The organism is Caulobacter radicis, assembly GCF_003094615.1.
Taxonomy (GTDB): domain Bacteria; phylum Pseudomonadota; class Alphaproteobacteria; order Caulobacterales; family Caulobacteraceae; genus Caulobacter; species Caulobacter radicis.
The window spans coordinates 1-56,004 of the sequence record NZ_QDKO01000011.1 but is presented as its reverse complement, the minus strand read 5'-3'; the positions used below and the strand labels follow the sequence as shown (position 1 = coordinate 56,004).

Below are 56,004 nucleotides of genomic sequence, written 5' to 3'. Positions count from 1 at the left end.
CCATGAAGCTGAAGAACTGGTGGGACCTCGACGGCGTCAACGCGCTCGCCATGCGCCAATTCCCGGTCGGCCACGGCAGCCACGCCACCCCGTCCGAGATCGCCGTCACCCAGTGGGGCTATCCGGACAGCATCAAGACGGCCGAGTACGAGCCCAAGATCGCCCCCACCGGCCCGATCCGCGAGGCCCTGGACTTCCGCGCCCGCTACGCCGACGGTCGCATGGGCTCCGATCCCGCCCTGGCCACGCCCGAGAAGGGCGGCGAGCTGGTCGAGCAGGCGGTCGTGTCGCTGATCAAGGACCTGGCGGCGTTTGGCGGCGAGGTGCGGCCGTAATCTTTTACCTCCCGTCATTCCCGCCCTTGTGGCGGGAACCCCTGGTTCCGATCGCACGTGAAGTCGCAAGCGGACTGCTTGGCAGTCCGCCCCATCCGCCCTTGCGGCTGACAGAGGGGTTCCCGCCACAAGGGCGGGAATGACGGGAAGTTTGGGCGCCGCCTAGATAACCCCCGCCCGCAGCAGGTCGTGCACATGCAGCACGCCCACCGGGCAGCCGCCCTCGACGACGAACAGCACGGTGATCCGGCGTTCGTTCATCACCTTCAGGGCCTCGGCGGCCAGGGCGTGCGGGCCGATCACCAGCGGGCTTTTGGTCATCACCTCGCCGGCGGCGTGGGTCATCAGGCCGTCCATGTGGCGGCGAAGGTCGCCGTCGGTGATCAGGCCTACGAGGGCGCCGGCGGCGTCGATGACGCCGACCGCGCCGAAGCGCTTCTGGCTCATCACCAAGAGGGCCTCGCTCATCGGCGCGCCCTGCCCGATCAGCGGCAGTTCGCCCTGCCCGTGCATCAGGTCGGCCACGGTGCGCAGCATCGCGCCCAGCTTGCCGCCGGGGTGGAAGACGCGGAAGTCGCTGGCGGTGAAGCCGCGGCTTTCCAGCAGCGCCACGGCCAGCGCGTCGCCCAGGGCGATCTGCAGGGTCGTCGAGGTGGTCGGGGCGTTGACCTCCGCCGTCGCCTCCGGCGCGTCGGGCAGCAGCAGCAGCACGTCGCCGGCCTGGCCCAGCTGGCTGGTGGCGACGGCGGTGACGGCGATCAGCGGGATCGAGAAGCGCTTGCAGTAGGCCAGGGTGTCGGCCAGTTCGCGCGCCTCGCCCGACTTCGACAGGGCCAGCACCACGTCGTCGGGACCGATCATGCCAAGGTCGCCGTGGCTGGCCTCGGCCGGATGGACGAACATCGCCTGGCTGCCGGTCGAGGCCAGGGTGGCGGCGATCTTGCGCGCCACGTGGCCCGACTTGCCCATGCCGGTGCAGACGATACGGCCCTTGGCCTCGTGCATCACCTGGACGGCGCGGGCGAAGGCTTCGCCCAGCTCGTCGGCCATCTGGGTCAGGGCCTGGGCCTCGATGCTCAGCACCCGGCGGCCCACGGCCACGGCGTCGGAAATCGTATCGGTCATGTGGTCAGAAACTCCGTGCGCAGCCCATACCAGCCCGCGCGCGGTTGATCGACCCCGAGGCTTGGCCCTAGCGCGGCCCGACATTCGGCGCTCGAGAAAAACCTCGTCCTTCGACAAGCTCAGGATGAGGTTTTTCTACTGCCGCGGCCTTCCAATGGTCCTCATCCTGAGCCTGTCGAAGGACGAGGGCCACGCACTACGACTGCCCCCCGATCCACGCCTAGCGCGGGATCTCGGCCGTCTTGACCAGGGCCACCTGGCGATAGACCGCCGCGACCTCGAAATAGCGGCCGAAGGCGGCGTGGAAGTGGTCGACGGCCTGCTTCACGCCCGGGCCGCCGATCTCGCTGATGTCGTGCCAATAGTCGTCGAGCACCATCATGCCGCCCACTTCCAGCAGGCTGGCGCAGCAGCACAGGTCGATCATCACCGCCAGGGCGGTGTGGCTGCCGTCGACATAGATCAGGTCGAACTTGTCGCCCGCCTCGAGCATCTTGGGCAGCTCGTAGGTCGAGAAGCCCTTGTGCGTCGCCACCTTGCCGAAGGTGGTGCGGGCCATGTTGCGGTGGAAGCGCGGCTCGACGGCCAGGTACTTCTCTTCCGGGTTCAGGCCCTCGTCGAACCAGGGGTCGATCACCGTCACGTCGAGGCGATCGGGGAACATCCAGTCCATGAAGGCCAGGTTGCGGCCCTCATAGGCGCCGATCTCCATGTAGCGCGTCTTGGGGCCGCCGGCCGGGCGTTTGGCCATGAAGTCGCGCAGCAGCGGGGCCACGAAGGGAATGTTGTTGGCGGCCCAGGCCGAGGTGAACTCGAAGCCCTTGGTCTCGCAATAGGTCGAGAAGGCGCCCGCGCTGTCGTTGTCGCGGGCCTTGCCCAGCATGGTGCGGGCCAGCTGCGGGGCCAGGCGCGGATTGATCTTGCCCAGCGAGCGCAGCTTGGCCCCCGCGCCGCGCGCGTCGACGGCGTCGGTCAGTTCGGCGTCGAAAGCAGGGGTCGATCCGTCGGCCATGGCGGCGCGCTCCTCTCGTCTGGGGCGTGGCGGTCGCCGAAACCGGCCTCCACTTTCGGCTGCCACGCCCTAAGGTCGAGAGACGTTAGCCGACCATCGGTTAAGGAAGGGTCAGGCCGCCAGGACCTGGCCGTCCTCGACCGTGATGGGCCAGACGGTCAGGTGCTTGCCGGCGCAGGGGCCCGCCACGCAGGCGCCGTCGGCGATGCGGAACAGGGCCGCGTGGCCGGCGCACAGGATCAGGTCGTTCTCGCGGGTCAGGAAGCGGCCGTTGATCCCGGCCAGCGGCCAGCCGGCGTGGGGGCAGCTGTCGACATAGCCGAACACCCCGCCGTCCTTGCGGACGACGAAGCCGGCGAACATCGCCTGCCCCTCACGGTAACGGAAACCCGCCGCGCCCGGCTCGGGGATGTCGGCCAGGGCGCAGATCGCCTGGCCGGGCGCGGGGCGGGCGGGATTGTCGTCCATCAGGGGCGTCAGACCGAGCCGACGGCCAGGCGCCAGGGATTGATCTCGACGCTCTCGAAGACGCCGGCGGCGGTGTAGGGGTCGTTGTCGGCCTGGGCCTGGGCCACGGACACATCGTCGGCCTCGACCACCAGGATCGAGCCGATCGGATTGCCCTCGTCGTTCAGCAGGGCGCCGGCCAGCTTCAGATTGGCCGACTGGGCCAGGTATTCCAGGTGCTTGGGGCGCACGGCCAGGCGGGTTTCGAGCGCGCCGGGCTTGTCCTTGCAGACGATGGCGTAGAGCGGCATGGGCGGGTTCCTTCCAGAAGATGAGTGGATCCTCCCCCTGTGGGGGAGGTGTCGGCGCAGCCGACGGAGGGGGGAGTGACCGCCGAGACGGCCAGCGCCTCGAAAGCTGAAAATGCCCCCCCTCCGGCGCTTCGCGCCACCTCCCCCATAGGGGGAGGATCTTGATCGCTTACTCCGCCTTCAGCGGGCGGGAGAGCAAACCAAGGATGGCGCTGTCGACGTCGACTTCGCCGGCCAGGATGGCGGCGACGGCTTCGCAGATCGGGGTTTCGACTCCGAGCTTGCGGGCCAGGGCGCGGACGGCCGGGGCCGAGGCGACGCCTTCGGCCACGCTGACCTTGCCTGCCAGGGCCTGCTCCAGGGTCTGGCCCGCGCCCAGCGCCAGGCCGACGCTCATGTTGCGCGACTGGCTGGACGAGCAGGTGAGCACCAGGTCGCCCAGGCCGCACAGGCCCGCCACCGTCTCGGCCTTGCCGCCGGCGGCGACCGCCAGGCGGGTCAGCTCGGCGAAGCCGCGGGTGATCAGGGCGGCGTGGGCGTTGCGGCCCAGGCCCTTGCCCTCGGAAATGCCGCAGGCGATGGCCAGGACGTTCTTGACGGCCCCGCCGGCCTCGGCGCCGATCACGTCGGCGGCCCAGTAGGGACGGAAGGTCGGGATGGCGATGGCCTCGACGATCGCCTTGCCCAGGGCCTCGTCCTCGCAGGCCAGGGTGGCGGCGGCGGGCAGGCCGCGCGCGACCTCGCCGGCGAAGCTGGGACCCGACAGCACGGCGATGGCCACGCCCGGCAGGGCCTCGGCCGCCACCTCGGTCATCAGCTTCAGCGAGCCCTGCTCGACGCCCTTGGAGCACAGCACCACCGGAACGCCGGGCTTTAGATGCGGGGCCAACGCGGCCATGGCCGAGCGCAGGTGCTGGGCCGGCGGCACGGCCAGGATCAGATCGCAGTCGGCCAGGCCCGCCATGTCGGACACGGCGGTGATCGCCGGCTCCAGCGTCACGCCCGGCAGGAACAGGGTGTTCTCGCGCTGGGCGGCGATCGAGGCGACGACCTCGGGCTCGCGGGCCTGCAAGGTCACCTCGAGGCCGGCGCGCGTGGCCACCTGGGCCAGGGCCGTGCCCCACGCCCCGGCGCCGACGACGCCCGCGTGCTTGAAGCTCATGCCTTGGCTCCCTTTCGACCGAAACTGTTGCTCGGATTGGATAACGCCGCGGCCTCGTCGAGGGGCCAGCGGGGACGCGCCACGGCGTCCAGATCGTCGGAAATGCCCGCCGCCAGGCGCTCGGCCCCGGCCAGGGCGATCATGGCGGCGTTGTCGGTGCAGTAGGCCAGAGGCGGGGCGTCGAACGAAAAGCCGTTGTCCTCGCACACCTTCAGCAGCGCCGCGCGAACCGCGCCGTTGGCGGCCACCCCGCCGGCGACGACGAAGCGGCGCTCGCCGGCCGCGTGGCCTTCGGCATAGAGCTTCATGGCCCGGTCGGTGCGCTCGGAAAGCTGGCGGGCGATGGCGAACTGCACGGCGGCGGCGAGATCCGCGCGCTCCTGGTCCGTCGTCAGGGTCGCGGCGATGCGGGCGGCCGCCGTCTTCAGCCCCGAGAACGAGAAGTCGCAGTCCTTGCGGCCCAGGAGGGCGCGCGGCAGCTCGTACTTCGACGCATCGCCGGACTTGGCCAGCTTTTCCAGCGCCGGACCGCCCGGATAGGGCAGGCCCAGGCTCTTGGCGATCTTGTCGAAGGCCTCGCCGGCCGCGTCGTCGATGGTGGTGCCCAGGCGCTTGCAGGCGCCCACCCCGCCGACTTCCAGCAGCTGGCAGTGCCCGCCGGAAACCAGCAGCAGCAGGAAGGGATAGGCGATCTCCGCGCCCAGGCGGGCCGACACCGCGTGGCCTTCCAGGTGATTGACCGCCACCAGCGGCAGGTCGCGGGCCAGGGCCACCGCCTTGCCGAAGGCCAGGCCGACCATCACCCCGCCGACCAGGCCCGGACCAGCCGTGGCCGCCACGCCGTCCAGCGCGTCATAGCCGATGCCGGCCGCGCGCATGGCCTGGGCGGCGACGCTGTCGATCACCTCGACATGGGCGCGGGCGGCGATCTCGGGCACCACCCCGCCGAACGGGGCGTGCTGCTCGAACTGGGTGCCGACGATCGACGACAGCACCTCGACGCGGCCGTCCGCGCTGCGGCGCACCACCGAGGCGGCGGTCTCGTCGCAGCTGGTCTCCAGTCCGAGGACCGTGAGGCCCGAGTTCGTAAGGGTTGTCATTCGGTTGCGGGGTTCCCGCCGCTCCTGTAGCAGCGAAGGCTTGTCTTTCGCATGCAGGTAACGTCCCGACCGTGTCCCGGCAACCCATCCGCATCGGCGCGCGCGGCTCGAAGCTCTCGCTCGCCCAGTCCGGCCACATGCAGGCGCGGATCGCCCACGCCCTCGGCGCGCCGCTGGACGCCGGTCCAGAGGAGATCGCGAGCTACGCCCAGCTGATCCCGATCGTCACCAGCGGCGACCGCATCCAGGACCGCCGGCTGATGGAGATCGGCGGCAAGGGCCTGTTCACCAAGGAGATCGAGGAGGCCCTGCTCGACGGCCGCATCGACTGCGCGGTGCATTCGCTGAAGGACATGCCGGCCGAGCTGCCGCCGGGCCTCGTCCTGGCCGCCACGCCCGAACGCGAAGACCCCCGCGACGCCTTCATCAGCAAGGTCGCCCAGCGGCTGGAAGACCTGCCCCACGGCGCGCGCCTGGGCACCGCCTCCCTGCGTCGCCAGGCCCAGGCCCTGCACGTGCGCCCCGACCTCGACGTCGTCATGCTGCGTGGCAATGTCGACACGCGCCTCGCCAAGCTCGAGCGCGGCGAGGCCGACGCCATCCTGCTGGCCCAGTCGGGCCTCAACCGCCTGGGCATGGGCCACATCCCGCAAAGCTGGCTCGACCCGCTGGCCGCCCCGCCCGCCCCGGGCCAGGGCGCCCTGGCCATCGAAAGCCGGGCCGAGGACGTCGACGCCCCCTGGCTGGCCGCCATCCGCTGCCGCCCGACCACCATCGCCGTGGCCGCCGAGCGCGGCGCGCTCTACGCCCTCGAAGGCTCGTGCCGTACGGCCGTCGGCGCCTATGGCCGCCTCGACGGCCCGCGCCTCTCCCTGCTGGTCGAGGCCCTCAGCCCCGACGGCGTCCTGCGCGTCCGCCACGAGGGCGAGGTGGTGCTGACCGGCGACGACGACGCCGGCCAGGCGCTGGCCCTGGGCCTGTCGCTGGGCGCGGCGGTCAAGGCCGAGGGCGGCGACGCCATCATCGCGCCGACGGAATGAGCCCGGACGCGCGCCGCGTCTGGATCACCCGCGCCCGGCCCGGCGCCGAGGCCACCGCCGCGCGCCTTTCGGCGCTGGGCTTTTCGCCGCTGATCGACCCGCTGCTCGAGGTCCGCGACCTGCCGTGGACGGCGGACCTGGCCGGCGTCGGGGCCCTGGCCTTCACCAGCCGCAACGGCGTGGCCGCCTTCGCCCGGGCCAGCGCCCAGCGCGGCCTGCCGGTGTTCGCCGTCGGGGCCGCCACCGCCGACCTGGCCGCCGAGGCCGGCTTCTCGCGCATCGAATCGGCCGAAGGCGACGTCGCCGCCCTGGCCGCCCTGATCGCCGCCCACCACACGGGTTTCGAAGGGACGGTGCTGCATCCGGCCGCCGCCGAACCGGCCGGCGACCTCGTCTCGCCCCTGGTCCGCGCCGGGATCGAGGCCCGCACCGTCGCCGTCTACGAAAGCGTCGTCCGCGCCCCGGCCGCCGAAACCCTGGCGGCGCTCGAAGACCTTCGCGCCGTGCTGCTGCACTCGCCCAAGGCCGCACGGGCGCTGGCCGCCCTGCTGATGGCGCATCCCGCGCCGGGCCTGCGGGCGCTGTGCCTGTCGCCGGCCGTGGCCGCGCCGCTGGCCCCTCTCTCCGCCGACGGACGTCTGGGGCCTGTGGCCGCCGCGCCGCGCCCTCGCGAAACAGCGTTGTTCGAGCTCATCTCGCCTTAAGGCGAAGTTGCACCCAAATCGCGCGTGGGGCACGAATGGGGATCATGAGCGCAGCCCCCGACCCCGCCGAAATCGCCGCCCCCAGCGACCCGGCCCTCTACGCCCGCCAGCCCCTGCTGGGCCCGATGTTCTGGGTGATGATCGTGCTGTGCATCGCCTGCGTCGGCGCGGGCGTCGCCATCGCCCGCTTCGGCCCGACCTGGTTCACCAGGAAGGACGCCGCGCCGCAAACCCCGCCGGCCGCCCAGCAGCCGGTCGCCGCCGGCTTCGCGGCGCCCGCCGCCGACGCCCCGGTGGTCGCCGCCCCGCCCGCTCCCTCCCCCTCGGCCGAGGTCGACCGGCTGGAGGCGCGCATCGCCCTGCTCGAATCGGGCCAGCAGCGCACGCTGGACTCGGCCGGCGCGGCCCTGGCCGCCGCCAGCCTGGCGCAGGCCGCGCAGGGCGGAGAGCCCTTCGCCGACGCCGTCGCCGCCCTCGAACGCGTGCTGCCGCCGTCATCGGAGGTGCGCGCCCTCGAACGCCTGGCCCGCCAGGGCGCCCCGACGCTGGCGGGCCTGGCCGCCGGCTTCGACGACCTGGCCGGCCGCGCCTCGGTCGCCGCCCACGAGCCGGGTCCCGACGCCGGCGCCCTGGCCAAGCTGCAACACGCCCTGTCGCGCGTGGTCACCATCCGCCAGGTCGGCTCGACGGTCGGAAGCGGCCCCGACGCCGTGCTGGCCCGCGCCGAGGCCCGGCTCGACGCCGGCGACCTGACCGGCGCCCTGCGCGCCCTCGACGCCCTGCCGCCCAGCGCCCGCCCCGTGCTCGCCGCCTGGCGGGCCGAGGCCGAGCGCCGGGCCGAGATCGACCGCCTGGTCGCCGCCGTTCGTGACGAGGCCCTGGCCGGCCTGATGCAGGTCTCGCGCGCCCAGCAGAACGCCCGCCTGGCCGGGGCCGCGCCGGCGACCTCCCCCGAGACCTCCACCCCCGCGCCCCCCCCCGGGGCCTCCCGATGATCCGCGCCCTCCTCGCCCTGGTCCTGATCGCGGTCATCGCCGTGATCGTGGTCTCGCTGACCGGCGAGCCGGGCGCGGCCAGCCTGGAATGGCTGGGCTGGCGGGTCGAGATGACGGCCGCCGCCGCCGCCCTGCTGACCCTGCTGCTGGCCCTGGTCGCCGCCGCCCTGTGGCGCGGCCTGCTGTGGATTATCGAGGCCCCCCGCCGCGCCGCCCGCGCTCGCGCCGAGGCCCGCCGCAAGCAGGCGACCGAGGCCCTGTCGCGCGGCTTTCTCGCGGTGGCCGCCGGCGACGGCTCCGAAGCCCGGCGCCTGGCCCAGAAGGCCGCCGATCTCAACGACGACGCCCCCGCCCTCGTCCGCGTGCTGGCCGCCCAGGCCGCCGAGGCCGCCGGCGACACCGCCGCCGCCCGCCAGGCCTGGAACGCCATGCTGGGCTTTCCGGAAATGCGTCTCGCCGGCCTGCGCGGCCTGATGCAACTGGCCCTGGCCGAGGGCGACCGGGTCCTGGCCCTCAAGCACGCCGAGACCGCCTACGGCCTGGCCCGCTCGGCCCTGTGGGCCTGGCGCGCCCTGCTGGAGGCCCGGCTCGAGGCCGGCGACTGGGCCGCGGCCCTGCAACTGGTCCAGGGCGGCCAGGAGCGCAAGATCGTCTCGCCCGTGGTCGCCGAGCGCGCCCGCGCCGCCCTGCTGGCCGCCTCCGCGGCGAGCCTGGAGGAGAGCGACGATCCCAAGGCTGTCGACCAGGCCCTCGACTTCGCCCTGCAGTCGGTGAAGCTGAAGTCCGACTTCGCCCCCGGCGTGGTCATGGCCGCCCGCCTGCTGGCCGCCGACGGCAAGGCCGCCAAGGCTGGAACCCTGATCGAGACCGCCTGGAAGGGCTCGCCCCACCCGGCCCTGTGGCTGGCCTATCGCGACCTCAAGACCAGCGAGACGCCCAAGGCCCGCGCCGCCCGCCTCGCCGCCCTGGCCCAGCTCAAGCCCGAGGCCCGCGAGAGCCGCATCCTCAAGGTCGAGAGCGCCCTGATCGGCGGCGACCCGGTCGCCGCCCGCGCCGCCGCCCGCCTGCTGCCCGAGGAAGCCTCCCCCACCGCCCGCCTGGCCGGCCTGATGGCCCGCGTCGCCTTCGCCTGCGCCGAGCCCGACGAAGCCCGCGCCTGGGTCGCCCGGGGCGTGGCCGCCCCGCAGGAGCCCGACTGGAGCGATCTCGACCCCGAGGGCCAGGCCTTCGCCTACGGCCGCGAGGACTGGGCTCGCCTTGCCGCCAGCTACGCCGAGACCGGCGAGCTGATCCACCCGCGCTTCGAGCGCCGCGAGCGCACGATGAGCGACCTGCCGCAGCTCCCCTCGGCCTACGCCCAGTCGACCCTGGCCGAATCCACCGCCTTCGTGCACGCCGCCGAGACCGGCGGGGCCCTGATCCCGTTCCTCGACCACCCGGCCCTGGACGACCCCGGCGAACTCGACGACCCGCCCTCGCCCGACGCCCCCGGCCCCGCTCCGGCGCCCCGTCGCAACACAGGCGCACGACGACGCTTGGCAAGCGGCCCGCGCCCCGCTAAATAGGCCGCTCCTCGCGCCCGGCGATTCTGCCGACGCGCCGTGGGCCGCCTTAGCTCAGCCGGTAGAGCGGCGCATTCGTAATGCGTAGGTCAGGTGTTCGAGTCACCTAGGCGGCACCATTTTATGCTTAGCTGGGAATGCTCAGCAAAATCAGCAGGTCGCACAACCTCGCCACTTCCCCCTGCGTGAGCGAAACGGTGCATATGTGCCGCGGCACGAACAAAGAACGTCGCTTCAGCAAATCTCTTGCGCACGCTATACTCGAACAGATCGTTGCAATAGCGCGAGCAGTTGCCTGTGTTGCTGGGCGATCTGTCAACCGACCGCGTCGAGCGCGCCCTAACGCTGCAAGATTTACTGATCAGCAAGGCGACCAGCGAGCATGACGCCGCCTCTAGGACCCTTCGCCGGGTGCTCATCGAAGACACGACAACACGACGCTGAGCTAAACCAATGGTTAGGTGGGACCGTTCCGAGGTAAAGCATGACGATGATAGCCTTGTTGCTGGCCGCCGGCGCGATCGGAACTGCGGGTTCTGCTGCGGATCATGAGGCGCGGGTCCGCCAGTCGCGATGTGACGCGGCTGTGGCGGCCATCCCGGCCCCTCCCGCAGGTGATGTCTACTATAGCCCTGAGGCGACGCGCCCGTTCAGCATTGCGTTAAGGCCCGGGGTGCTGGGCATCGAGTGGCGGGGCGAGCGGCCACAAACCTCCACCCTCTCCACTTTCGAAGCATCGCGAGGTCAGTCAGCTCTCGTGTGCGAGAATGCTCGCCAAAAGGCGGCAGCGGGAGCGACCCTAATATCCGCTGCCCAGGCCCAGGACCTTCTCGCCACTGCTGGCTTTGAAGGTAAGCAGAAATTCGTTCAACGCATCTCCCTTCCCGCCTTGAATGCGACCGGCGACGAGGCGCTGGTCGAAATAGTTACCTCCACCAATCGGTTTGGCGGCGGCGCGTATCTGGTGCTTCTGCGGAAAATCGATGGAGAGTGGCAAGTCGTCGGGCGAAAGGCCCTCATCGCAAGCTAACTCCCTGGATATCATCGCAATCGCCGACCAAGCCGGGTGAGCGGTGCAGTCGTACGCATCTGTTTCGTAGCGGACAGGTCATGCGTTCGAGCCACCCAGGCGGCCGCCCGCCCTTCCCCTGAGACCGGCCCCGTCCTTCAGGCCGCGTTCGCGCGCCCGCCGGGCGGGAGGAGTGCGACCCTCGCCGCGCCTCGCGCGCAACCGTCAATGGTCAAGCTTTGGCTGCACAACCTTTCCACAGCTTCCCCGCCGGTCGAACAAGCAACGGTCACAAGCCGGCCCTATCCCCCTCGATCCAAGGTTGACGTTGACGCGCGGGGGCGGGACGCGCGCGATCGGCCCAAGACGCGATCGGCCCAGTATCGGCGCCACGGGGATAGACGGATGCAGTACCGCAAGGACATCGACGGCCTGCGCGCCGTGGCCGTGCTGCCGGTGGTCGCCTTCCACGCCGGCTTCAACCAGCTGCCCGGCGGCTTCGTCGGGGTGGACGTGTTCTTCGTCATCTCCGGCTACCTGATCACCGGCAACATCTTCGCCGAGCTCTCCCGGGGCGACTTCTCGCTGCTGCGGTTCTACGAGCGGCGGGTCCGGCGGATCGCCCCGGCCCTGCTGGCGGTGCTGGTCGCGGCCACGGCCCTGGCCTATTTCACCCTGCTGCCCGGCGAGATGCTGGAATACGCCCGCAGCCTGATCGCGGCGGTGTTCTCGGCCTCGAACGTCTTCTTCTGGACCCAGGCCGGCTATTTCGACTCCGACTCCTCGACCAAGCTTCTGCTGCACACCTGGTCGCTGTCGGTGGAAGAGCAGTTCTACATCGTCTTCCCGCTCTTGCTGTCGTTCCTGCTGCGGGTGTTCCCCACCCGGCTGAAGCCGATCATCTGGGGCCTGATGGCCGCCTCGTTCGCCAGCGCCGTGGCCAGCGTCGCCCTGGCGCCCAGCGCGGCCTTCTACCTGCCGCACAACCGCGCCTGGGAGCTGATGATCGGCTCGGTGCTGGCGCTGGGCATGGTTCCGAAGATCCGCGCCACCTGGCTGCGGGAAGCCGCCGCCCTCTCGGGCCTGGCCATGATCGGGGCTGCGGTGCTCTTCTACCGCGAGCAGATGCCGTTCCCCGGCGCGGCCGCCCTGCTGCCCTGCCTGGGCGCGGCGCTGGTCATCGCCGCCGGCGAGACGGGGCCGACGCTGATGGGCCGCCTGCTGTCGTGGCGGCCGGTGGTGTTCGTCGGCCTGATCTCCTACTCGCTGTACCTGTGGCACTGGCCGGTGATGGTCGGCGCCCAGATGAACAGCTTCCTGTTCGGCGGCGCTCCGGCCATGGCGATCAAGGTCGGCACGGTGCTGGTCTCGCTGGTGCTGGCGACGATCTCGTGGTGGCTGATCGAGCGGCCGTTCCGCGTCGGTCCGCTGAAGCTGCCCCGCAAGGCGCTGTTCCAGGCCGCCGGCGCGGCCGCGGCCGTGCTGGTCGCCGTGGGCGTGGCCGGCCAGGTCGACCATGGCCTCTCCTTCCGCTACTCGCCGCGCGTCCAGCAGATCGCCGACCTCTTGACCGACAAGAGCCACCGCCAGATGCGCGAGGGCACCTGCTTCCTGCCGTCGGGCTCGACCGTCGACGACTTCGACATGGCCTGCGTGAAGCAGGATCCCAGGCGCCGCGACTACCTGCTGATCGGCGACAGCCACGCCGCCCACCTGTGGTACGGCCTGGCCAAGGCCATGCCGGGCGTCAACGTGATGCAGGCCACCGCCTCGGGCTGCAAGCCGACCCTGACCCACCCCGGCTCGGCCGAGGAGCGCTGCGTGGCGCTGATGGACCGGATGTTCGACACCTACCTGCCGGCCCACAAGGTCGACACCGTGGTGCTGGCCGCCCGCTGGAAGCGCGAGGACCTGCCGCGGCTGGAGGCCACCCTGACCCGCCTGCGCGGCCAGGGCCTGGACGTCATCGTGTTCGGCCCGATCATCGAGTACCGCTCGCCCCTGCCCCGCCTGCTGGCCGTCTCCGACCGCCTGCACGATCCGGACTTCGTCGACGAGCAGCGCATCGACGTCAGCGGCGTCGACCGCGAGATCGGCAAGCTGGCCCGCACGAAGGGCGCCCGCTACGTGTCGCTGGCCTCGGCCATGTGCCCGGCCGGCCACTGCCTGGAGATCGACCCCAAGGGCTATCCGGTGCAGTTCGACTACGGCCACCTGACGGGCAGCGGCTCGGAGATCCTGGCCCGCCGGGTGATCGCCAGGGATCCGACCCTGAGCCAGGGCCCGATCGCCGCCGCGCCGACGACGGCGAGCGCCAAGGGGGTCTGATCCCTTCGGTTGCAAGCCGCGCCGGGCCGCGCGAAGGTCGCGCCCTCGCTTGAGAGGGGCCTTCCATGCAGTTGATCAGCCTTCCGGCCTCGCCCTTCGCGACCCGGGTCAGGATCGCGGTCCGGGCCAAGGGCCTGGACGTCGAGATCGTCCCGCCGCCGTCAGGCTGGCCGAACGATCGGCGGTTTCGCGACGTCAGCCCGACGGGCCGCGTGCCGGTGCTGATCCTCGACGACGGCGAGGCGGTGTGGGAGTCGGCCGTCATCCTGGAGCTGCTGGAGGAGCTCTTTCCCCAGGCGCGCCCGCTGCTGCCCGCCGACGTCCTGGAGCGCGCGCGGGCGCGGCAGCTGGTGCGGGTGGCCGATCTCTACCTGATGCCGCCGATGGTCGCCCTGGCTGCGCCCCAAAGCCCTTCCCAGAGCCCGACGGAGAACCGCCGGCTGCTTGAGCAGCTGACCGACGCCCTGTCCATGCTCGACGACCTGCTGGAAGACGGCCCCTACGCCGTCGGCGGATCACTGTCTCACGCCGACTGCGCGATCGCGCCAGCGCTGCTGGCCGCCCGGATCACGGGCAGCCGTCTCGGGATCGATCCGATCGAGGCGCTGCCGCGCGTGGAGGCCTATGCGCGCGCGATGATCCGCGACCAGCACGTCGTCGAGGCGCTCCTAGAAATGCAAGAGGGGATCCGGCGGCTCGTCCCGAGCCGCTGAAGATCCCCTCGCACAGGCAGCTTAGTGCTGGCTTTCCGGCAGGCGCACGACCAGGCCGTCCAGCGCGTCGCTGACCTTGATCTGGCAGGACAGCCGGCTGTTGGGCTCGACGTTCTCGGCGAAGTCGAGCATCGACTCCTCCATGGCCGACTTGTCGCCGGTCTTGTCGGTCCAGGCGTCGTCCACATAGACGTGGCAGGTCGCGCAGGCGCAGGCGCCGCCGCAGTCGGCGTCGATGCCCGGGACGTTGTTCTTCACGGCGCCTTCCATGACCGTCAGGCCCGGCTTGACCTCGAGGACGTGCTCGGTCCCGTCGAATTCGATGTAGGTGATCTTGGCCATGGTTCCCCTGCGTAGCTAGCGGGCGGCTTTCAGGCCGCCACTTCCTTCATGGATATCGCCGGATCGGACAGCTTTGTCTTAGACACGGGCGTCCGCTTGGCGATCAATTGTTTGCCGGCCATGAACTCGGGCGGCGCGTTGACGGCTTCCACGGCCTGGACGAGGTCGCCCTTGAGGTGGAAGACGGCGAACCTGGCGGCGGCCACGTCGCCGCGGACGATGGTGCTGTCGGCGTCGAACGGCAGGCCGGCGATCTGGAGCTTCAGGTCGTACTGGTCGGACCAGAACCACGGCACCTCCGGCGCGGGGCCCGCGCGGCCGACGATGGCGGCGGCCGCCTGCTTGGCCTGTTCCAGGGCGTTGGGCACGCTTTCGAGACGGAACTGGCGCTCGTACAGCGGCAGCGGCCGGTGGGCGACGTCGCCGATGGCGAAGACGCGCGGGTCGCTGGTGCGGGCCTCCAGATCGACGACGATGCCGCCCGTGCACTCCAGGCCCGCGTCCTGGGCCAGCTCGACATTGGGATGGGCGCCGACGCCGACCAGGGCCGCATCGCAGGCCACGACCTCGCCGCCCTTCAGGCGCACGCCGGTCACATGGCCGTTCTCGCCTTCAAACGCCTCGACATTGGCGTTCAGCTCGAACTTCACGCCGCGCGCGCCGTGATAGTCCTGGAAGAAGGTCGACAGCGTGTCGCAGGCGACGCGGGCCAGCACGCGGCTCTCGCGCTCGATGATCGTGGCCTCCGCGCCCAGGGCGCGGGCCGAGGCGGCCGCTTCAAGGCCCACATAGCCGCCGCCGACCACGGCCAGGCGCTTGCCCTCGCCCAGGGCGGCCTTCAGGCTTTCCGCGTCGGCCGCCGTGCGCAGGGCCAGCACGCCGGCCAGATCCGCGCCGGGGATCGGCAGTTCGCGGGCCCGGGCGCCGGTGGCGAGGATGAGGAAGTCGTAGGTGATGACCTCGCCCGAGGCGAGGCTCACGGTGCGGTCGCCGCGGTTGAGACTGGTCGCCACGCCTTGCAGGCGCAGGGCGACATTGGCCTCGGCGTACCATTCCTGGGGTTTCAGGGCCAAGCTGTCGGCGTCGGCCTCGCCCTTCAGCCAGGCCTTCGAAAGCGGCGGGCGCTGGTAGGGCAGCAGCGGCTCTTCGCCGATCAGCACGATCGGGCCCTCGTGGCCGTACTGGCGCAGGAAGGCGGCGGCCGAGCCGCCGGCATGGCCGGCGCCGACGATCACCACCTTGGCCTTCGGATCGCTCACGACCGCTTCACTCAACGCGTTTGTCTCCCGCACGGAACAAAATTGACGACCCCGTCATCTTTTGCAAGCCGGCGCTAGCCGGGACGGGTCATCCAGAACCAGCCATAGAACAGCACCCAGCCCGTCGTGAAGACGGCCAGCGCAGTCTTCGGACCGACCCGGCCCCGCATCATGGCGCCGATCAGCGAAAACGCCGCCGCCACGAGCAGAAAGCGCGGCAGGCGAACAGGCAGGGCCGCGGCGGCGAAGGCCGGCAGGCTCGCGCCCGCCTGCGGGGCCAAGGCCGCATAGACCTTGTAGGGCGTCGAGGTCAGCGGCCCCTTCAGGCTGGCCAGGACCCAGCCCTCGCGGGCCATGTCGCCCCTAGCCTTGTCGATCATGGCGTCGGAGACCGACGGCACGGCGGCCACCGCCTTCAGCGCCGGGCCGGGCGCGCTAGCGCTCCACAGCCACATGGCCGCCCCGCCGACCATCGCCCCCAGGGCCGTGGCCAGGCTGGCCATGGCCCCCATGCGAAAGCCTCGCCGCAGAGCGACGAGGCTTATGAGCACGTCCGGAACGACGAAGAACAGGAAGCCCTCGGCCGCGCCCCACAGGAATGCGGCGAGACCGAAGGCCCGGGCAGTCCTCAGACCACCCGCTCCACCAGCATCTTCTTGATCGAGGCGATGGCCTTGGCCGGGTTCAGCCCCTTCGGGCAGACCTGGGCGCAGTTCATGATCGTGTGGCAGCGATAGAGCTTGAACGGGTCCTCGAGGTCGTCGAGGCGCTCGCCGGTGGCTTCATCGCGGCTGTCGATCAGCCAGCGGTAGGCGTGCAGCAGGGCCGCCGGGCCCAGGTACTTCTCGCCGTTCCACCAGTAGCTCGGGCACGAGGTCGAGCAGCAGGCGCACAGGATGCACTCGTACAGGCCGTCGAGCTTCTCTCGGTCTTCCGGGGCCTGGCGCCATTCCTTCTGCGGCTCGGGGGTCGTGGTGTGCAGCCACGGCTCGATCGAGGCGTACTGGGCGTAGAACAGCGTCAGGTCCGGGATCAGGTCCTTGACCACCGGCACGTGCGGCAGCGGGCTGATCTGCACGGCCTTGCCCGGGGTCTCCGAGTGGCCGTGCGTGCAGGCCAGGGTGTTGCGGCCGCCGATGTTCATCGCGCACGAACCGCAGACACCCTCGCGGCACGACCGGCGGAAGGCCAAGGTCGGGTCGATGGTGTTCTTGATGTAGAGCAGCGCGTCCAGGACCATGGGACCGCAGGCGTCGACGTCGACGTCATAGGTGTCCCACCGCGGGTTCATCCCGGTTTCGGGATCGTAGCGGTAGATCTTGAACGAGCGCACGTTCTTGGCGCCGGCCGGAGCGGGCCAGTGCTTGCCGCTCTGAACGCGGGAGTTCTTGGGAAGAGAGAGCTGGACCATCTGCGTTCCCCTAGTAGACCCGTTGCTTCGGCGGGATGTAGTCGATGTCCTGCGACATCGTGTAGTTGTGCACCGGACGGAAATCGATGCTGACCTTGCCGGTCTCGTTGTCGAGCCAGGCCAGGGTGTGCTTCATCCACTCGGTGTCGTTGCGCTCGGAGAAGTCCTCGCGGGCGTGGGCGCCGCGGCTCTCGGTGCGGTTGGCCGCGCCGTTCACCGTCACGACCGCCTGGCCGATGAGGTTGTCGAACTCCAGGGTCTCCATCAGGTCGGTGTTCCACACCAGACCGCGGTCGGAAACCTTGACGTCGCCCTTCTTGTCCCAGACGGCCTGCAGGCGGGCCACGCCGCTGTCCAGGCTCTCGCCGGTGCGGAACACGGCGGCGTCTTCCTGCATCGCCTTCTGCATTTCGAGGCGCAGCTCGGCGGTCGGGGTCGAGCCGTTGGCGTTGCGCATGCGGTCGAAGCGCGCGATGTGCGCTTCGGTCTGCGAGGCCTTCAGTTCCGGCTGCTTGGCGCCCGGGACCAGGGTCTCGGCGCAGCGCAGGCCGGCCGCGCGGCCGAACACCACGAGGTCGATCAGCGAGTTCGAGCCCAGGCGGTTGGCGCCGTGCACCGACACGCAGGCGGCTTCGCCCACGGCCATCAGGCCCGGGATCACCTGGTCGGGGTTGTCGCCGGCCTTGGTCACCACTTCGCCGTGGTAGTTCGTCGGGATGCCGCCCATGTTGTAGTGAACGGTCGGCAGCACAGGGATCGGAGCCTTGGTCACGTCGACGCCGGCGAACACCTTCGCCGTCTCCGAGATGCCCGGCAGGCGCTCGGCCAGGATCTTCGGATCCAGGTGGTCGAGGTGCAGGAAGATGTGGTCCTTGTTGGGACCAACGCCGCGGCCTTCGCGGATTTCGATGGTCATCGCGCGGCTGACCATGTCGCGGGGCGCCAGGTCCTTAACCGACGGGGCGTAGCGCTCCATGAAGCGCTCGCCTTCCGAGTTGGTCAGGTAGCCGCCTTCGCCGCGGGCGCCTTCGGTGATCAGGCAGCCGGCGCCGTAGATGCCGGTGGGGTGGAACTGCACGAATTCCATGTCCTGCAGCGGCAGGCCGGCGCGCAGCGCCATGGCGTTGCCGTCGCCCGTGCAGGTGTGGGCCGAGGTGGCCGAGAAGTAGGCCCGGCCGTAGCCGCCGGTGGCCAGGATCACGGTCTGGGCCTGGAAGCGGTGCAGGGTGCCGTCGTCGAGCTTCCACGCGGTCACGCCGCGGCAGGCGCCGTCTTCCATGATCAGGTCGAGGGCGAAGTACTCGATGAAGAACTCGGTGTCGTGGGCCAGCGACTGGCCGTACATCGTGTGCAGCATGGCGTGACCGGTGCGGTCGGCCGCCGCGCAGGTGCGCTGGATCGGGCCTTCGCCGAAGTTCTTGGTCATGCCGCCGAAGGCGCGCTGGTAGATCTTGCCCTCGGCCGTGCGCGAGAACGGCACGCCCCAGTGCTCGAGCTCATAGACCGCCGCCGGAGCGTTGCGGGTCAGGTACTCGATGGCGTCCTGGTCGCCCAGCCAGTCCGAACCCTTGACGGTGTCGAACATGTGCCAGCGCCAGTCGTCCTGGCCCATGTTGCCGAGCGAGGCCGAGATGCCGCCCTGGGCCGCCACGGTGTGGCTGCGGGTCGGGAACACCTTGGTGATGCAGGCGGTCTTGAGGCCCGCTTGCGCGGCGCCGAGCGCGGCGCGGAGGCCAGAGCCGCCGGCGCCCACGACGACGACGTCGAACTTGTGGTCGATGAACGTGTAGGCCGACATCAAAGGGCTCCGGTGAAGGCGATCTTCAGGATCGAGACGATCCCGGCGGCGCCCGCGAGCATGCAGACGAAGAGGTTGCCGATGACGAGGGCGGCCTTCGGCGCGAACGCCTCGACATAGTCCTCGATGACCACCTGGATGGCGTTCTTCAGGTGAACCAGCAGCGCGATGAACAGCAGCGACAGCAGGACGGCGTTGATCGGGATCGCCACCCAGGCGGCGACCGTGTCGAAGTCGGCGCCGGCCAGGCGGATGCCGGCGAAGGCGCCCCAGATGAACAGCGGCACGAGGGCGAGGCCCGAGACGCGCTCGGAGATGAAGTGACCCACGCCGTGGTGCGAGGCGCCCAGGCCGCGCGCGCGCGACAGCGGGGTGCGGAATTGGCTCTTGGAGGTGCTCATGGTCAGATCGCTCCGGTCGCGAAGGCGATGATCCAGGTGACGACGGCGGCGACGATCGCGAAGGCGATGACCACCACGCCGGTCAGGTTGGCCGTCTTCGGATCGAAGCCCTTGCCCAGGTCCCAGAAGCTCTGACGGACGATGTAGGCGACGTTGTAGAAGACCGCGACCGTGATGCCGAACAGCACCAGCTTGCCCAGCACCGAACCCAGCACGTCGGTATAGCAGGCGTAGTGCTCGGGGCCCGAAGCCAGGGCCAGGGCCCAGCCGGCCAGCAGCAGGACGCCGACATAGAGGGCGAACAGGCTGGCGCGGTGCAGGATCGAGCACGCCATGGTGATGTGCCAGCGCCAGACCTGGAGGTGCGGCGACAGCGGACGCTCAGGGAGCCCCCGGCTCGTCTCGGTCATTTTTACGTCCAACCTGTGGATTTGTGCGTTGCGGGACGCTTTTAAGCGCGAGCGCCGGGGTGTCAACGAAACGGCCGTTACTTGAGATACGTTCGCATTTCACCCGACGGGAGAATGAAGGAACCTCTCTAGCAAAGCTTGCGTTATCGCTGGCTGTTCAACGGGAGATGACCTTCAGGCGATGACCGGGCCGATCGATTTCGCGGCGGTGTTCGATCGTCTGCCGACCCCGTACATGATGCTGGACCGCCAGCTGCGCTACGTGGCCGCCAACCAGGCCTATCTGGACGCCGTGGCCCGCGCCTGGGGCGAGCTCGACGGCGCCTTCCTGTTCGACGCCTTCCCCGGCCAGGGCGAGTCGCGCGAGCGGCTGGAAAGCTCGCTGCTGCGCGCCCGCGACCTGGGCAAGGTCGACCACCTGCCGCTGATCCCCTACGCCATCGAACGCCCCGACCATCTGGGCGGCGGCTTCGAGGACCGGATCTGGAGCGCCACCCACACCCCGATTCCCGGTCCCGACGGCAAGACCGCCTACATCGTCCAGCACACCCAGGACGTCACCGCCATCCAGCGCCTGAAGGAAGTCGCCTTCGGCCGGGGCGAGATGGCCATGCTGCAGGACGACGTGCTGCTGCGGGCCGGGGCGGCCGGCGCCCAGAACGACGACCTGCGGCGCCTGTTCATGCAGGCCCCCAGCTTCATGGCCGTGCTGCGTGGTCCCGAGCACCGCTTCGACCTGGTCAACAACGCCTACGGCCAGCTGATCGGCTGGCGCGACGTCGTCGGCCTGCCGCTGCGCGAGGCCCTGCCCGAGGTGGTGGAGCAAGGCTTCGTGGCGCTGCTCGACCGGGTGACCGCCACCGCCGAGGCCTTCGTCGGCCGCGAGATCAAGGTCGCCCTGCAGCGCACGCCGGACGGGCCGCTGGAGGATCGCTTCCTCGACTTCATCTACCAGCCGATCGTCGAGCCGGACGGCGCGGTCTCCGGCGTGCTGGTCGAGGGCTCGGACGTCACGGACAAGGTGCTGGCCGGCGAGCAGCAGCGGCTGCTGCTCGACGAGCTGAACCACCGCGTCAAGAACACCCTGGCCACGGTGCAGGCCATCGCCCGCCAGACCCTGCGCGGCGTGGAGAAACCCGAAGCCTTCGTACGGGCCTTCGAGGCGCGGCTGCTGGCCTTGTCACAGACCCACAACGCCCTGACCGACAGCCAGTGGGCCGGCGCGGGCCTGCGCCAGATCCTCGGCAAGGAACTGGCGCCCTACGATCCGGCGCGCATCGTCATGGACGGCCCAGACCTCAACCTGCCCGCCCGCGTGGCCCTGTCGCTGGGCATGGTGTTCCACGAACTGGCCACCAACGCCGCCAAGTACGGCGCGCTGAGCATCGAGACCGGCCGCTTGCTGCTGACCTGGCGCGAGGAGCCGCCGGGCATGCTGTCCTTCGAATGGCGCGAGGCCGGCGGCCCCAGCGTGATCGCCCCCGCCCGCCGCGGCTTCGGCTCGCGCCTGATCGAACGCAGCATCGGCGCCGAACTGCGCGGACAGGTGGCGATCGACTATGCGCAGGCCGGGCTGGCCTGCCGGTTCACGGTGTCGCTGGATAGGGTGTTCTAGAGGGCCCCTCTCCCACCCTGATCTCCCGTCATTCCCGCCCTTGTGGCGGGAACCTCTGGTTCCGCTCGCAAATGAAGCGCAAGCGGACTGCCCCGCAGTCCGCCCCTACCGTCCCAACGGCTGACAGAGGGGTTCCCGCCACAAGGGCGGGAATGACGGGAGTTTAGTGGGTCTTCAGTCCCGCACCCGCCCCACATAGTCCGCCGAGCGCATCTCCTGCAGGCGCGACACGGTCCGCTCGAACTCGAACGAGCCGTCGCCGGCCGGATACAGCGCCTCGGGCTCGCCGGCGGCCAGGGCCACCAGCTTGGCGTCGGCCTCGTAGAGGGCGTCGATCAGGGTGTTGAAGCGCTTGGCCGCGTCGCGCTTCTCGGGGACCAGCAGCGGGATGTCTTCCAGGAAGATGGTGTGGAAACGCTCGGCCAGGGCCAGGTAGTCCTGCGGCCCCAGCGCCTGCTGGCACAGGCTGGCGAACGAGCTGCGCACCAGGCCGCCGGCGGCGCGCGGCAGGCGCAGCTTGCGGCCCATGACCTCCAGCGTGGAGCCGGTCTCCTCGGCGCCGTCCAGCATGTCGGCCCACAGCGTGTCGAACTCGGCCTCGGTGGCCTTGTCGACCGGCGACAGCCACGTGCGGCCGGCCCGCAGGCGGTCCAGGCGGAAGTCGACCGGCCCACGCACGGCCACCACCTCCATCTTCTCCTTCAGCATGGCGATGAAGGGCGTGAAGAGCTGGCGGTTGAGGCCGTCCTTGTAGAGGTCGTCGGGCGGACGGTTGGAGGTGGCCACCAGCGTGACCCCCTCGGCGAACAGCGCCTCGAACAGCCGGCCCAGGATCATGGCGTCGGCGATGTCGGTGACCTGCAATTCGTCGAAGCACAGAAGCCTCGCCTCGCCGGCGATCAGCTCGGCCGTCGGCGCGATCGGGTCGTCGCCCTTGTGGCGGCCGAAGCGCGCTTTCCGCTCGGCCGCGTCGCCCTTGCGCCAGGCGTCGATGTGGGCGTGAACCTCGGCCATGAAGACGTGGAAGTGGACGCGGCGCTTGCGGTGCACCGGGGCGCTGTCGAAGAACAGGTCCATGACCATCGACTTGCCGCGCCCGACCGGACCCCAGATGTAGAGCCCGCGCTGGCTCTTGGGCTTGCGGCCGAAGAACGAGAAGCTGGGCTCGCCGGCGTTGTCGAGGTCGGACTCCAGGCGGGCCAGAGCGTCGATGGCGGCGGCCTGGGCGACGTCGGGGCGGATCTCGCCGGCGGCGAGGCGCTCACGATAGGCGGTGCGTACGGACTGGGGCATCGGGGATGCGGGTTAGCGCGGGAAGCCGCGCGGGGAAAGCGTTAGCTGCACGGCTCGGGGCTACCGGCCTCGGTCGTCGGCTCGCTCTATCCAGTGGCGGGCGCCATCCTTGACGAGGCTGAAGTCGGATCGCCGACCGCATCCCTGGTTGCTGACGTCGACCCCGCCATCGTTGGCCGTGACCAGCTTGTAGGATCGCGCGACCCGGCAACCGTCCATCACGAAGGTGATGTTGGTGTCGCCGCTCACGTAATAGAGCGGCACGCTGCGCAGCCAGACATTGCACCGGGACAGGCTCCCGACCTTGGCCTCCGACACGACCATCCGGAACTGGTCGGCGGCGGTCGAAAGCCACTGCTCCCCCGCGTCGTCCGGGTTCACCGTGCAGATGATCTGGTCGGCCGGCGTGGCGCCGAGGAACTCGTGGGCGTCGCGCTTCGGCTCCTCGACGAACGTGCAGCCCGACAGCACGACCGCGCCGCCGAGCAGCGCCACGGCGTTGGCCGCCCACCGCAATTTCCTGATCATCGCACGCCCCCATGCCCTCCCGGACCATAGGCGCTGGATCCGTTGGTGCAATCGCGGAGAGGCGGGTAAGGGCGTTTCGAAGATTTGCTGTTTCAGCGGAAGCTGAGAACGCCCCCCTCCGGCCCTTCGGGCCACCTCCCCCAGAGGGGGAGGATCAAGGAAAAAGCCCCGGCCTTTGGGGCCGGGGCTCTTCTGAAATTCGATGCGGCGGCGATCACGCCACCCGGGCGACCTTCTTGGCCTTGGCCATCGCCCGGTCGCGGCGCAGGCGCGACAGGTGGTCGATGAACAGCACGCCTTCGAGGTGATCCATCTCGTGCTGGATGCAGACGGCGAACAGGCCCTCGGCCTCTTCTTCCACCTTCTCGCCCTGGTAGTTCAGGTAGCGCACCTTGATGCGGGCCGGGCGTTCGACGGCGTCGAAATATTCCGGCACCGACAGGCAGCCTTCCTCGTAGACGAACAGCTCTTCGGACGGGTCGAACAGCTCGGGATTGATGAAATAGCGCGGGGCCGGCTCTTCTTCCTCACGGGCCAGGTCCATGACGATGATGCGCACGGGCTCGCCGATCTGGACGGCGGCCAGGCCAATGCCGGGCGCGTCGTACATGGTCTCCAGCATGTCATCCATCAGGGCGCGCACCTCGTCGGTGACGGCCTCGACGGGCGTGGAGATCTTCTTCAGCGTCGCCAGGTCGGCGGCATTATCGATGGTGAGGATGCGACGGATAGCCATAACGGGACTCAGGTAGGCGTCCCGTTTCCAAGGGTCAAGGCGGGGTTTTGTCCCACCCCGTCGCCAGAACCGTTTGAGGCGTCTGAGATTTCCAGCTTGGTGACCGGCCGCACGGCCGTGTCGACGGCCGCCAGCTCCTCGATGCCCTTGCCGCCGTGCTCGACCTTCAGCTTCTCGAACTCGCGGGCCTTGGGCAGCACCCGGCTCTCCAGCGAGCCGACGAAGGCGTTGTACTTGTCGACGGCGGCCGACAGCGAGCGGCCCATGCCGGCCACGTGGCCGCCCATGTCGGCCACCCGCTTGTAGAGCTCGCGGCCCAGGGCGGCGACCTCGACGGCGTTCTTGGCCTGCTCTTCCACGCGCCAGCCGTAGGACACCGCCTTGCAGAGGGCGAACAGGGTCGAGGGCGTGGCGATGATCACCCGCTTTTCCATCGCCTCGGTCATCAGCTCGGGGGCGCGCTCCAGGGCGGCCGCCAGGATGCCGTCGCCGGGCACGAACATCGCCACGAAGTCGGGCGAGACCTCCAGGGCGTCCCAATAGGCCTTGGCCGACAGCGACTGGATGTGGGCGCGCAAGCTGGCGGCGTGGCGCAGATAGGCCGCCTCGCGGGTGACGTCGTCGGGCGCGTCCTGGGCTTCCAGATAGGCGTTCAGCGAGCACTTGGCGTCGATGACGAAGGCGGCGTTGCGCGGCATGCGCACCACCACGTCGGGGCGGACGCGGCCGCCGTCCAGCTGCACCTGCTCGGTGAAATCGACGCCGTGCTTGAGGCCCGCCATCTCCAGCACGTTGCGCAGCATCTGCTCGCCCCAGCGGCCCTGCACCCCGGCCCCGCGGCGCAGGGCGGCCGAAAGCTTGCGGGCCTCGGCCTGGGTGGCGGTCGAGGCCTCCATCAGGGCGGTGATCTGGGCCTTCAAGCCGCCGGTCTCCTCGGCGCGGGTCTTCTCGACGGCGGTGACCTGGGCCTCGAACTTGGCCAGGGTCTCGGCCACCGGCTTCAGCTGGGCCTCGAGGCGGGCCTGGGTCAGCTGGTCGCGGCTCTTGGCGTTCTCGTCGGCGCGCTTGATCAGTTGCTCGGCAACGGCCTGGGCGCTCTTCTCCGCCTCGGCGCGAACCAGCTCCATATTGGTCCTGGCCTGGTCCTCCAGCATGCGGTGGCGCTCCAGCGCCTGCTCCAGCTGCGAGGAGAGCCGCCAGGCCTCCTGCTGGGCGGCGGCGGCCTTGCGCTGCGCCACGATCGCCCACACCACCGCGCCGGCGGCGGCGAGCAGGAACACCAGGGCGAGGATCAGGTAGGGGTCGACAGCGTCGTTCATGCTCCGTTCTTAGCCGGAGTCGAGGGCGCAAGGAAGGCGGGCTTCAGCCGACCACCCGCCAGCCCTCCAGAGGAACCACGGTGGCGCAGGCCGGGCCGCCGTCCTTGGCGCGGCCGGGCAGCAGCACCTCGAGCATCGCGCCCTCCAACGCCCGCGCCAAGAGGTCTTCCGGGATGGTGTGGATGTCGATCTTGGCCCGCCTCGTCCAGGTCGAGCCGTGCTGGCCGGCAGAGGTTCCGATGGCGATGTAGACGAACCGCCGGCTGGGCCCCTCGCTGCGAACGAACTCGCCCAGGTACCGCGGCCCCGGCGCCGCGCGCACGGATACGTCGAAGGCCAGCGGCCCGTCGCCGGCGATCACCGGCCCCACGGGATGGTTCTTCTTGTCCTGCAGGCTGTAGGCCACGCCCGGAACCGGGTCCTGGATGCGCAGCCTCAGCGTGATCGACTGACCGGTCATGGCGTTCCTCCCGGGGCGCAAGAACGGATCGACATTCCGAACTTGAGACGAAAACCTCGTCCTTCGACAAGCTCAGGATGAGGTTTTTCTGCCGCTCGGGCCTTTGAAATGATCCTCATCCTGAGCTTGTCGAAGGACGAGGATCATTCGCCAGGCGTGAATGCGATCCCTCTAGCCGACGCCGCGCCCGGGGCAAACGCCCCCTACTTCGCGTACCGCGCCGCCACCGGCTCGTAGCGATCCCAGACCTGGCCGTCGGCCAGCGAGCGCAGCAGTTTCAGGTACTCTGCGTGCGACCAGGCGAGCGGCGTCGCCGAATCCGTGCCCTCGCCGGTCACGTACGGGTGGCGGGTCTTGGCGCCGACGCCGTCCCACACCTGTTCGGGGATCAAGAGGCCGTCGTTGGCGAAGAGCTCGATGCCCTTGACGTAGCGGGCGCGGATGGCGGCGATCTGGGCCTTGGAAGGCTTGCCCTTCTCAGCCGCCCCCTTTTCGAGAGCGAGGGCCAGTTCGTAGTGGCCGCGCTCGCCGGTGAAGATCGGCCAGACCCGGCCGCGCTGGCCGGGGCTCATCTCGCCGCCCTCGCCATAGTTGCCGCCGGTCTTGGCGTCCTCGCCGTAGCCGTCGACGTCGTAGCGCCGCCAGCCGGGGAAGCTGCCCTTCACGCCCGGGAAGCTGAAGTCGTAGCGCACGCGGTACATGTCCTCGCGGGCGGTGTCGTCCAGCTCGGGCAGGCTGCCGACGATATGGCTGTCGTCGGCCCGGCGCACGCCGTAGCGCACCAGCTCCAGGAAGCCGCCGTCGACGACCTCGTCCTCGGGCGGGGCGATCTGGCCGTTGGCCGCGCCGATCGGCGCCTTGTCGTTGGGGTCCTCGTTCTTGTTCAGGCGCATGAAGTAGCTGCCATCGCCGAACTTGCCGCTGGTGGTGAACATCCGCGCCTCGACCTTGGCGGAATAGCCGTCGGCGGCGGCGCGGTAGCGGTCGCCCGACTTGGCGTCGCCGGCCAGGTCGGCGATCTCGCCGGCGGTGACCAGGCCGGCGATCACCGCGGCCGTGGTCGAGGGCGAGTGGCCGTCCTGTTCCTCCCAGCGCTCCTGCTGGGTGTAGGGCGGGACGATCGTGGCCTTGTTCCAGCCGATGCCGACCTTGCCGCCGTCGACCAGGAAGTCGGCGGCCGGCTTGATCATGCGGGCGTAGTAGGCCTTGAGGTCGGCGTCCTGCAGCCAGCCCAGCTTCCACAGCTTCCAGCCCAGCATGATCGGCATGGCCGTCTGGTCCAGCTGGACGCCGACCCATTCGGGCGTGCCGTCCACCTCCGACTTCTGCAGGAACCAGCCGCCGGCGCCCTTGTTGCCCGGGGTCTTCTCGCCGACCTGCACGGTGGGCAGGTAGTGGAAGGCCGCCAGCGGCGTCTCCTTGTCGCCCAACGCCGCCAGGGCCATGGCGCACTGGTAGAAGTCGCGCGGCCAGACGGCCTTGTAGCCGGTCGAGGGCTTGGAAGCGTCGACCGTGTCGCCCCAGGGGTTGGACAACGAGGCGATCAGGGCGCCGGCATAGGTGCGGTCTTCCTGCACCTTCAGCATCAGGGCGCTGGCATAGGCAAGCTTGCCGCCGTCGGCGCTTTCCTTGGCCACGCGCGGCAGCTCGGTCAGCGAGGCGATGTAGTCGGCCCAGCCCACATGGGCGCCCTCGCCGTTGTAGCGGGCCAGCACCTCGTCATAGCCGGTCTTCAGGCTGGCCATGGCCGTCTGGGCCGAGGCGCCCGGATCGGCGCCGAAGCCGATGGCGAAGTCGTAGGTGGCGCTGCCAGAGGCCTGGGTGGGCAGCTGGGCGGCCAGCACGATCGCGCCCTTGGCCTCCGAACCGCCGGCCAGCACGCCATCGTCGCCGAGGATCTTCAGGGCGTCGTCGCCTTCCAGCCTGGCGGCGGCGGCCTTGGCGAAGGGGCGGTCGCCGCGCAGGGTCAGGTACACCTTGCCCTCGCCGGCCGTCAGGGCCTGGGCGCCAGCCGAGCCGACGTCGTTTCCGCCGGTGTTGGCCATGTGCGGCTCCAGCACCAGGAACGGCGTCACCGAGCCCTTCAGCGCCTTGACCGTCACCCGCAGGAACAGGGCGTGGCGGTCGGGATCGGTGAAGATCCGCTTCTCGATGACGAAGCGGCCGGCCTTGTCGGTGGTGGTGATCCTGTAGGCCGGCGACAGCGGGCGACCCTTCTTGTCCGTATACAGATATTCAGTGCGAGCGGTCGTGTCGCGGCCTTCGACGGCGACGCCATCAGAGGTCTTCACGGCGATCCGCATCTGCTTGATCTGGGCCTCGTGGATCAGGCCGTACATGGTTTCGGTCAGCACGCCGTCGGCGACAGAGAACCAAACCTTCGACACCGCGCCGGTCGGGCCGCCGTCCTTGTAGGCGCCGTCGACATAGGCCTCATACGAGGCGCCGACGGCGGTCTTGGCCGAGTAGGCCCAGGTGGTGGCCGGTTCGGCGGCCTGGGCGGCCGACGCAACGGTCAGAGCCGAGGCGGCCAGGATCAGGGTCTTGAGGGTACGCATCAGGGGCCTCACGAAAGAGACTTGGCCAGCCGCTTGGGCTCGCCCGGGTCGTTGACGGCGAAGACGGAGACGGCGGCGATCAGGAACGAGGCCGCGCCCAGCACGAGCGCGTAGATCGCCTGGCCGCCGAAGAAGGTCTTGAGCAGCAGGCCCAGCACCGTGGCGGCCAACAGCTGCGGAATGACGATGAAGAAATTGAAGATGCCCATGTAGACGCCCATCTTCCGCCCCGGCACCGAGCCCGACAGGATCGAATAGGGCGACGACAGGATCGAGCTCCAGGCGAAGCCCACGCCGACCATGCCGATGATCAGGAGCTTCGGGTCGCGGATCACGAGGAACGACAACAGGCCAAGCCCGCCCAGCACCAGGCAAAGGGCGTGGGCGACGCGGCGGCTCGCAGCGCGGGCGATGACCGGGATCAGCAGGGCCGCCAGGGCCGCCACGCCGTTATAGACCCCGAACAGCACCCCCACCCAGTCGGCGCCGGCGTTGTAGGCGGCCGAGGTCGCGTCGGTCGCGCCGTAGTGGAAAGCGGCGACGGCGGGCGTGGTGTAGATCCACATGGCGAACAGGCCAAACCACGAGAAGAACTGCACCACCGCCAGCTGCTTCATCGTGGCGGGCATGGCGAAGAGGTCCTCGACCACTTCGGAGAAGCCGTTGCCAGTCCGCCCCGCCCGCTTCAGCTGCCCGGCGGCAAGCTGCGCCAGGCCAAAGCCTCCGATCAGGGCGGCCAGGACGTAGAGCTCTTTCTCCAGCTTGGAGGCATAGACGCCCGCCGCGACGGCGAGGCCGGCGACCGTCCAGATCGCGCCGCCGGTCAGGTAGGCGGAAACCGCGCGCCCCGAGCCGGCCTCGGCCGCGACGGCCTCGCCCTTGGCGGCCGCGTCGGCGGCCTCGAAGGCGGCCATCTGCTCGGGCGAGTATTCGCGGGTGGAAAAGACGGTCCACAGCACCGAGGCCAGCAGCGCCGCCCCGCCCACATAGAAGGCGATGCGCACCGAAGGCGGGATCTGGCCGGCCGGGGCGGTGTTGGCCACGTCCAGCCAGTTGGTCAGGATCCACGGCAGGCACGAGGCCAGCACGGCGCCGATGCCGATGAAGAAGCTCTGCATGGCGTAGCCGGTCGAGCGCTGCTCGTCGGGCAGGTTGTCGCCGACGAAGGCCCGGAACGGCTCCATGGTGATGTTGATCGAGGCGTCCATGATCCACAGCGCCGAGGCCGCGATCCACAGGGTCGGCGAGTTGGGCATCAGGACCAGAGCGGCCGTGGTCAGGATCGCGCCCCAGAAGAAGTAGGGCCGCCGACGGCCAAGCTTGCCCCAGGTCTTGTCGGACAGGTGGCCGATGATCGGCTGGACCAGCAGGCCCGTGGCGGGCGCGGCGATCCACAGGATGGCCAGGTGATCGATCTCGACGCCGAGGGTCTGGAAGATGCGGCTGGTGTTGGCGTTCTGCAGGCCAAAGCCGATCTGGATCCCGAAGAACCCGAAGCACATGTTCCAGATCTGGAAGAGGCTCAGCCTGGCCTTGGTCATCGCTTCCCCGCCTTGACACCGCCGGTTGGCCCGGCCGTTTGCGCAAATATTTGCATTGCGCTTTACGGCGTGCATTTGCGCATGGGGAGCGGAGCGATGCAACGGCGAAGTGGGATTATGGCCGGCATCATGGGCGAAATTGGCGCCGAAATGGATCTTCCACCTGGCGTCAGCCAGGCCTCCCCGAGATGAAGACCGCCCGCGATCGGCAATGATTCTCATAAATTTGCATCACTCCCTCTCCCGTCACTCCCGCCCGCGCCTCCGCGGCTGAAAGAGGGCTTCCCGCCACAAGGGCGGGTGTTGATCGAAACAGACACTTGCTCGCGACGCCGATTTGACCGCCCAGAACAGGCGGGGGACCAACTTCGGTTCACGCCCCATCCCCGCCGCTCCGGAGGCCTGCCGAAGCGCCGGCCTCAAATCCCCCGCGACGGCGGCCCGCCCAGGGCTTAAACAGCCGCCTCGTTCGAAAGGCCCGACCATGTCCCTCCACATCGCCCTGCTGCGCGGCGTCAACGCCGCCGGTGGTCGTCTGATCACCGCCGACGAGTTGACCGGCCTGCTGACCGATCTCGGCCACACCGAAGTCCGCATGGGTCCCAAGGTCGGCGACTGGGTGTTTGAGAGCAACGAGCGCACCGGCGCGGAACTTCAGACCCAGATCGAAACCGAGCTGATGGCGCGCCTGGGCCTGCGCACCGATGTCTATGTCCGCACCGCCGAGGCCTGGCGGGCCCTGGTCGCGGCCAACCCGTTCCCGGACTTCGCGGCGGCCGATCCGGGCTGGCTGATGACTCTGTTCTGCAAGGACACCCCCGACAAGAAGGCCATGGGCGCCCTGCGCGCGGCGATCCGCGGGACCGAGCAGGCGCGGGCCGAAAGCCGCCAGATCTATGCGATCTATCCCGACGGCGTCGGCGGCTCGAAACTGACCACCAGCCTGGTCGAGAAGACTCTCGGTACGCGGCTCACGGGTCGGACGTGGACGGCGGTGCTGGCGCTCGCCGAGATGCTCGAGCCGATCTAGTCCTCACTGTCTTTCCTGTCGCCATCGCCCCGCCCCTCTCCAACCGCGCTGGCCTCGGCGAACGGCGAGAAGCCTCATCGGTAGCGGTGGATGCCCCCGCCACGGGGGCGGGAATGACAAGAGGAGGCGGGAGCCCCCCTTGCATCCCGCCCCATCACGTAACATGTATAATTACATGAAACGGAACAGCCGCCTCTCCGTCGCCCTGCACGTGCTGCTGCACATGGCCGAACAGGCCGACAAGGCCCTGACCTCGGACGTCCTGGCCTCTTGGGCCGCGACCAATCCGGTGGTCATCCGCCGCACCTTCGCGGGGCTGCGCGACGCCGGCATCGTCGGCTCGACCAAGGGCCACGGCGGCGGCTGGACGCTGCTGAAGCCGCTCGACGCCGTCAGCCTGGCCGACATCCAGGCGGCGCTGGACGAGCCGCTGCTGGCGCTGGGCAAGGCCGAGGAAAGCCCCGGCTGCCTGGTCGAACTCGCGGTCAACGCCGCGCTGGACGACGCGGTGGCCGAAGCCCGCCGGCTGCTGGACGAGCGGCTGTCGAAGATCACCCTGGCGGACCTGGCCGCCCAGATCGGCCCGCGCCGCGTCGTGCTGCAGGCGGCGGGCTGCAAGGACCCCCATCATGAACCATGACGTCATCGTCGTCGGCGGCAGCTTCGCCGGCCTGTCCGCCGCCATGCAGCTGGCCCGCGCCCGCCGCGACGTGCTGGTGGTCGACGCCGGCCTGCCCCGCAACCGCTTCGCCGACGCCTCGCACGGCTTTCTCGGCCAGGACGGCAAGGCCCCGTTCGACATCCTGCGCGAGGCGCGCCGACAGCTGGCGGCCTATCCCACCGTCTCGTTCGTCGAGGGCGAAGCCCGCGACGCCGGGGTCGAGAGCGACGGTTTCGCCGTGGCGCTGGGCGACGGTCGCACGGTGCGCGGCAAGCGCCTGGTGCTGGCCACCGGCGTCGCCGACCAGCTGCCCGACATCCCGGGCCTCAAGCCTCGCTGGGGCGCGACCGTTCTGCACTGCCCCTACTGCCACGGCTACGAGGCGCGCGACCAGAGGCTGGGCGTGCTGGCCGGCGGTCCGATGGACCTGCACAAGGCCCGTATGATCCCCGACTGGGGCCCGACCACCCTGTTCAGCCAGGGCCTGCCGATCGACGCGGCGACCCGGGGCCAACTGGCCGCGCGCGGCGTGGCCATCGAGGAGGTCCCGGTGGTCGAGCTGCTGGGCGACGAGCCGGCGCTGTCGGGCGCCCGCCTGGCCGACGGCCGCATCGTGGCCATCGAGGCGATCTTCGCCTCGCCCACCGTGCGCATGGCCAGCCCGCTGGCGCAGCGGCTGGGCTGCGCCTTCGAGGACGGCCCGCTGGGGCCGCTGATCACCGTCGACGACTGGAAGGCGACCAGCGTGCCGGGCGTCTTCGCCGCCGGCGACGCGGCGAGGGCCAACCACAACGCCACCCTGGCCTCGGCGGATGGGGTCTTGGCGGGGGTGGGCGCGCACCGGTCGCTGGTGTTTGGGTGATCCCCAACCCGTAAAACCCCCGCGAAAGCGGGGGCCCAGGCTTTTTCTGCAACGCCCGGCGCTCGACGATAAAACGCCTGGGTCCCCGCTTTCGCGGGGATTTTACGGGAGGGAGAGATCTAGCGCTTCCCGAGCGCCACGAAGCGGATCGCCTGGCCGCCGCCAGGGGCCAGTTTCAGCTCCAGAATGTCGGCCGCCGTCACCTCGCGGGACTCGATGACGATGTCCTGCGGGGCGGTCTTCCAGTCGGCTTTCTCGCCGTCGCGATAGATCTCGGCGCGGTACTTGCGGCCCGGATCCAGGAACGACAGCGGCGCCGAAAGCACCCGGCCCTGCTCGTCGCTGATCGCGCCCAGGTACCAGTCGTCGCTCTTGCGGTCCTTGCGGGCGATGGTGACGAAGTCGCCGATCTCGCCGTTGACCACGCGGGTGTCGGCCCAGTCGACCGGCACGTCCTCGATGAACTTGAACGGCTTGGGGTTGGCCTCGTAGTTCTCGAGCAGGTCGGCGGCCATCTGGATCGGGCTGTAGATCACCACGTACAGCGCCAACTGCTTGGCCCATGTGGTGGCCACGCCGTCGGGAGCCTTGGTCTTCATGCCGAAGATGCCTGGCGTGTAGTCCATCGGCCCGGCCAGCAGGCGGGTGAACACGAGGTTGGCCTCGTGCTCGGGCGGATTGCCCGGTTGCCCCCAGGCGCTGAACTCCATGCCCCGCGCCCCCTCGCGGCTGATCCAGTTAGGATAGGTGCGGCGCAGGCCGGTGTCCTTGATCGGCTCGTGGGCGTTGATGGCGATCTGGCGCTTGGCCGCGGCCTCCAGCACCCGCAGGTGATGCTGCGCCATCGGCTGGCTTTCGTGCCAGGCGAAGTGGGTCTTGCCGTCCGGGCCGGTCACCTGGGCGCCGCCGGCGTCGGCCACATAGCCGGTCTTCACGGCCGGCACGCCCACCGACTTGTAGAGATCGAAGGCGGCGTCCATCTGGCGTTCGTAGACGACGGTGTTGCCGGCCGTCTCGTGGTGGCCGATCAGCACGACGCCCTTCTTGCGGGCGTAGTCGGTCAGCTTCGCAAGATCGAAGTCGGGATAGGATTCGGTGAAGCTGAACTCCGAGCCGTCGGCGAACCAGGCGCCGTCCCAGCCCTTGTTCCAGCCCTCGACCAGCACCCCGCCCAGGCCGTGCTTGGCGGCGAAGTCGATGTGACGGATGACGTTCTCGTTGGTCGCGCCGTGCTTGGGGCCCGAGCCCCAGGTCTTGTGATCCAGGTGCATCTCCCACCAGACGCCGACATACTTCATCGGCTTGATCCACGAGACGTCGCCCAGCTTGTTGGGGTCGTTGAGGTTCAGGATCAGGCTGGAGGTCACGAGGCCTCCGGCGCTGTCGGCGATCTGCAGGGTGCGCCAGGGGGTGGGGAACGGCAGCGTGCGCTCGACCTTGGCTTCGTTGATCCCCGGCGTCAGGCTGGCCTTGAAGCGGCGATCCTGGGCGCGGGTCAGGTTCATGCCGGCATAGTCCACGAGCGAGGCCTCGTGGATCGAGACGTGCAGGCCGTCCTTGGTGCGCAGGGTCATCGGCGTCTGGGCGACGCTGACCTCTTCGACCGGCGTGGTGTTGTAGAGATATTCCTCGCGGTTCCACTCATAGGCCGGGATCCACCAGGCGGTGGCCTCGTCCACCAGGGAGAACTCGGTCAGCTCCTCGCCGATGCGGGCCGTCTTCAGGTTGGCCTGCTCGGGGAACTCGTAGCGGAAGCCCAGGCCGTCGTCATAGAGGCGGAACACCACGTCCAGCCGGCGGTGCAGCGGGGTCTTCTCGACCAGGGTGACGCGCAGCTCGTTGAAGCGATTGCGCACGCTCTTGCGCTCGCCCCAGGGCAGGTCCCAGGTCTCGTCGACGCTGCGGGTCTTCTGGTCGGTCACCTCGAAATTGCGTTGCAGCTTGGGGGCGTCGACCAGGATGAAACCCAGCTTCGACGCGGCCACCACCGGCCGGCCCAAGCGGCTAACGGCGTAGGTCGGCTGGCCGTCGTTGTCGGTGGTCACCGTCACGCTCAGCACCTTGTCGGGCGAGGTCGCGGTGGCCGTGACGCCCGCGAGCGCGGGCGAGGCCGCCAGGGCCAGGGCGGCCACGGCAAGAAGGCGCAGGATCATGCTTCTACTCCGGAAAACCTCGCCTTGCCGCACTTGCCAAGCGCGGCGGGCGATGCGTTAAACAGGTCAGTGAAAAAGTTTGCGGCAAATTTTGCGCCCACCACTTCGGGCGCTACGGACGACGGGGACGGAACACCGTGAGCAAGGGGGCGACGCGTCTGGAAGACCTGGCCAGGATGGCCGGCGTCTCGATCTCCACGGCCTCGCGGGCGCTGAACGACAGCCCCGCCGTCAACCAGCGCACCAAGCAGCTGATCTGGAAGCTGGCGCGCGAGATGGACTATCCGTTCCGCCGCTACATGCCCGCCGGCCCGATCGGCGCCGAGGGCACGATCGCCATCGTCGTGCCGCGCCCGCAGCACCGCGAGGGACGGCTGTCGGACCCGTTCTTCCTCGAGCTTTTCGCCGGCGTCGGCGAGGCCGCTCGCGAGCGGGGCTGCGACATCCTGGTCAGCCACGTGGCGCCGGGCAGCTTCGAGGACCTGTCGGCGGCCATGACCACCAGCCGCGCCGACGGGGTGATTTTCCTCGGCCAATCCTGGCTGCACACCGCCTTCAACCGCCTGGCCGAGACGGAAGCCCGCTTCGTGGTCTGGGGCGCGCAGCTGCCCGACCAGGCCTATTGCTCGGTGGGTTCGGACAATCCGCTGGGGGCCAAGCGCGCGACGCTGCACCTGGCGCGTCTCGGTAGAAAGCGCATCGTCTTCCTGGGCGACACCGAGGCGCCCGAGGCCATGCAGCGCCACCGCGGCTATCTCGACGCCGTCGAGCAGTTCGGCCTGGGCGTCGATCCCGACCTGATCGTGCCGGCCCACTTCGAGGTCGAGTCGGCCGAGGCCAGCATCGACTCCTTGATCCAGCGCGGGGTGAAGTTCGACGGCGTCGTGGCCGCCTCCGACCTGATCGCCCTGGGCGCCATCCGCGCCCTGCAGCACGCGGGCCTGTCGGTGCCCGGCGACGTCTCGGTGATCGGCTACGACGACGTGCCCTTCGCCCGCTATTCTCGTCCGGCCCTGTCGACGATCTCGCAGGACACCGCCAAGGCGGGACGGCTGATGGTGTCCAAGCTGCTGGACGCCAGCGGCCAGGGGGCGAGCCGCAGCGAGCGGGTGCCGACAGACCTGATCATCCGGGAAAGCTGCGGGGGGTAGGGCGTCCCCCACGCCTTCCCTTTTCTTCCCGTCATTCCCGCCCTTGTGGCGGGAACCCCTGGTTCCGCTCGCAGGTGAGCAGCAAGCGGATCGCCGGCGATCCGCCCCACTCGCACGTGCGGCTGACAGAGGGGTTCCCGCCACAAGGGCGGGAATGACGGGAGATGAAAGAAGACTCCCTTCCCCCTCGATGGGGGAAGGGTCGGGGATGGGGGTGACGCGGCGCTGGCCGGGCCAACCGGCTGGCGTGGGTTCACCCCCACCCAACCCTCCCCCATCGAGGGGGAGGGCTTTGAGGAGCGTCCTCACCCCCGCTTCGCCAGCAGGCCGCCCAACGGCGGGACCGTTCCCGGCGCGCCGAGATTGACGCTGTCGACCAGCGTCCAGCCCTGCGGCGCCTCCCACGGAACCGCCTCGAAGCCGAGGTTGAACACGCACAGCATCGCCGCCTCGCCCTCGCCGCGCTCGAAGACGAGCAGCGGGGTGTTGGTGTCCACGAGGTGCATGCCGCCGGTCTTCAGGGCCGGCCATTGCGCGCGCAGGCCGATCAGGCGGCGGGCGACGTGCAGGGTGGCGGCGGGGTCGGCTTCCTGGGCGTCCACCGCCAGGGGCAGGTGGGCCGGATCCACCGGCAGCCACGGCTCGACGGTGGAGAAGCCGGCGTTGAGCGCCCCGGCCGTCCACGGCATCGGCGTGCGGGCGCCGTCGCGGCCCAGGGTCTGGGGCCAGTTGGCGATGGCCTCGGGATCGACCAGGCGCTCGAACGGCACCTCGGCCTGCGGCAGGCCCAGCTCCTCGCCCTGGTAGACGAAAACGTTGCCGCGCAGGGTCATCAGCAGCAGCAGGCCCATCTCGGCGAAGGCCTTGCGGTCGCGGCCGCGGGCCCAGCGCGACACCGCCCGCGGGGCGTCGTGGTTGGAGAAGGTCCAGGACGGCCAGCCCTCGCCTTCGGCGCCCGGCCACGAGGTCGCGCCGAAGCGGACCAGCTCGTCCTTCAGCGCGTCGGCATAGAGGTAGAGGAAGCTGTAGGCGCTGTTGAGGCGGTCGTTCCCGGCCGTGAACAGCTTCATCTCCTCGTCGGCCCGGTCGCCGCCGATCTCGGCCACCGAGAAGCGGCCCTCGTACTGGTCGGTCAGGGCCCGCAGGCGCGACAGGAACTTCGGGATGTCCGCGTGGCCCTGGTTGAAGACCTTGTCCTGGAAATCGAACGGCCGCGAGCGCTTGCCGCCCGGCGGCAGGGGCGGATTGTCCCGCAGGGCCGGGTCGTGCATCGAGAAGTTGATGGCGTCGAAGCGGAAGCCGTCGACCCCGCGCTCCAGCCAGAAGCGGGTGATGTCGAGCAGGGCTTCCTGGACCTTGGGATTGTGCAGGTTCAACTGCGGCTGCGAGGCCAGGAAGTTGTGCATGTAGTACTGGCCGCGCCGGGCGTCCCAGGTCCAGGCCGGGCCGCCGAACACCGACTGCCAGTTCGACGGCGGCGAGCCGTCCGGCTTGGCGTCGGCCCAGACGTACCAATCCGTATACGGATTATCTCGGCTTTCACGGCTCTGGACGAACCAGGCATGTTCGTCGCTGGTGTGCGAGAAGACCAGATCGATGATGATCTTCACGCCCAGGCGATGGGCCTTGTCGATCAGGGCGTCGAAGTCGGCCAGGGTCCCGAAGATCGGGTCGACGTCGCGATAGTCGGCGACGTCATAGCCGAAGTCCTTCATCGGCGAGGCGAAGAACGGCGACAGCCAGATCGCGTCCACCCCGAGCGAAGCGATGTGCTCAAGACGCGCCGTGATCCCCGGCAGGTCGCCCACCCCGTCGTCGTTGGAGTCGGCGTAGCTGCGCGGATAGACCTGATAGATCACCGCCCCGCGCCACCATTCGGCGGGCGTGGCGAGGGAGGCGTCGGCGGGCTTGGTCAAGCTTTCGGTCGTCACTGGCGCGCGCCCTCCGAGACGCAGATCTTGTAGTCGAGCGGCGCGATGGTCACGCGATAGCTGCCGGGAGCCGCGGCCGCCGGGGCGCAGGCCCCGACCGCCGAGCGCCAAGCCGCCGAGGTCGTCTCGACCTCGACATGGGCGTCCACCGGCGCCGCGCCGGTGTTGAACAGGACCAGGGCCTCGCGGCCCTGGTGGATGCGGGAGACGGCCAGCAGGCCGGGCTTGTCGCCGGCCGCGCGCACGATCTGCCGGCCCGAGCGCAGGGCCGGCTCGGCGGCGCGGACCTTGGCCATGCCGGAAATGGCGCGATAGAGCGGCGCGTTCGTGTCGTAGCGGTCGGCCGAGCCGACCTTGCCGCCGATCAGGCGGTTGTCGTTGTAGACGGCGACCTGGCTGGCGAACATGTCCTCGCGGGCGTCCTTGTCGTCGCCGTCGCCGGTGAAGCCCTGCTCGTCGCCGTAATAGAGGGTCGGGGCGCCGCGCAGGAACATCAGCATGGCGTGGGCCAGCACGTTGCGCTGGACCAGCTCGGCGTCCGGCGCGACGGGATGGCCGACCAGCAGCCGGCGGCCGAAACGGCCCATGTCATGGTTGCCCAGGAAGGTGGGGATCTGCGGCCCCGCCGCCTCGCCGCCGCGATAGAGCGCGTCAGCGGCGTACAGCCTGGCGAAGCGGTCGGTCCCGGCCTTGCCCGCCACGGTCTCGGTCACCGCCTGCTGGAAGGCGAAGTCGAGCGCGGCGGAAAAGCCGTCGACCACGGTCGAGCGGGCCAGGGCCACGGGATCAGGGTCGGCGACCTCGGCGAAGATGTGGAAGTTGGGGATGCCGCGCTTTGCCGCCCGTTCCTGCATGGCCGGCACGAAGGCCTGCCAGAACTGCGGATTGACGTGACGGGCGGTGTCGACGCGGAAGCCGTCGATCCCGAACTCGTCGATCCACTGGCCGTAGATGTCGATGAAGCCCTGAACGACGCGCGGATGCTCGGTGTAGAGGTCGTCCAGCCCCGCGAAGTCGCCATAGAGCGAGCTCTCGCCGACGAAATCGCTCTCGCCGCGATTATGGTAGAAGATCGGGTCGTTCAGCCAGTCGGGCTTCTTGATCCCGGCCTCGGCCGCCGGGACGTAGGGCGTATAGGCGAAGTCGGGCCGGGTCAGCTTGGCGAAGTTCTCGGCCGAGCCGTCGGCGTCGCCGGCGAAACCGGCGTTGATCGCCGTCCCCGAAACCCCGCCGCGCCGGCTGACCGGATAGTCGGCCTTGCCGCGGTACTCGCAGCGGCGACCCTCGCATTCCTTCAGCTTGATGACGTCGGCGGTGTGGTTGATGACGATGTCGAGATAGACCTTCATCCCCCGCGCATGGGCGGCGTCGACCAGGGCCTTGAAGTCGGCCTTGGTTCCCAGGTGCGGGTCGACGTCGGTGAAGTCGGTGATCCAGTAGCCGTGATAGGCGGCGCTTTCCTGGCCCTTGGGGCCCTGCACCGGCTTGTTGACGAAGATCGGCGCCAGCCAGATCGCCGTCGCGCCCAGGCCCTGCACATAGTCGAGCTTGCCGGCCAGGCCCTTGAAGTCGCCGCCGTGGAAGAAGCCCTTGTCGGCCGGATCATAGCCGGTGGCCAGACGGTCACCCTTAAGGCCGCCGCGATCATTGGACGGGTCGCCGTTGGCGAAGCGATCGGCCAGGACGAAATAGATCACCTCGTCCTGCGGAGGCCTGGCGCGGAACGCTTCCGAGGCCGGCGCCGACAGGGCCGGCGCGGCGGTCAGGGTCATGCCGGCGCAGCCGAGCGCGGCCGCCAGCCGCCCCCACCGATTGCGGGTGTTCATCCCCTGCCCCTCCATCCCTAGCGTCGCGATCCTGAACGATGCATCGCCCAGGTCAATTTTGCATAGATTTGCAAAGCCGCTTGCAGGCTGTCAATCCATTCGCCTCGCGATCAGCCCATCAAGCCCGGTCGCACTGTGGCCAAATAGCCGCAAAAACCCTTTGAAACGCGGGCTTCACCAGGCCTGACGTCACGTAACATGACAATCCGTCCATTTTTCAGTTGCAAAAGTCGCAATGCGTTTGCAGTAATTTGCGCAACACGGCGCGGGAGAACCGCGCGGACCAACTTGCGGGAGGGAACACATGGACATCCGATTCAAGCTGCGCCGCGCGGCGCTGATGAGCGGGGCCGCCACCGGCCTGGCGCTGCTGCTCGCCGCCGGAGCGGCCCAGGCGCAGACCCCGGCCGCCGGCCAGACCACCGAAGACAACGCCGTCGAGGAAATCACCGTCACCGGCATCCGGGCCTCGATCGAGAACTCGATCGCCCTGAAGAAGGCCTCCAGCTCGATCGTCGAGACGGTCTCGGCCGAGGACATCGGCAAGCTGCCCGACACCTCGATCGCCGAATCCCTGGCGCGCCTGCCGGGCCTGACCGCCCAGCGCCTCGACGGCCGCGCCCAGTCGATCTCGGTCCGGGGCCTGGGCCCCGACTTCAACACCGTGCTGCTGAACGGCCGCGAGCAGGTCTCGACCAGCGACAACCGCGGCGTCGAGTTCGACCAGTATCCGTCGGAAATCCTCAGCGGCGTGGTGGTCTACAAGACCCCGGACGCCGGCGTCGTCGGCCAGGGCCTGGCCGCCACGGTCGACCTGCGCACCATCCGCCCGCTCGACTACGGCAAGACGGTCATCTCGGCCAACGCCCGCTACGAGATGAACGGCGAGAAGAAGCTGAACCCCGACGCCAAGGACAAGGGCGGCCGCTTCAGCGCCACCTTCGTCGACCAGTTCGCCGACGACACCGTCGGCGTGGCGCTGTCGGTCTCGCACATCTCGTCGCCGACCCAGAGCCGCCGCTTCAACGCCTGGGGCTATCCCACCACGGGCGCGGCCAACGACCTGGTGATCGGCGGCGCCAAGCCCTACAACCAGTCCAACAACCTCAAGCGCACCGGCGTGATCGGCGTGTTCGAGTACAAGCCGAACGACAAGTTCCACACCTCGCTCGACGCCTACTATTCCGACTTCAAGGAAAAGCAGATCCTGCGCGGCATCGAGCTGCCGCTCTACTGGAGCTCGGCCACGCTGCAGCCCGGATACACCGTCACCGACGGCTTCGTGACCGCCGGGACCTACACCGGGGTCAAGGGCGTGATGCGCAACGACCTCAACACCCGCAACGCCAAGCTGGCCTCGCTGGGCTGGAACACCGCCTACACGTTCGACAACGGCTGGACGGCGGTCGCCGACCTCTCCTGGTCGCACGCCGAGCGCAAGGACGTGATCTTCGAGTCCTATTCGGGCACCGGCCCCAGCGGCAGCGGCGCGACCGACACCTTGAGCTTCCGCACCACGCCCGGCGCCGGCACCCTGTTCAGCTCGACGCTGGACTACACCAACGCCGCCCAGATCGTGCTGACCGACCCGCAAGGCTGGGGCGCGGGCGCGGCCGGCGGGGCCCTGACCCAGGCCGGCTTCTACAACACCCCGGAAATCGAGGACGAGCTGAAGGCGATCAAGCTGGCCGCCAAGCGCGACCTGTCCTGGGGTCCGATCAACAGCGTCGAGTTCGCCTACAACGGCAGCCTGCGCGAAAAGTCCAAGGAAGTGCACGAAAGCTTCCTGACCTTTGGCGGCCGCATCGCCGACGGCGCCCCGACCAGCCGCGCCATCCCGGCCGCGGCGATCCTGGGCACGGTCAGCCTCGACATGATCGGCATCAAGGGCATGCTGGCCTATGATCCGATGTACCTGCTGAAGAACGGCGTCTACACGCTGATCGCCGACCAGAACCCCGCCGTGCAGACCCGCAACTGGTCGGTGAGCGAAGAGGTCCACCTGGCCTACGCCAAGTTCGGCATCGACAGCACCGTCGGCTCGATCCCGGTGACCGGCAACGCCGGCGTGCAGGTGGTCTATACCGACCAGTTCTCGACCGGCGTGGCCGTCGACCCCAACAACGTCGCCAACCCGATGTCGACCGACGACGGCGACAAGTTCACCTACGTGCTGCCCAGCCTGAACCTGACGTTCGACCTCAGCAACGAGACCCTGCTGCGCGTCGGCCTGGCCCGCACCCTGGCCCGCGCCCGGATGGACGAGCTGCGCGCCAGCCAGTCGTTCAACCAGAATCCGGCCTACCTGACCTCGACCAATCCGAGCCAGTCGTACTTCAGCGCCAACGGCGGCAACCCGCGCCTGCGTCCGTACATCGCCGACGGCGTCGACCTGTCGCTGGAGAAGTATTTCGGCCGCTCGGCCTATGTCTCGGTGGCCGCCTACTACAAGAAGCTGTCGAACTACGTGAACTCGAACTCCTCAAGCTACAAGGACTTCGCGGCCTTCACCTACCTGCTGACCCCGGCCCAGCAGGCCGCGCTCGGCACCACCGTCGGCCTGGTCACCGGCCCCGACAACGGCAAGGGCGGCTTCATCCGCGGCGTCGAGTTCTCGACCTCGCTGCAAGGCGACCTGCTGTGGGAGCCCCTGCGCCACTTCGGCCTGCAGTTCAGCGCCTCGCTGACCGACAGCGAAGTGAAGCTGGAAGACAACATGGACCCGATCGACATGCCCGGCCTGTCGAAGAAGGTCGTCAACACCACGTTCTACTACGAGAACAACGGCTTCAACGCCCGGATCAGCAACCGCTATCGCGGCAAGTTCCTGGGCGAGGTGGCCGGCCTGTCGGCCGCTCGCATCTACCGCACGGTGGACGCTGAATCGGTGCTCGACGCCCAGATCGGCTACGAGTTCCGCGAGGGCCGCTTCGAGGGCCTGTCGCTGATGCTGCAAGCCAACAACATCACCGACGAGCCGTTCAAGACCTACGAGAACGGCGATAAGCGCCGGACCATCGACTACCAGAAGTACGGCACCACCTACATGTTCGGCGTCGCCTACAAGTTCTAGGCCCGCCCCGAAGAGCCCCGCCGGTCCGCCGGCGGGGCTTTTTGCTTTTCACAGGGAGAGAAGGACTTAAAGGCCATGGCGGACAACCGCATCGGCAGGATCGTCATCGTCGGCGGCGGCACGGCCGGCTGGATGAGCGCGGCGATGCTGGCCCGCGCCCTGGGCCCGGCCGCGAAGATCAGCCTGGTGGAGTCCGAGGCGATCGGCACGGTCGGAGTCGGCGAGGCCTCGATCCCGCAGCTGCGCAACTTCAACGCCTTCCTGGGCCTGGACGAGGACGCCTTCCTTCGCGCCACCGAAGGCACGATCAAGCTGGGCATCGAGTTCGTCGACTGGCTGCGTCCCGGCCACCGCTACATGCACGCCTTCGGCCCGGTCGGCCGGCCGCTGGGGACCACGCCCTTTCACCACTACTGGCTGGACGCCCGCCGGCGCGGAACCGCCGGCGACGACTTTTGGGCCTGGTCGGCCAACGCCCTGGCCGCCCGCGCCGGACGCTTCGGCCGTGTTACGCCGGGTGGGGCCGAGCCCCTGACCTGGGCCTTCCACTTCGACGCCGCCCTCTATGCCCGCCACCTGCGGACCTATGCCGAGGCGCGCGGGGTCGTACGCGTCGAGGGCCGCATCGTCGGCGTCGACCAGGATGGCGACAGCGGCTTCCTGCGAGCCGTGGCCCTGGAGGACGACCGCCGGATCGAGGGCGACCTCTTCATCGACTGCTCGGGCTTCCGCGGCCTCCTGATCGAGGAGGCGCTGAAGACCGGCTACGAGGACTGGCGCAGGTGGCTGCCGATGGACAGCGCCTGGGCCGTGCCCAGCCGCGATGACGCCCCGCCGGTTCCCTACACCCGCGCCTGGGCCCGCGACGCCGGCTGGCAATGGCGGATCCCGTTGCAGCACCGCACCGGCAACGGCCACGTCTTCTCCAGCGCCTGGACCGACAAGGACGCCGCCGCCCGCGTGCTGATGGACAATCTGGAAGGCGAGGCCCTGGCCGATCCGCGCCTGCTGACCTTCGTCACCGGCCGCCGCAGGAAGAGCTGGAACCGCAACGTCGTGGCCCTGGGCCTGGCTTCGGGCTTCATGGAGCCGCTGGAGTCGACCAGCATCCACCTCGTCCAATCGGGCCTGGCGCGCCTGCTGGCGCTGTTTCCCGACCAAGGCTTCGACCCGCTGCTGGCCGACGAGTTCAATCGCCAGACCGAGCAGGAATACGCCTGCATCCGCGACTTTCTCGTCCTGCACTACAAGGCCACGCAGCGCGAGGACACGCCGTTCTGGGCCAGCCGCAAGGCGATGGAGATCCCCGAGACCCTGGCCGCGCGCATGGCCCTGTTCGCCAGCAGCGGCCGGGTGTTCAGCCGCGACGAGGACCTCTTCAAGGAAAGCAGCTGGGTTCAGGTGCTGCTGGGTCAGGGCGTCACGCCCGCCGCGGCCCATCCGATGACCGCCGTGGTCGCCGACGCCCAGGTCGACGGCTGGCTGGACGACCTGGCCCGCATCGCCGGCCGCGCCGCCTCATCGCTGCCGAGCCACGCCGCGTTCCTCGCCCGCGCCGAAACCCGCCTGGCGGGCTGATCCCCTTCCCCTGACTGACCCTCGCCGGAACCTGCGCCGGCGGGGGTCGACTTTTCGGGGAAGATCAGCCGACCGGCTTCTTGGCCATCAGGTCGGTGACCTTGAGGATCGCCGGACCCAGGATGACGATGAACAGCACCGGCAGGAAGAACACGATCATCGGCACGGTCAGCTTGGGCGGCAGGCTGGCGGCCTTCTTTTCGGCGGCCGACAGGCGCAGTTCGCGGTTTTCCTTGGCCATCACCCGCAGGGCCGCGCCCAGCGGCGTGCCGTAGCGCTCGGCCTGGATCATGGCCGTGGCCACCGACTTGATGCCCGGGTGGTTGGTGCGGCGCGCCAGCCCCTCGTAGGCTAGGCGCCGGTCGGGCAGGTAGGACAGCTCGGCGGTGAGCAGGCTGAGTTCCTCGGCCAGCTCCATCGAGCTGCCGCCGACCTCGTTGCTGACCTTCTGGATCGCCGCCTCGATCGACATGCCGCTCTCGACGCAGATCAGCAACAGGTCGAGGGCGTCGGGGAAGGACGCGACGATCGACTCCCGGCGCTTCTGGGCCGCGTTCTGGATGTAGAGGTTGGGCGCGTAGTAGCCGACCGTCAGGGCGCCGACGCAGATCGCCAGCTTCTGGGTCATCTGCAGGCCGAAGCCGTTCATGCCGAACAGATAGATCGCCGCCAGCAGGGCGAAGGCGAACGGCATCACGAAGCGGAAGAAGTAGAAGGTCGACACCGGCCTGGGGCCGCGGAAGCCGGCCTGGGCCAGCTTGTCGACCACCTTGGGATCCTCCAGCAGCTTCGACAGCTGGAGGCGGTCGACGATGGTCTTGTAGACGCCCTCGTCGGTGTGGCGCAGGCTCGAGCCCGTGGCGCCCTTCTGGGCCATGGCCGCGCGCGAGCGGCGACGCAGCTCCTCGCGACGGTTGGCCACCGACTTCAGCCGGCTTTCCAGCCCGTTATCGTTCAACACCGGCGCGGCCAGGGTGATGATGGTGGCGAACACCACCAGCGCCACGAAGGCGGTCAGCAAGTTCGAAGGATCCGTCAGCATCTGGACCATGCGCGTCTCCCTAGAACTTGAAGTTGATCATGCGGCGCATGATGAAGATGCCCATGCTCATCCACACCGCCGCGACCAGCAGCATCAGGCGGCCGCGCAGATCGGTGAACAGGGTGCTCATGTAGTCGGGGGCGATGATGGTGATCAGGATCATCACGCCGGGCGGCAGGCAGCCGATGATGAAGGCCGAGGCCACGGCTTCCGCCGACAGGGCCTTGATCTTCTCGGCCATCAGCTTGCGCGAGCGCAGCACGGTCGACAGGTTGCCCAGCGCCTCGGCCAGATTGCCGCCGGTCTTCTGCTGGATGTTGAGCACGATGGCGAAGAAGCGCACCTCGGCCGTGGGCATCCGCTCGTACAGCCGCTCCAGCGCCGCGTCGATCGGCATGCCCATGGCGATGTTCTCGGTCAGGGTGCGGAACTCGCCGGCCAGGGGCTCGGGGCTCTCCTTGCCGATGATCTTCAGGCAGTCATGCACCGGCAGGCCCGACTTGATGCCGCGCACGATGATGTCGATGGCGTCGGCGAAGGCGTCGATGAACTTCCTGGTGCGCTGCTTGCCCAGGAACCCGATCACCCAGCGCGGCAGGCCCAGCGCCGCGGCGAAGCCGCCGGCCAGGGCCACCACCGGCATCTGCCGGACGGCCAGCAGGATCACGGCGACCAGCACCCCGAGCACCGCGCTGATGATCCAGAACAGCTTGACGTTCTCGCCCAGGCCCGCGGCCCGCAGGCGCGCGGCGATCGTCAGGGTGGCCTTCTTCTGTTTGCGGTCCTGTTCCTTGAGCGTCTTGAGGATCTGCTTGCGGCGGGCGTCGGGAGTGTTGGCCGCGACCTTGGCCCGCGCGGCGACCTGGCGCTCGCCGCCGCCGACGATCACCTGGGCGCGCTTGGACGCCTTGGCGTTGGCGCTCTCGCCGCCGCCCGTCAGAACAAAGCCGAGCCCCGCGATGGTGATGAAGCCCAGGACCGCGATCAGGATGAACATGACCCCGCCCTACTCCGCCGCGTCCAGCGCCTCGGCCAGCTCGCGCTCGAGGCCGTAGTAGCGGGCGCGGTCCCAGAAGCGCGGCCGGGCGATGCCGGTCGAGCGGTGCTTGCCCAGCACCTTGCCGTTCTCGTCCTCGCCGGTGATCTCGTAGACGAACAGGTCCTGGGTGACGATGACGTCGCCTTCCAGGCCGACGACCTCGGTGACGTGGGTGATGCGACGCGAGCCGTCGCGCAGGCGCGCGGCCTGGATGATCACGTCGACCGAGCCGACGATCATCTCCTTGATGGTCTTGGAGGGCAGGCCGTAGCCGCCCATGGTGATCATGCTCTCGACGCGGCTGATGGCCTCGCGCGGGCTGTTGGCGTGCAGCGTGCCCATCGAGCCGTCGTGGCCGGTGTTCATGGCCTGCAGCAGGTCGAAGGCCTCGGGACCACGGACTTCGCCGACGATGATGCGTTCGGGACGCATCCGCAGGCAGTTCTTGACCAGGTCGCGCATGGTCACCGAGCCCTGGCCTTCCAGGTTGGGCGGACGGGTTTCCAGGCGCACCACGTGCGGCTGCTGCAATTGCAGCTCGGCCGCGTCCTCGCAGGTCACGACCCGCTCGGTGGGGTCGATGAAGGCGGTCATGGTGTTGAGCAAGGTGGTCTTGCCCGAGCCGGTGCCGCCCGAGATGATGACATTGCAGCGGCAGGCGCCGATGACGCCGAGGACGCGCGCGCCCTCGGGGCTGATGGAGGCGTACTCCACCAGGTTCTTCATCGTCAGTTTGTCCTTCTTGAACTTCCGGATGGTCAGGGTGGGACCATCCAGCGCCAAGGGGGGCGCGATGACGTTGACGCGGCTGCCGTCGGGCAGGCGGGCGTCGCAGATGGGCGAGCTTTCGTCGACCCGGCGGCCGACCTGGCTGACGATCCGCTGGCAGATGTTCATCAGCTGCAGATTGTCGCGGAAGCGGACGTTGGTCAGCTGCACCTTGCCGGCGACTTCGATGAACACCCGGTGCGCGCCGTTGACCATGATGTCGGCGATGTCGTCGCGGGCCAGCAGCGGCTCCAGCGGGCCGTAGCCGAGGACGTCGTTGATGATGTCCTGGACCAGGTGCTCCTGCTCGGACACCGACATCGAGACGTTCTTGATCGCCACCAGCTCGGCGACGATGTCGCGGATCTCCTCGGCGGCGGCCTTCTGGTCCAGTTGGGCCAGCTGCGACAGGTCGATGGTGTTGAGCAGCGCGTTGAAGATCGTCGTCTTCGTGGCGTGGTAGTAATCGCTCTGCTCACGGACGATCGTGGCGGTCTGCGGCTGGCCCTGGGCCGCGCGCAGCTGCTCCAGCCCCTGGGTGGCCTTGGGCGCGGTCGCCGGCTTGGCCGGCGCGGCCGGCGCGGGCGCGGCGGGGTCGACGCGCTGCGGGCGCGTGGCGATGGCCGTCCCGCCGGTGGGGGCGGGCGGCGGCGCCTGGCGCTCGGTGACGGTGGCCTGATCGCGCTTGCCGAACATTCGCCCCTACTTCTTCTTGAACAGGCCCGACAGGATCGACGCCGACTTGGTCGCCGCCGGCGCCTCGCGGCGGCTGATCAGCCGCGCCAAGTGATCGACGCCCTCGGCCGCCTTCGACTTGGGCGCCACCTCGGCCACCATCTGGCCGTTGTTGGCCGCCTGGCCGAACAGCTTGGGATCGAACGGCAGCACCAGCGACGGGGTCACCCCCAGGGCCTCGCCGAAGTCCTTGACCGGGATCTCGGGACGGCCCGGCACGCCCACCTGGTTGAGCACCAGGCGCGGCGGGATGTCGTTCGGACGCGCCTGGCGCACCAGGTCGACGATGTTCTTGGCGTTGCGCAGGGACGCCAGGTCGGGCGTCGCGACGATCACCAGATCATCGCTGCCGACCAGCACCTTGCGGGTCCACGGCGCCCAGGCATGGGGCAGGTCCAGCACCACGAACGGGGCGGCGCCGCGCATCTTCTGCGTCACCTCCTCGTAGGCGTCGGCGCCGATGTCGTAGTCCTGCTCCAGCGTGGCCGGGGCGGCCAGCAGCGACAGGCGGTCGCCGCAGCGGACCATCATCCGGTCCATCAGCACCGGGTCCAGGCGCTCAGGCTGGCTGAGCGCGTCGAACACGCCCTGCAGCGGGTCCTGGTTGAAGTCGAGGCCGGCCGTGCCGAACGGCAGGTCGAGGTCGACGATGACGGTGGCCGCCTCCATCCGCTCGGCCATCGACCAGGCGAAGTTGTGGGCCAGGGTCGACGAGCCCACCCCGCCCTTGGCGCCGACGAAGGCGACCTGGCGGCCGACGAACGGCGCCGACGGATCCGAATAGAGCGCGGTGACCGCGCGGATCACCTGCAGCGGGCTCTTGGGCTGGGTCAGGTATTCGCTGACCCCGCGGCGCATCAGCTCGCGATAGAGGGCGATGTCGTTCGTCTGGCCGATGACCACGACCTTGGTGCCGGGGTCGCAGACCTGGGCCAGGCCGTCCAGCAGGGCCAGCATGCGCTGGGCCGAGTCCATGGTCTCGACCAGCACCAGCGAGGGCGTCGGCTGGTTCTGGTAGAAGTCGACGGCCGCCTCCAGCCCGCCGTGACGGGCGACCACCGAGGCGCGGACCATGCGGCGGTCGGCGGCGGCGGCCTCGATGACCGCCAGGGTCTCGGCGCGAACGCCGAAGGCGTGGATGGCGATGCGCGGCACGCTGGCCTCGCCGACGCCGGCGTCGACGCCCGGCAGGACGTCTTCATGGGCCGAGGTGTTCCAGTCCATGGCCGGCGGCGCGGGCGCGGCGACCGGCGCGGGGCGTGGCGGCTGCGCGACCGGCGTGGCCAGGTCGGCGAACGGATTGGAGGCCAGGCTCGCCAGCCCCGGAGCGACGGCCGAACGGGCTTCCGGCCGGCGGGCCAGCGGAAAATCGGCGAAGGGGTCGCCGGCCGCCGCCGCGGGGGCGGGGGCCGTACGCCAGGGATCGTCCCCGGCGGGCGCGGCGAACTCGTCGTCGGCCTCGAAGCCCAGGTCGAAGGGATCGGGATCAGTCGTCCGGAAGGTCGTCATTTCACCACCCGAGAAACGGCGCCGTCGGACTGCGTGTCCTTCTGCGAGGCGGTCATCTGGCCGGCGCGATACTTCTCCAGCACCACCCCGCGACGCATGGCGTCGACCGGATCCTCGCGGCGCGGGCCTTGCAGGTCGGCGGGATTGGCCACCTGGGCGGCCATGTTGGCGGTCACCGCGCAGCCGAAATTGCCGTAGGCGTCGTTGTTGCGGGTCGCGGTCAGGTTTTCCCAGGACCCGCAGCGCGGGATCTGGGCCGTGTGCCGCAGATAGCCGACGCGCAGCGGCGGGGCCTTGTCGCCGTCGGCAGGGTAGGAGTCGATACGGACGGCGAAGCGCGGCGCGCCCGCGTCGATCAGGTAGGCGCGCGCGACGGCGGCCATGCGACCCGCGGCCTGCGCCTCCGGCCCGCCGACCGGCGCCAGCACGACCAGCTCCTTGGCCTCGGCCTCGTTGAACCGGGCCAGCAGCGCGTCGAGCGCCTGGACCTGGCGGGGCGAAAGCCCCTCGGCGTGGATGGCCAGCAGCACCTCGTCCGGCGCCGCCGTAACCTGGACCTTGTCTTCCCATTGCGCGGTCGGGGTCGCCGGGGCGGGGCCCTGCCCGCCCGTCGTGGCGCAGGCCGCCAGGGCCAGCAGGCCAGCGCCGGCGAGGATCGCGCGAAGGGTCTTGGCTCGCGTCATGGTCCGCGTCCTCATTCGATCACGTAGCCGACCGGACCCTGGTAGGTCCGTTCGGAGTTGGCGCCCGGCGGGGCCTTGACCACCTTGTTCAGGCGGCCCAGCAGCACGGTGCTCATGTCGCCGGCGATCTGCAGGCCGTCGGCCGGCGTCTGCTGGTCCTGCGGACGGGTGGGGTCGACGATGTAGGGGGTGATGATCACCACCAGCTCGGTCTCGCCGTTCAGGTAGTCGCGCGACCGGAACAGCGAGCCCAGGACCGGCAGCGAGGTCATGCCCGGCAGGGAGTCGATGTTCTCCTTGGTCTGCTGGTGCAGCAGGCCGGCGATCATCAGGGCGCCGCCCGAGGGCAGCTCGACGGTCGTCTCGGCGCGGCGCACCGACAGGCCCGGGATCACCAGGGTCGAGGAGGTTCCCGACCCGAGGGTGAAGGCGCCCAGGCTCGACAGCTCCGACACCTCGGTCGACAGCTTCAGCGAGATGCGGCCGCCCGACATGACCACGGGCGTATAGCCCAGGCCCACGCCGTAGGGCTTGAACTCGACGGTCACGCGGCCGTCGCTGTCGCTGCCGGTCGGGACCGGGAACTCGCCGCCGGCCAGGAACTTGCCGGCCTCGCCCGACACGACGGTCAGGTTGGGTTCGGCCAGGGTGCGGATCAGGCCCACGCGCTCGAAGGCCTGAAGACAGGCGTTGAGGTTGTTGCCGGTCGCCATGCTGTAGGCGGTGCTGGCGGCGCTGGAGATCAGGCCCGTCAGCGAATTGCTCGCGCCGGTCGTCGACGTCGGGCCAGCGCTCGTGGTGGTCGTGGTGGTCACCGTTCCGGTCAGCGGGTCGGTGGATTCCACGGTCGTGGAGACCGAGCTGCCGTTGGACGTCGTGTTGCCGCTGGTCACGCTGCCCTGGTTGGTGACCGACGCGTTGTTGGTGTAGTTCGTCGTGCGGACGTTGTTGCGGCCGTAGCAGGCGTTCAGGCCGCCGACCATGCCGCCGTTGACGGCGAAGGTGTTGTCGCGGCCCAGGCTGTAGGTCTTGAAGCCGTCGTTGAGCAGGTTGTTGGTCGAGACGCCCAGCTGCTTGATGATGTTGCGCTGGACCTCGACGATCCGCACCTTGAGCATCACCTGGTCCTTGCCGGCGATGCTGAGCATGTTCACGACCAGCTCGGGCTTGCCCACGAACTGCTGGGCGACGAGGGCGGCCTTGCTGGCGTCGCCGGCGCTGGCGACCGTGCCGGTCAGGATCACGCTGTCGCGCACCGGCTGCACCTCGATGCGGGAATCCGGCAGCACCTTGCGCAGGGTGTCCTGCAGCAGGCCGGCGTCCTCGTCGACGCGGATGGCCAGGGTCAGCAGCTTGCGGCCGGCGGCGTCGAAGAACACCGCGTCGGTCGAGCCCTTGCCAACGCCCAGCACGTAGATGCGGCGCGGACTGCGCAGGACGGCGTCGGCCACCTGCGGGTTGGTCACCAGCATGTCGCGCACGTCGGCCGGCAGCTCGATGATCGCCGACTTGCCGCGCGGCAGGTTCAGCACCCGGGCGTCGGGACCGGCGGTCAGGTCGACCCGCAGCACCTGGTCGGCGACCGGCGGGGACGCATAGGTCACGACCGGGGCCGGCGCGCGCGGCGCGGCCCGGGCCGGACGGTAGACGCGATCGCCGGCGTAGCCGTCGGCCAGAGCCGGCGCGGCGGGCGCCAGGGCCGTCAGGACGGCGAGCGAGGCCGAAAGCGAGAGGGAGGCGAACCGGCGGGTCATTGGCGCACCGCGATGCTGGAGGTCTGTCCGCCGCGATTGATGCGGATGACCGTGGAATCCTGGGTCGGGGCGGCGACGCCGGAGGGGCCGCCCAGGTCGGTGTAGGCGCGCAGCGCCAGGGTGACGGGGCCGCTGGCCTTGGCGCGGGTCAGCGCCTCGGCCTCGGCCGGGCGCACCTCGAGGGTGGCCGTGGCGGCGACGATGGTCTTGGCGTCCTTCTCGGCGGTGGTGGCCTGGTCGAGGGCGAGGACGCGGATGTTCTGCAGCACGGTCTCGGCGACGACCTGCTTGCCGCCGCCGCCGGCGTCGCCGGTGGGGGCGTCGCGGCTCATCAGCACGTCGACCCGGTCGCCGGGCAGGATGAAGCCGCCGGCGGCGGTCTCGGAGGTGACCGGAACGGCCATGGCGCGGGCGCCGGGCGACAGCACGACCGACAGGTAGCCGCCCTCGCCGCCACGGACGATCTTGCGCGGCACGATGGGCTCGCCGGCCAGCAGCGGGTCGCGAACGATCGCGCCCTCGACGGCGGCTTCGGGCGGAGCGCCGCCCAGAACGCTGGTGGCTTCGGCGGCGGTCTTGACCACCTTGGCCGCGCCGCCCTGGGCTTCGGCCGGGGCCGCGCCGTTGGTGATGTAGACGGGGCTGACGGCGTCGGCGGGCCAGGCCTTCCAATCGACGTCGTCCTTGGTCAGGCGCGTGCCGATCGCCAGGTCGCGCTTGGCGACCAGGACCAGGGTCATGGGCTTGGCGTCGAGGGTCGGCGCGCCGGGAGCCGAGGCGACGACCTCGGATCTGGCGGATTTGCCGCCCACGGCTTTCTGCATCAGCATGGCCAGGCCGATCGCCGAAGCGGCGGCGACCAGGACGATGATGATTCTCACAGGGTTCATGCGCGGCGAGGCTCTGGCGTCGGCAGGACGGGTTCGGCGCGCCTGGAGAGCTTCACTCCGCCGGACGCAGGGGTCGAACAGCCGTTCTGGCCGCATCGCAAACTGCGGCGCCCATGGTTAACAGCCGCTAAAGGAAGCCCCGTGCAATGCGGGTTCCGACCGCGACAGCCTGACGCGGACTCCCGAAAGCCGGGAGCCGCTCGCAATCAGTTGAGCAAAGCTTGGCCGATGATGCTTTGCGGCAGGGCCGCCAGCGCCCCGGCGGCGATCGCCACGCCGTAGGGAATGTCGCCCTTCTGGTCGCCCAGGCGACGCACCCAGGCCGGTCCCCCGGCGATCATCGGCGCCAGCCATCCCGAGCGCAGGCTCATCAGGCCCAGGGTCAGGGCCCCGCCGGCCAGGGCGGTGGTCAGCAGGAACGGCGCGACGCCGGGAACGCCCATCCACAGGGCGCAGGCCGCAAGCAGCTTGGCGTCGCCGCCGCCGACCCAGCGCAGGGCGAACATGACCATTCCGATCAGCAGCAGGCCAAGGCCGACGGCCAGCGACAGCCCCGCCTGCGCCCAGCCGACGCCGCCGACCAGGGCGGCGACGGGAAAGGCCGCGATCAGCGCCAGCGAGATCCAGTTGGGAATGGTGTAGCTGGTGACGTCCTTCAGGGCGGCGACGACGGCCAGCCCGGCGAAGACGATCAGCGGAAGGATTTGCAGGCTTTGCATGGCGGCTCTCGATCCTGGATCGTTCACCAGTCTAGTCGCCGCCGATGAAGCAATGGTTTCCAGACTAGACCGTCGGAGACATGAGAAGACGCTGGCCGGCAGGCAAAGAAAAAGGCCGCGACATCGAAATGTCGCGGCCCTTGACTTAGCGGCCTCTCGGCTTGTCGCCCTAGTTGCCGGCGCTTTCGAGACGGCCGACCGCCCCTTCGAAAAGCGCCTTCAAGGGCGGCCCGAGCAGGGGGACGACGGCGACGACGACAACACTGATCAGCGCGGCGATGAGGCCGTACTCGATGGCAGTCGCGCCGCGATCGTCCTGAAGGAAGCGACCAAATAGCCGAGCCATTGGACGTCTCCCTTTCCGATCGGCGTCTTACGGGCTCGGGCTCGAGCTCGGGCTCGGGTTCGAGAGGGTGTCGGCGGTGTTCTGGAAGGCCGTTTCCAGGCCGCCCTTCAGGAAGCCGAAGACGGTGACGATGATGACCGAGATCAGAGCGATGATGAGGCCGTACTCGATGGCCGTGGCGCCCGACTCGTCCTTCAGGAAGCGCGTGACAAACTTCGACATGACTTGATCTCCTGCTGAGAAAACTTGGCTGGGCCGGCAAGCCATGGCGACTTGTTCACCCCCGAAAACACGATCAAATTCGCCCAACTCGATTAATCGCCAGTAAACATCGAGATTTTCTCGTGATTTTTCTTTTGGTTTATTTGAGTTTACCATTACCAACGCTTAACTACGTGGCAATTTGAGAGCAGAAATCCGTTATTGCTCAAGGGATTCGAGAATGCGCAGCTTGTCGCACCCTGACCGATCTTAGTTCTTTATTGACCATTCTTCGTCAGGGTGAGGTCACAGATTTCGCTCCGACAGGACCGCCATGCGCCGCCTCTCGCTCGCCATCGTCGCCTTTTTCAGCCTCTGCGGCGCCGCCGTGGCGGCCCAGGCGGCCGCTCCGACCACCCCCGCCCCGCGCACCATGACCGTGGCGGCGGGCCAGGCGACCACCATTCCGCTGGGCGGATCGGCCCGCGAGATCGTCGTCGGCGACCCGCAGATCGCCGATGTCAGCGTCGTCAACGACCGCACCCTGGTGATCCTGGGCAAGCGCGTGGGCGTGACCACCCTGTTCGCCTTCGACGCCCAGGGTCGCCCGCTGGCCGGCGGCCAGGTGCTGGTGACCGACGTCTCGGCCGACGCCGTGACCGTCCAGCGCGGCGCCGCCGCCTCGGCCTACGCCTGCGACAACCGCTGCATCGCCCTGACCGCCAGCGAGCCGACGACCTCGCAGCCGGCGCCCGGCCAGCCCTGACAAGCCAGCCCTGACACGATAGGTCGCACGTACGCGTACGTGCGCGCGCCCAGCGGTTAGGGCGCGGTTAGGGAGCCGCCGCTATGGTCCCCCAAGTCGCAAACTCGGACCGCCGCATGGGGAAGCCTCCCGTTTCGCTGAACGCCCGCCTGACGCTGGCCGCCCGTCGCCGGCTGGGCCGCTTCGCGCGCGCGCAGGACGGCGCGACCGCCGTCGAGTTCGCCCTCGTGCTGGCGCCGTTCCTGATACTGCTGTTTGGCCTGATCGAGCTGGCGCTGATCTTCTTCGCCTCCATGGTGCTGGAGAACGCGGTCATCGACGCCGGCCGCGAGATCCGCACCGGCCAGGTCCAGACCTCGGGCGCCAATTCCGCCAGCGCCTTCAAGGACAATGTCTGCGCGCGGATGAGCTGGCTGCAGAGCGGCTGCGCCGGACGCCTGCGCGTCGACGTGCGCACGGTCTCGACCTTCACCTCGACCAGCAACCTGACCACGCCGGACACCCCGTGCTGGGATCCAGGCGGCCCCAGCTCGCTGGTGATCGTGCGCGCCTATTACGACTGGCCGCTGATCACGCCGCTGATGGCCTCGGTCCTGCAGAAGAGCAACGGCAAGGCCAACCTGGGCTTCACCACCGCCTTCGCCAACGAGCCCTACAATAGCAGCTCGGCCGCCAGCGTGAGCTGCTCCACATGACCCCGCGCCGCCCCCTCCCCACCCGGAAGCGTTTCGCCCGCGACGTCCGCGGCGTCGTCGCCGTCGAGTTCGCCCTGCTGGCGCCGCTGCTGCTGCTGTTCTACTTCGGCCTGGCCGAGTTGACCCAGGCGATGATGGCCCAGCGACGCCTGTTCCACGCCACCTCGCTGATCGGCGACATGGCCGCCCAGAACGGCCAGATCAACCAGGCGCGGGTCGACGACATCTACAACATCGGCCAGGCGGTCATGAAGCCGTTCCCGGCCACGCCCATGCGCCTGTGCCTCTACAGCGTGACGTCCGACAGCAAGGGCAAGGACACCGTGGCCTGGAGCACGCCCAAGAACAGCCCGACCAACTGCCCGACCCTCGGGGCCGTGGTCACCGACGTGCCCGACAGCGTGCTGCCCATCAGCAGCAGCGTCATCATCAGCACGACGAGCTACGACTACAAGCCGACCGTCAGTCTCAACGACGCCTCGTTCACCTTCCGGCGCACCTACTATCTGCGCCCCCGCCGCACCGAAACGGTGGAGTTGGTGAAATAGAGGCCTAGCCGGCCGCGACGGCCAGGGCCGCCACGCGCGGGTCCTCGCCCAGGTCGCGACCGTCCAGCTGGACCAGCGGCCGCACCCCGGTCAGGCTGTTGGTCAGGAAGACCGCGTCGGCGCTCGCCAGCGCTTCGAGGCCGACATGCACCTCGCATGCCTCCAACCCGAGCCCGGCGGCCGCCGTCATCACCCGCCCGCGCGCCAGGCCGGCCAGCACCCCGCAATCCAGCGCCGGGGTGAAGAGCACCCGCCCCTCGAGCCAGAACAGGTTGCCGGCCGAGGCGCAGGCCAGATGGCCCTGGTTGTTCAGCATCAGGGCTTCGTCGGCGCCGGCCGCGCGCGCCTCGCGCCGGGCCAGCACGTTGTCGAGATAGGACAGCGTCTTCAGCCGCGAGGCGGGCGAGCCTTCGTTGCGGCGGACGGAGGCGACCACCGCCCGGGCCGGCGCGCCGGCCGGCGGCGCGGCCGCGCACGACGCCAGCAGCACGCAGGCGGGCGCCTCGGGCCGGTCCAGCCCCCGCCCGCCC

Annotated in this window: 52 protein-coding genes and 1 tRNA gene (1 of these 53 only partly in view); 19 read left to right on the top strand and 34 right to left on the bottom strand. The window is 69.6% G+C overall.

Annotated elements, in window-relative coordinates:
* On the top strand, positions 1–335 hold the 3' end of the coding sequence (locus DDF62_RS07320) for a creatininase family protein (protein ID WP_116488526.1). Its footprint begins 415 nt before the window's first position; the window shows 335 of its 750 coding nt (coding positions 416–750); its start codon lies beyond the left edge, outside the window; the stop codon is at positions 333–335.
* A gap of 162 nt (positions 336–497) precedes the next feature.
* On the opposite strand, the gene DDF62_RS07315 is transcribed toward DDF62_RS07320, so the two are convergent.
* The 6 genes from DDF62_RS07315 to tsaD all read right to left on the bottom strand — a co-directional run bounded on the left by DDF62_RS07315 (position 498) and on the right by tsaD (position 5,492).
* Positions 498–1,460 carry a KpsF/GutQ family sugar-phosphate isomerase gene (locus DDF62_RS07315; RefSeq protein WP_116488525.1) on the bottom strand — a complete coding sequence of 321 codons (963 nt, stop codon included), beginning with the start codon at positions 1,458–1,460 and terminating at the stop codon, positions 498–500.
* 220 nt (positions 1,461–1,680) lie between these two features.
* On the bottom strand, positions 1,681–2,472 hold the full coding sequence (locus DDF62_RS07310; RefSeq protein WP_116488524.1) for a class I SAM-dependent methyltransferase: 792 nt from the start codon (positions 2,470–2,472) through the stop codon (positions 1,681–1,683).
* Between the two features lie 111 nt (positions 2,473–2,583).
* Positions 2,584–2,940 (bottom strand): Rieske (2Fe-2S) protein, encoded by a 357-nt coding sequence (locus DDF62_RS07305; RefSeq protein WP_116488523.1) that lies wholly within the window; start codon positions 2,938–2,940, stop codon positions 2,584–2,586.
* Positions 2,941–2,948: 8 nt separating this feature from the next.
* Positions 2,949–3,230, bottom strand: coding sequence for a YciI family protein (locus DDF62_RS07300; protein WP_116488522.1), 282 nt, complete (start codon positions 3,228–3,230; stop codon positions 2,949–2,951).
* Positions 3,231–3,399: 169 nt separating this feature from the next.
* Complete coding sequence (locus DDF62_RS07295) at positions 3,400–4,392, bottom strand: NAD(P)H-dependent glycerol-3-phosphate dehydrogenase (protein WP_116488521.1); 993 nt, start codon at positions 4,390–4,392, stop codon at positions 3,400–3,402.
* Positions 4,389–5,492 (bottom strand): tRNA (adenosine(37)-N6)-threonylcarbamoyltransferase complex transferase subunit TsaD, encoded by a 1,104-nt coding sequence (tsaD, locus tag DDF62_RS07290; RefSeq protein WP_116488520.1) that lies wholly within the window; start codon positions 5,490–5,492, stop codon positions 4,389–4,391. Before tsaD ends, DDF62_RS07295 begins: the two co-directional genes overlap by 4 nt.
* A 71-nt stretch (positions 5,493–5,563) precedes the next feature.
* Between tsaD and hemC the strand changes: the two genes are divergently transcribed.
* The 8 genes from hemC to DDF62_RS07245 all read left to right on the top strand — a co-directional run bounded on the left by hemC (position 5,564) and on the right by DDF62_RS07245 (position 13,843).
* Positions 5,564–6,532 (top strand): hydroxymethylbilane synthase, encoded by a 969-nt coding sequence (gene hemC / locus DDF62_RS07285; protein ID WP_116488519.1) that lies wholly within the window; start codon positions 5,564–5,566, stop codon positions 6,530–6,532.
* Entirely contained in the window at positions 6,529–7,236 is a 708-nt protein-coding gene (locus tag DDF62_RS07280) for a uroporphyrinogen-III synthase (RefSeq protein ID WP_116488518.1), read from the top strand. The genes hemC and DDF62_RS07280 overlap by 4 nt, the downstream gene beginning before the upstream one ends.
* Positions 7,237–7,280: 44 nt before the next feature.
* Positions 7,281–8,231: a COG4223 family protein gene (locus tag DDF62_RS07275; protein WP_116488517.1), complete on the top strand. Its 951-nt coding sequence runs from the start codon at positions 7,281–7,283 to the stop codon at positions 8,229–8,231.
* Positions 8,228–9,796 carry a heme biosynthesis HemY N-terminal domain-containing protein gene (locus tag DDF62_RS07265; RefSeq protein ID WP_116488516.1) on the top strand — a complete coding sequence of 523 codons (1,569 nt, stop codon included), beginning with the start codon at positions 8,228–8,230 and terminating at the stop codon, positions 9,794–9,796. Before DDF62_RS07275 ends, DDF62_RS07265 begins: the two co-directional genes overlap by 4 nt.
* 40 nt (positions 9,797–9,836) lie before the next feature.
* Positions 9,837–9,912 (top strand) — tRNA-Thr (locus tag DDF62_RS07260).
* A gap of 365 nt (positions 9,913–10,277) precedes the next feature.
* Positions 10,278–10,823, top strand: coding sequence for a hypothetical protein (locus DDF62_RS07255; protein ID WP_133244900.1), 546 nt, complete (start codon positions 10,278–10,280; stop codon positions 10,821–10,823).
* A gap of 384 nt (positions 10,824–11,207) precedes the next feature.
* On the top strand, positions 11,208–13,130 hold the full coding sequence (locus tag DDF62_RS07250) for an acyltransferase family protein (protein WP_165832193.1): 1,923 nt from the start codon (positions 11,208–11,210) through the stop codon (positions 13,128–13,130).
* A 65-nt stretch (positions 13,131–13,195) separates the two neighbouring features.
* Positions 13,196–13,843 carry a glutathione S-transferase family protein gene (locus DDF62_RS07245; protein WP_116488513.1) on the top strand — a complete coding sequence of 216 codons (648 nt, stop codon included), beginning with the start codon at positions 13,196–13,198 and terminating at the stop codon, positions 13,841–13,843.
* A gap of 21 nt (positions 13,844–13,864) precedes the next feature.
* Here DDF62_RS07245 and DDF62_RS07240 read toward each other — a convergent pair whose 3' ends face one another.
* The 7 genes from DDF62_RS07240 to sdhC all read right to left on the bottom strand — a co-directional run bounded on the left by DDF62_RS07240 (position 13,865) and on the right by sdhC (position 19,464).
* Positions 13,865–14,185 carry a 2Fe-2S iron-sulfur cluster-binding protein gene (locus DDF62_RS07240; protein WP_116488512.1) on the bottom strand — a complete coding sequence of 107 codons (321 nt, stop codon included), beginning with the start codon at positions 14,183–14,185 and terminating at the stop codon, positions 13,865–13,867.
* 29 nt (positions 14,186–14,214) lie between these two features.
* Entirely contained in the window at positions 14,215–15,444 is a 1,230-nt protein-coding gene (locus tag DDF62_RS07235; RefSeq protein ID WP_116488511.1) for an NAD(P)/FAD-dependent oxidoreductase, read from the bottom strand.
* 74 nt (positions 15,445–15,518) lie between these two features.
* Positions 15,519–15,956: a hypothetical protein gene (locus DDF62_RS07230; RefSeq protein WP_116488510.1), complete on the bottom strand. Its 438-nt coding sequence runs from the start codon at positions 15,954–15,956 to the stop codon at positions 15,519–15,521.
* Between the two features lie 116 nt (positions 15,957–16,072).
* Positions 16,073–16,855, bottom strand: a complete 783-nt coding sequence (locus tag DDF62_RS07225; protein WP_101718637.1) for a succinate dehydrogenase iron-sulfur subunit — start codon at positions 16,853–16,855, stop codon at positions 16,073–16,075.
* Positions 16,856–16,865: 10 nt separating this feature from the next.
* Positions 16,866–18,653, bottom strand: a complete 1,788-nt coding sequence (sdhA, locus tag DDF62_RS07220; protein WP_116488509.1) for a succinate dehydrogenase flavoprotein subunit — start codon at positions 18,651–18,653, stop codon at positions 16,866–16,868.
* Positions 18,653–19,054, bottom strand: coding sequence for a succinate dehydrogenase, hydrophobic membrane anchor protein (gene sdhD, locus DDF62_RS07215; RefSeq protein ID WP_116488508.1), 402 nt, complete (start codon positions 19,052–19,054; stop codon positions 18,653–18,655). The genes sdhA and sdhD overlap by 1 nt, the downstream gene beginning before the upstream one ends.
* 2 nt (positions 19,055–19,056) lie before the next feature.
* Positions 19,057–19,464, bottom strand: a complete 408-nt coding sequence (gene sdhC / locus DDF62_RS07210) for a succinate dehydrogenase, cytochrome b556 subunit (protein WP_116488507.1) — start codon at positions 19,462–19,464, stop codon at positions 19,057–19,059.
* A gap of 181 nt (positions 19,465–19,645) precedes the next feature.
* Here sdhC and DDF62_RS07205 point away from each other — a divergent pair, with 181 nt between their 5' ends.
* Positions 19,646–21,079: a sensor histidine kinase gene (locus DDF62_RS07205; protein ID WP_116488506.1), complete on the top strand. Its 1,434-nt coding sequence runs from the start codon at positions 19,646–19,648 to the stop codon at positions 21,077–21,079.
* A 174-nt stretch (positions 21,080–21,253) separates the two neighbouring features.
* Here DDF62_RS07205 and zapE read toward each other — a convergent pair whose 3' ends face one another.
* The 7 genes from zapE to DDF62_RS07170 all read right to left on the bottom strand — a co-directional run bounded on the left by zapE (position 21,254) and on the right by DDF62_RS07170 (position 29,514).
* Positions 21,254–22,372, bottom strand: coding sequence for a cell division protein ZapE (gene zapE / locus DDF62_RS07200; RefSeq protein ID WP_116488505.1), 1,119 nt, complete (start codon positions 22,370–22,372; stop codon positions 21,254–21,256).
* A gap of 60 nt (positions 22,373–22,432) precedes the next feature.
* On the bottom strand, positions 22,433–22,900 hold the full coding sequence (locus DDF62_RS07195) for a hypothetical protein (protein WP_133244899.1): 468 nt from the start codon (positions 22,898–22,900) through the stop codon (positions 22,433–22,435).
* A gap of 214 nt (positions 22,901–23,114) precedes the next feature.
* Entirely contained in the window at positions 23,115–23,636 is a 522-nt protein-coding gene (def, locus tag DDF62_RS07190; RefSeq protein ID WP_116488503.1) for a peptide deformylase, read from the bottom strand.
* Positions 23,637–23,644: 8 nt separating this feature from the next.
* Positions 23,645–24,955 carry a DNA recombination protein RmuC gene (locus DDF62_RS07185; protein ID WP_116488502.1) on the bottom strand — a complete coding sequence of 437 codons (1,311 nt, stop codon included), beginning with the start codon at positions 24,953–24,955 and terminating at the stop codon, positions 23,645–23,647.
* Between the two features lie 43 nt (positions 24,956–24,998).
* Positions 24,999–25,415: a DUF5990 family protein gene (locus tag DDF62_RS07180; protein ID WP_116488501.1), complete on the bottom strand. Its 417-nt coding sequence runs from the start codon at positions 25,413–25,415 to the stop codon at positions 24,999–25,001.
* Between the two features lie 203 nt (positions 25,416–25,618).
* Positions 25,619–27,973: a glucan 1,4-alpha-glucosidase gene (locus DDF62_RS07175; protein WP_116488500.1), complete on the bottom strand. Its 2,355-nt coding sequence runs from the start codon at positions 27,971–27,973 to the stop codon at positions 25,619–25,621.
* An 8-nt stretch (positions 27,974–27,981) separates the two neighbouring features.
* On the bottom strand, positions 27,982–29,514 hold the full coding sequence (locus DDF62_RS07170; RefSeq protein WP_116488499.1) for an MFS transporter: 1,533 nt from the start codon (positions 29,512–29,514) through the stop codon (positions 27,982–27,984).
* Positions 29,515–29,998: 484 nt separating this feature from the next.
* Here DDF62_RS07170 and DDF62_RS07165 point away from each other — a divergent pair, with 484 nt between their 5' ends.
* From DDF62_RS07165 to DDF62_RS07155, 3 genes are all read left to right on the top strand, one after another.
* Positions 29,999–30,544, top strand: coding sequence for a DUF1697 domain-containing protein (locus DDF62_RS07165; protein ID WP_116488498.1), 546 nt, complete (start codon positions 29,999–30,001; stop codon positions 30,542–30,544).
* Between the two features lie 175 nt (positions 30,545–30,719).
* Positions 30,720–31,184: an RrF2 family transcriptional regulator gene (locus tag DDF62_RS07160; protein ID WP_116488541.1), complete on the top strand. Its 465-nt coding sequence runs from the start codon at positions 30,720–30,722 to the stop codon at positions 31,182–31,184.
* Positions 31,174–32,067, top strand: a complete 894-nt coding sequence (locus DDF62_RS07155; protein ID WP_116488497.1) for an NAD(P)/FAD-dependent oxidoreductase — start codon at positions 31,174–31,176, stop codon at positions 32,065–32,067. The genes DDF62_RS07160 and DDF62_RS07155 overlap by 11 nt, the downstream gene beginning before the upstream one ends.
* Positions 32,068–32,186: 119 nt before the next feature.
* Here the strand turns inward: DDF62_RS07155 and DDF62_RS07150 are convergent, their stop codons facing one another.
* A complete protein-coding gene (locus tag DDF62_RS07150; protein WP_116488496.1) occupies positions 32,187–34,220 on the bottom strand; it encodes a glycoside hydrolase family 97 protein in 2,034 nt (677 codons plus the stop codon).
* A 137-nt stretch (positions 34,221–34,357) separates the two neighbouring features.
* On the opposite strand from DDF62_RS07150, the gene DDF62_RS07145 reads away from it, so the two are divergent.
* On the top strand, positions 34,358–35,371 hold the full coding sequence (locus tag DDF62_RS07145) for a LacI family DNA-binding transcriptional regulator (protein ID WP_101718651.1): 1,014 nt from the start codon (positions 34,358–34,360) through the stop codon (positions 35,369–35,371).
* A 305-nt stretch (positions 35,372–35,676) separates the two neighbouring features.
* On the opposite strand, the gene DDF62_RS07140 is transcribed toward DDF62_RS07145, so the two are convergent.
* Entirely contained in the window at positions 35,677–37,302 is a 1,626-nt protein-coding gene (locus DDF62_RS07140) for an alpha-amylase family glycosyl hydrolase (protein WP_165832192.1), read from the bottom strand.
* Positions 37,299–39,128 (bottom strand): alpha-amylase family glycosyl hydrolase, encoded by a 1,830-nt coding sequence (locus DDF62_RS07135; RefSeq protein WP_116488495.1) that lies wholly within the window; start codon positions 39,126–39,128, stop codon positions 37,299–37,301. The genes DDF62_RS07140 and DDF62_RS07135 overlap by 4 nt, the downstream gene beginning before the upstream one ends.
* A 304-nt stretch (positions 39,129–39,432) precedes the next feature.
* On the opposite strand from DDF62_RS07135, the gene DDF62_RS07130 reads away from it, so the two are divergent.
* Complete coding sequence (locus DDF62_RS07130; protein WP_116488494.1) at positions 39,433–42,201, top strand: TonB-dependent receptor; 2,769 nt, start codon at positions 39,433–39,435, stop codon at positions 42,199–42,201.
* Positions 42,202–42,276: 75 nt separating this feature from the next.
* Positions 42,277–43,779: a tryptophan halogenase family protein gene (locus DDF62_RS07125; RefSeq protein WP_116488493.1), complete on the top strand. Its 1,503-nt coding sequence runs from the start codon at positions 42,277–42,279 to the stop codon at positions 43,777–43,779.
* Positions 43,780–43,843: 64 nt separating this feature from the next.
* On the opposite strand, the gene DDF62_RS07120 is transcribed toward DDF62_RS07125, so the two are convergent.
* The 10 genes from DDF62_RS07120 to DDF62_RS07075 all read right to left on the bottom strand — a co-directional run bounded on the left by DDF62_RS07120 (position 43,844) and on the right by DDF62_RS07075 (position 53,486).
* The gene (locus DDF62_RS07120; RefSeq protein ID WP_116488492.1) at positions 43,844–44,830 is read right to left on the bottom strand and encodes a type II secretion system F family protein; all 987 of its coding nucleotides are present in this window, start codon (positions 44,828–44,830) and stop codon (positions 43,844–43,846) included.
* 10 nt (positions 44,831–44,840) lie between these two features.
* Positions 44,841–45,818, bottom strand: coding sequence for a type II secretion system F family protein (locus tag DDF62_RS07115; protein ID WP_116488491.1), 978 nt, complete (start codon positions 45,816–45,818; stop codon positions 44,841–44,843).
* 9 nt (positions 45,819–45,827) lie between these two features.
* Positions 45,828–47,324 carry a TadA family conjugal transfer-associated ATPase gene (locus tag DDF62_RS07110; protein WP_116488490.1) on the bottom strand — a complete coding sequence of 499 codons (1,497 nt, stop codon included), beginning with the start codon at positions 47,322–47,324 and terminating at the stop codon, positions 45,828–45,830.
* 6 nt (positions 47,325–47,330) lie between these two features.
* Positions 47,331–48,872, bottom strand: coding sequence for a CpaE/TadZ family protein (locus tag DDF62_RS07105; protein WP_116488489.1), 1,542 nt, complete (start codon positions 48,870–48,872; stop codon positions 47,331–47,333).
* Positions 48,869–49,555, bottom strand: a complete 687-nt coding sequence (locus DDF62_RS07100) for a CpaD family pilus assembly protein (protein ID WP_116488488.1) — start codon at positions 49,553–49,555, stop codon at positions 48,869–48,871. The genes DDF62_RS07105 and DDF62_RS07100 overlap by 4 nt, the downstream gene beginning before the upstream one ends.
* 11 nt (positions 49,556–49,566) lie before the next feature.
* Positions 49,567–51,309: a type II and III secretion system protein family protein gene (locus DDF62_RS07095; RefSeq protein ID WP_116488487.1), complete on the bottom strand. Its 1,743-nt coding sequence runs from the start codon at positions 51,307–51,309 to the stop codon at positions 49,567–49,569.
* Positions 51,306–52,199: a Flp pilus assembly protein CpaB gene (gene cpaB / locus DDF62_RS07090; protein WP_116488486.1), complete on the bottom strand. Its 894-nt coding sequence runs from the start codon at positions 52,197–52,199 to the stop codon at positions 51,306–51,308. Before cpaB ends, DDF62_RS07095 begins: the two co-directional genes overlap by 4 nt.
* Before the next feature lie 206 nt (positions 52,200–52,405).
* On the bottom strand, positions 52,406–52,918 hold the full coding sequence (locus tag DDF62_RS07085; RefSeq protein WP_116488485.1) for an A24 family peptidase: 513 nt from the start codon (positions 52,916–52,918) through the stop codon (positions 52,406–52,408).
* A gap of 169 nt (positions 52,919–53,087) precedes the next feature.
* Positions 53,088–53,264, bottom strand: a complete 177-nt coding sequence (locus DDF62_RS07080; RefSeq protein ID WP_116488484.1) for a Flp family type IVb pilin — start codon at positions 53,262–53,264, stop codon at positions 53,088–53,090.
* A 27-nt stretch (positions 53,265–53,291) separates the two neighbouring features.
* Complete coding sequence (locus DDF62_RS07075) at positions 53,292–53,486, bottom strand: Flp family type IVb pilin (RefSeq protein WP_116488483.1); 195 nt, start codon at positions 53,484–53,486, stop codon at positions 53,292–53,294.
* Between the two features lie 313 nt (positions 53,487–53,799).
* Here DDF62_RS07075 and DDF62_RS07070 point away from each other — a divergent pair, with 313 nt between their 5' ends.
* The 3 genes from DDF62_RS07070 (at position 53,800) to DDF62_RS07060 (ending at position 55,474) form a co-directional block, all read left to right on the top strand.
* Entirely contained in the window at positions 53,800–54,231 is a 432-nt protein-coding gene (locus DDF62_RS07070) for a pilus assembly protein N-terminal domain-containing protein (protein WP_116488482.1), read from the top strand.
* A gap of 116 nt (positions 54,232–54,347) precedes the next feature.
* Entirely contained in the window at positions 54,348–54,926 is a 579-nt protein-coding gene (locus DDF62_RS07065; RefSeq protein WP_116488539.1) for a TadE/TadG family type IV pilus assembly protein, read from the top strand.
* Positions 54,923–55,474: a TadE/TadG family type IV pilus assembly protein gene (locus DDF62_RS07060; RefSeq protein WP_116488481.1), complete on the top strand. Its 552-nt coding sequence runs from the start codon at positions 54,923–54,925 to the stop codon at positions 55,472–55,474. Before DDF62_RS07065 ends, DDF62_RS07060 begins: the two co-directional genes overlap by 4 nt.
* Positions 55,475–55,478: 4 nt before the next feature.
* Here DDF62_RS07060 and DDF62_RS07055 read toward each other — a convergent pair.
* The coding region (locus tag DDF62_RS07055) for an aminotransferase class IV (RefSeq protein WP_116488480.1) at positions 55,479–56,004 on the bottom strand (526 nt) is incomplete at its 5' end.

Coding starts and splice junctions, on each gene's coding strand:
- DDF62_RS07315 (WP_116488525.1), bottom strand. CDS start 1,460: ATGACCGATACGATTTCCGACGCCGTGGCCGTGGGCCGCCGGGTGCTG.
- DDF62_RS07310 (WP_116488524.1), bottom strand. CDS start 2,472: ATGGCCGACGGATCGACCCCTGCTTTCGACGCCGAACTGACCGACGCC.
- DDF62_RS07305 (WP_116488523.1), bottom strand. CDS start 2,940: ATGGACGACAATCCCGCCCGCCCCGCGCCCGGCCAGGCGATCTGCGCC.
- DDF62_RS07300 (WP_116488522.1), bottom strand. CDS start 3,230: ATGCCGCTCTACGCCATCGTCTGCAAGGACAAGCCCGGCGCGCTCGAA.
- DDF62_RS07295 (WP_116488521.1), bottom strand. CDS start 4,392: ATGAGCTTCAAGCACGCGGGCGTCGTCGGCGCCGGGGCGTGGGGCACG.
- tsaD (WP_116488520.1), bottom strand. CDS start 5,492: ATGACAACCCTTACGAACTCGGGCCTCACGGTCCTCGGACTGGAGACC.
- DDF62_RS07280 (WP_116488518.1), top strand. CDS start 6,529: ATGAGCCCGGACGCGCGCCGCGTCTGGATCACCCGCGCCCGGCCCGGC.
- DDF62_RS07275 (WP_116488517.1), top strand. CDS start 7,281: ATGAGCGCAGCCCCCGACCCCGCCGAAATCGCCGCCCCCAGCGACCCG.
- DDF62_RS07265 (WP_116488516.1), top strand. CDS start 8,228: ATGATCCGCGCCCTCCTCGCCCTGGTCCTGATCGCGGTCATCGCCGTG.
- DDF62_RS07255 (WP_133244900.1), top strand. CDS start 10,278: ATGACGATGATAGCCTTGTTGCTGGCCGCCGGCGCGATCGGAACTGCG.
- DDF62_RS07250 (WP_165832193.1), top strand. CDS start 11,208: ATGCAGTACCGCAAGGACATCGACGGCCTGCGCGCCGTGGCCGTGCTG.
- DDF62_RS07245 (WP_116488513.1), top strand. CDS start 13,196: ATGCAGTTGATCAGCCTTCCGGCCTCGCCCTTCGCGACCCGGGTCAGG.
- DDF62_RS07240 (WP_116488512.1), bottom strand. CDS start 14,185: ATGGCCAAGATCACCTACATCGAATTCGACGGGACCGAGCACGTCCTC.
- DDF62_RS07230 (WP_116488510.1), bottom strand. CDS start 15,956: ATGGGGGCCATGGCCAGCCTGGCCACGGCCCTGGGGGCGATGGTCGGC.
- DDF62_RS07225 (WP_101718637.1), bottom strand. CDS start 16,855: ATGGTCCAGCTCTCTCTTCCCAAGAACTCCCGCGTTCAGAGCGGCAAG.
- sdhA (WP_116488509.1), bottom strand. CDS start 18,653: ATGTCGGCCTACACGTTCATCGACCACAAGTTCGACGTCGTCGTCGTG.
- sdhD (WP_116488508.1), bottom strand. CDS start 19,054: ATGAGCACCTCCAAGAGCCAATTCCGCACCCCGCTGTCGCGCGCGCGC.
- sdhC (WP_116488507.1), bottom strand. CDS start 19,464: ATGACCGAGACGAGCCGGGGGCTCCCTGAGCGTCCGCTGTCGCCGCAC.
- DDF62_RS07205 (WP_116488506.1), top strand. CDS start 19,646: ATGACCGGGCCGATCGATTTCGCGGCGGTGTTCGATCGTCTGCCGACC.
- zapE (WP_116488505.1), bottom strand. CDS start 22,372: ATGCCCCAGTCCGTACGCACCGCCTATCGTGAGCGCCTCGCCGCCGGC.
- DDF62_RS07195 (WP_133244899.1), bottom strand. CDS start 22,900: ATGATCAGGAAATTGCGGTGGGCGGCCAACGCCGTGGCGCTGCTCGGC.
- def (WP_116488503.1), bottom strand. CDS start 23,636: ATGGCTATCCGTCGCATCCTCACCATCGATAATGCCGCCGACCTGGCG.
- DDF62_RS07185 (WP_116488502.1), bottom strand. CDS start 24,955: ATGAACGACGCTGTCGACCCCTACCTGATCCTCGCCCTGGTGTTCCTG.
- DDF62_RS07180 (WP_116488501.1), bottom strand. CDS start 25,415: ATGACCGGTCAGTCGATCACGCTGAGGCTGCGCATCCAGGACCCGGTT.
- DDF62_RS07175 (WP_116488500.1), bottom strand. CDS start 27,973: ATGCGTACCCTCAAGACCCTGATCCTGGCCGCCTCGGCTCTGACCGTT.
- DDF62_RS07170 (WP_116488499.1), bottom strand. CDS start 29,514: ATGACCAAGGCCAGGCTGAGCCTCTTCCAGATCTGGAACATGTGCTTC.
- DDF62_RS07165 (WP_116488498.1), top strand. CDS start 29,999: ATGTCCCTCCACATCGCCCTGCTGCGCGGCGTCAACGCCGCCGGTGGT.
- DDF62_RS07160 (WP_116488541.1), top strand. CDS start 30,720: ATGAAACGGAACAGCCGCCTCTCCGTCGCCCTGCACGTGCTGCTGCAC.
- DDF62_RS07155 (WP_116488497.1), top strand. CDS start 31,174: ATGAACCATGACGTCATCGTCGTCGGCGGCAGCTTCGCCGGCCTGTCC.
- DDF62_RS07150 (WP_116488496.1), bottom strand. CDS start 34,220: ATGATCCTGCGCCTTCTTGCCGTGGCCGCCCTGGCCCTGGCGGCCTCG.
- DDF62_RS07135 (WP_116488495.1), bottom strand. CDS start 39,128: ATGAACACCCGCAATCGGTGGGGGCGGCTGGCGGCCGCGCTCGGCTGC.
- DDF62_RS07130 (WP_116488494.1), top strand. CDS start 39,433: ATGGACATCCGATTCAAGCTGCGCCGCGCGGCGCTGATGAGCGGGGCC.
- DDF62_RS07125 (WP_116488493.1), top strand. CDS start 42,277: ATGGCGGACAACCGCATCGGCAGGATCGTCATCGTCGGCGGCGGCACG.
- DDF62_RS07120 (WP_116488492.1), bottom strand. CDS start 44,830: ATGGTCCAGATGCTGACGGATCCTTCGAACTTGCTGACCGCCTTCGTG.
- DDF62_RS07115 (WP_116488491.1), bottom strand. CDS start 45,818: ATGTTCATCCTGATCGCGGTCCTGGGCTTCATCACCATCGCGGGGCTC.
- DDF62_RS07110 (WP_116488490.1), bottom strand. CDS start 47,324: ATGTTCGGCAAGCGCGATCAGGCCACCGTCACCGAGCGCCAGGCGCCG.
- DDF62_RS07105 (WP_116488489.1), bottom strand. CDS start 48,872: ATGACGACCTTCCGGACGACTGATCCCGATCCCTTCGACCTGGGCTTC.
- DDF62_RS07100 (WP_116488488.1), bottom strand. CDS start 49,555: ATGACGCGAGCCAAGACCCTTCGCGCGATCCTCGCCGGCGCTGGCCTG.
- DDF62_RS07095 (WP_116488487.1), bottom strand. CDS start 51,309: ATGACCCGCCGGTTCGCCTCCCTCTCGCTTTCGGCCTCGCTCGCCGTC.
- cpaB (WP_116488486.1), bottom strand. CDS start 52,199: ATGAACCCTGTGAGAATCATCATCGTCCTGGTCGCCGCCGCTTCGGCG.
- DDF62_RS07085 (WP_116488485.1), bottom strand. CDS start 52,918: ATGCAAAGCCTGCAAATCCTTCCGCTGATCGTCTTCGCCGGGCTGGCC.
- DDF62_RS07080 (WP_116488484.1), bottom strand. CDS start 53,264: ATGGCTCGGCTATTTGGTCGCTTCCTTCAGGACGATCGCGGCGCGACT.
- DDF62_RS07075 (WP_116488483.1), bottom strand. CDS start 53,486: ATGTCGAAGTTTGTCACGCGCTTCCTGAAGGACGAGTCGGGCGCCACG.
- DDF62_RS07070 (WP_116488482.1), top strand. CDS start 53,800: ATGCGCCGCCTCTCGCTCGCCATCGTCGCCTTTTTCAGCCTCTGCGGC.
- DDF62_RS07065 (WP_116488539.1), top strand. CDS start 54,348: ATGGGGAAGCCTCCCGTTTCGCTGAACGCCCGCCTGACGCTGGCCGCC.
- DDF62_RS07060 (WP_116488481.1), top strand. CDS start 54,923: ATGACCCCGCGCCGCCCCCTCCCCACCCGGAAGCGTTTCGCCCGCGAC.